Origin of the sequence: Streptomyces glaucosporus (genome assembly GCF_039533345.1) — a bacterium.
GTDB lineage: Bacteria > Actinomycetota > Actinomycetes > Streptomycetales > Streptomycetaceae > Streptomyces > Streptomyces glaucosporus.
In genome coordinates, this window is sequence record NZ_BAAATJ010000021.1 from 1 (window position 1) to 56,390 (window position 56,390).

Sequence of the window (56,390 nt, forward strand, 5' to 3'; positions counted from 1 at the left end):
CCCCTGCGGGAGCCGAAGGGCTCCGGCCCGGCTCCGTGCTCCGGGGAGGGAGTCGGACGCCCGTCCACGGGGAACGCGCCGCCGGGCGGGTGCTGCCCGGCGGCGCGACGCTCCCGCCGGAGGGGGCCCGCCCCGTCCACCGCCCGCCCGGAGCCCCGCGACACCCGGCACCGGACTTTGGCGGAACCGATCCCGGGACGCACCGGATGCCGCCGCGCCGCCGCGGGCTTTCGGAACTCGTGCGGCCCGTCCGCGCCGGAGGCGGGTCCACGGCTCCACCGTCCGCGGCCGGCGTGCCCGCCTCCGGAAAACCGCGGACCGCGCAAGCCCGGGCCCTCCCCGCCGGAACCCCCGGCCCCGTACGGCAGCAGGCCCCCACGACCACCGCGGTGGTCGTGGGGGCCTGCTGCCGTACGGGGCCGCCCGGGGAAGCGCCTACCGGCCGGAGGCCGCGGCGGAAGCGGCCGGGGCGGCCGCTGCGGGCCGGCCGGGCACCGCGGCGGAGGCGGAGTCCGGGGCGGAGGCGTCCGCGGGCGGCAGGCCGCGCTCGCGCAGCGACAGCAGCATCCGCAGGACGGCGATCCACACCACGCAGGAGCCGAACAGGTGGAGTGCCACCAGCACCTCGGGCAGCTCGGTGAAGTACTGCACGTAGCCGATCACGCCCTGGGCCAGCAGCACCAGCAGGAGCTCCCGGGCGCGGCCGAGCGGGCCGCCGGGGGCGTCCACGGCGCGCAGCGCCAGCCACAGCAGCACCGTCAGGCCCACCACGGCCCAGGCGAGCAGGGCGTGCACCCGGGCGGTCGTCTCCCAGTCCACCCCCATGCGGGGCACGTCGCTGCTGTCGCCCGCGTGGGGGCCCGAACCGGTCACCATGGTGCCGACGACGACCAGCGCGGCGGCCGCCACCGTCAGCACCGCCGCGAGCTGCCTGAGCCGCGGCCCCGCCAGCGGACGCGGTCCCTCGTCGCCCTCGCGGGCGCGCAGCCAGGTCACCGTTGCGACGGTGAGCAGCGCGGTGGCGAGGAGGAAGTGGACGGCGACGGTGTACGGGTTCAGCTCCATCAGCACGGTCGCCCCGCCCATCAGGGCGTTGGCGACGACCAGCCAGAACTGCGCCCAGGCCAGCCGCGACAGGCTCCGGCGGCGCGGCTCGGCCGAGCGCACGGCGAGGATCGCCCAGCCGACGGCGGCGCACAGCACGTAGGTCAGCAGGCGGTTGCCGAACTCGATGGCGCCGTGGAGGCCCATCTCGGGCGTGGCGATCAGACTGTCGCCGCTGCACTTGGGCCAGGTCTCGCACCCCAGCCCCGAGCCGGTCAGCCGCACCACCCCACCGGTGACCACGATGACCACGCTCATCACGAGCGCGGTCAGGGTGGCGCGCTCCACGATGCGCTGGGTGGGGGTCCAGCGCCTGGCGACGTACGCGACGGGGTTCCGTGCGAGTTCGAGCAGATTGGGCACGGGCCCATCGTAGGCGCGGGCTTGTGCGAACTTTCACGAGGGGGCGGGGGAGGGGGTGTCGCCTTCCGCACACCGGCCGCCTCCTCGCCCGGACGGGGAGGCCCGCAAGGGGAGCCTCCCCCGGGGCGGGGCCCGCGCGGGGTCACTCCCAGCGGAAGAACCGGGCCGCGGCGGCCAGGCCCGCCACCGCCCACACCGCCAGGACCGCCAGGTTCCCCCACGGCGTCCCGGCGCCGTCGCGCAGCACGTCCCGCAGCCCGTCGGAGAGCGCGGAGATCGGCAGCCACTCCAGCACCGCGCGCGCCGGTTCGGGGAACCGCTCCAGCGGGACGACCACCCCGCCGCCGACCAGCAGCAGGACGAAGACCAGGTTCGCCCCCGCCAGCGTCGCCTCGGCCCGCAGCGTCCCGGCCATCAGCAGGCCCAGTCCGGAGAAGGCGGCCGTCCCGGCGATCAGCAGCAGCGCCACGGAGAGCGGGCTGCCGTGCGGCGACCAGCCCAGCGCGAGGGCGACCGAGGTCAGCAGCGCCACCTGGAGGACCTCGGTGATCAGCACCGCGCACGTCTTGGCGGTCATCAGCCCCCAGCGCGGCAGCGGGGAGGCGCCCAGCCGCTTGAGCACGCCGTAGCGCCGCTCGAAGCCGGTGGAGATGGCCTGGCCGGTGAAGGCGGTGGAGAGCACGGCCAGCGCCAGCACGCCCGGCGCGAGGAAGTCCACGCGCCCGCCGCCGCCGTCCGCGTCCGCGAGGTCCACGACGTCCACGGTGCCGAACAGCACCAGCAGCAGGGTGGGGATGACGATCGTCAGCAGCAGCTGCTCGCCGTGGCGCAGCAGCAGCCGCGTCTCCAGCGCGGCCTGCGCGGCGATCATCCGCGCCGTCGGCGCGGCGCCCGGGCGGGGGGCGTACGTGCCGTGCCCCGTGGTCTCGGTGGTCCTCGCGTTCACGACCGCAGCTCCTTGCCCGTCAGCTCCAGGAAGACGTCCTCCAGGGTGTGCCGCTCGACCGCGATGCCGTCCGGCAGCACCCCGTTCTGCGCGCACCAGGACGTCACGGTGGCCAGCATCTGGGGGTCCACGGAGCCGGTCAGCCGGTACGAGCCCGGGGCCGACTCGGCGGCGTCGGTGCCGGGGGGCAGCGCCTTGAGCAGCGAACCCAGGTCGAGTCCGGGGCGGCCGGTGAAGCGCAGCGTGTTCTCGGCGCCGCCGCGGCACAGCTCCTCGGGGCTGCCCCGGGCGATCACCCGCCCGTCGTCGATGATCGCGACGTCGTCGGCCAGCTCCTCGGCCTCGTCCATGAAGTGCGTGCTCAGCACCACCGTCACGCCGTCCGCCCGCAGCTCCCGCACCAGGTCCCAGGCGGCCCGGCGGGCCTGGGGGTCCAGGCCCGCGGTCGGCTCGTCGAGGAAGACCAGCTCCGGCCGCCCCACGACGGCCATGGCCAGGGCGAGCCGCTGCTGCTGGCCGCCGGACAGCCGCCGGTAGGGGGTGCGCCCGCAGCCCTCCAGCCCCAGGCGCGCGATCAGGGCGTCCACGTCCAGCGGATGGGCGTGGAGGGCCGCCATGTGGCGCAGCATCTCCGCGGCGCGGACGGTGGGGTAGACCCCGCCGCTCTGGAGCATCACGCCGATCCGGGGCCGCAGGGCGGCCGCGTCGGCGACCGGGTCGAGGCCCAGGACGCGGACGGTGCCCGCGTCGGGGCGGCGGTAGCCCTCGCACGTCTCGATGGTGGTGGTCTTCCCGGCCCCGTTGGGGCCCAGGACGGCGGTCACGGTGCCGCGCCGGACGGTGAGGTCCAGCCCGTTCACCGCGGTCCGGTCCCCGTACCGCTTCACCAGCCCTGTGACCTCGACGGCCGCCGTGTCTCGCATGGGGGCGAGTCTAGGGAGCGGCGGCCGCCGGCGGCGGTCCGGGGGCGTGCGGCGGTTCCGGACCGGCGGCGGGCCGCCGGGTAAGGCATGCCTTACGTGACGCATCCCATTCCGGCAGGTCAGAGCGTGGCTTGCCGCGTTCCTTCGAATTACGCAACAATAGCGTTGTGAAAAACGCGCGCCCGGCGGGACGGCGGTCCGGCCCGGTGGAACGGCACGGAAGTGAGGAGGCGCGGACGGTCATGGCGGCCCAGCACGGCACCGGCGACACGCGCGCCCCCGCGTCCCTCGCGCCGGACGAGCAGCACGGCACCCGCAACAGGGTCGCGCGGTCCATCCTCGACCACGGTCCCTCCACCGCGGCGGAACTGGCCCAGCGCCTGGAGCTGACCCAGGCCGCGGTCCGCCGCCACCTCGACGCCCTCGTCTCCGAGGGGGTCGTGGAGCCCCGCGAGAAGCGGGTCTACGGTTCGCGCGGCCGGGGCCGTCCGGCCAAGGTCTTCGCGCTCACCGACCGCGGCCGCGGCGCCTTCGACCAGGCGTACGACCAGCTCGCCGTCGACGCCATGCGCTGGATAGCGCAGGCGGCGGGCGGCGGCGAGAGGGGCCGGGCCGCGGTCGCGGCCTTCGCCCGCGCCAGGGTCGCGGCGCAGGCCGAGAGGTACCGCGCGGAGCTGGAACGGGCGGCGCCCGAGGACCGCGCCAGGGTGCTGGCCGAAGCCCTCTCCAGGGACGGGTACGCTGCCACTGCGCGCAGCACGCCCGCCGCAGGCGGGGAGCAGCTCTGCCAGCACCACTGCCCGGTGGCCCACGCCGCCGAACAGTTCCCGCAGCTGTGCGAGGCGGAGACCGAGGTCTTCTCCCGCCTGCTCGGCACCCATGTACAGCGTCTGGCCACCATCGCCCACGGCGACGGCGTGTGCACGACGTTCATCCCCGGGACCGTCCCCGGACCCACCCCCAAGACCACCACCACAGCATCTGCAAGCACAGCCGGGAGGAACCCCGCATGACTCTCCCCACGGAGACTGCCCACCCTGAGCTGGAGGGCCTGGGCAAGTACGAGTACGGCTGGGCCGACCCGGACGCCGCCGGCGCGTCGGCCAAGCGCGGCCTCTCCGAGGAGGTCGTCCGCGACATCTCGGCGAAGAAGTCCGAGCCGGAGTGGATGCTGCAGCGCCGCCTGAAGGCCCTGAAGCTCTTCGAGAAGAAGCCCATGCCGAACTGGGGGTCGGACCTCAGCGGCATCGACTTCGACAACATCAAGTACTTCGTGCGGTCCACCGAGAAGCAGGCGCAGTCCTGGGAGGACCTCCCGGAGGACATCAAGAACACCTACGACAAGCTGGGCATCCCCGAGGCGGAGAAGCAGCGCCTGGTGGCCGGCGTCGCCGCCCAGTACGAGTCCGAGGTGGTCTACCACCAGATCCGCGAGGACCTGGAGAAGCAGGGCGTCATCTTCCTGGACACCGACACGGCGCTCAAGGAGCACCCGGAGCTGTTCCAGGAGTACTTCGGCACCGTCATCCCGTCCGGCGACAACAAGTTCGCCGCGCTGAACACCGCGGTGTGGTCCGGCGGCTCGTTCATCTACGTGCCCAAGGGCGTCCACGTGGACATCCCGCTCCAGGCCTACTTCCGGATCAACACCGAGAACATGGGCCAGTTCGAGCGGACGCTGATCATCGTGGACGAGGACGCCTACGTCCACTACGTCGAGGGCTGCACCGCGCCGATCTACCAGTCGGACTCGCTGCACTCCGCGGTCGTGGAGATCATCGTCAAGAAGGGCGCCCGCTGCCGCTACACGACCATCCAGAACTGGTCGAACAACGTCTACAACCTGGTCACCAAGCGCGCCGTGGCCTACGAGGGCGCGACCATGGAGTGGGTCGACGGCAACATCGGCTCCAAGGTGACCATGAAGTACCCGGCCGTCTACCTGATGGGCGAGCACGCCAAGGGCGAGACCCTCTCCATCGCCTTCGCGGGCGAGGGCCAGCACCAGGACGCCGGCGCCAAGATGGTGCACATGGCGCCCAACACCTCCTCCAACATCGTCTCCAAGTCGGTGGCGCGGGGCGGCGGCCGCACCTCCTACCGCGGTCTGATCGAGATCGCCGAGGGCGCCGAGGGCTCCAAGTCCAACGTGCTGTGCGACGCGCTGCTGGTGGACACCGTCTCGCGCTCGGACACCTACCCGTACGTCGACGTCCGCGAGGACGACGTGACGATGGGCCACGAGGCGACGGTCTCCAAGGTCAGCGACGACCAGCTCTTCTACCTCATGCAGCGCGGCCTGTCCGAGGACGAGGCGATGGCGATGATCGTGCGCGGCTTCGTCGAGCCGATCGCCAAGGAACTCCCCATGGAGTACGCGCTGGAGCTGAACCGGCTGATCGAACTGCAGATGGAGGGCGCGGTCGGCTGACCGCCGGTCCAGGCCCGGTCGGCCGGCGGTCCCCCCGTCCGGCCGGCCGGTCCTCCGTCCGGCCGGTCCCCCGACCGGGACGGGCCGGACGGGCCCCAGGCCCACCCGTGTGATCGTGAGCGACCCGAAGGGGGCGCCGCGGCCGGGAGCGACGAGATCGAGTGCGGCGGGAAACCGGCGACGCGCGGCATCGAGGAGCCCCGGAAGCGGACCGGAGCCCCCGGAGGCGAGCGAACACAGAACCTAGGAGCAACACGACAGCCATGGCTGAGGCTCAGAACATTCCGGCGGGGTCCACGACCACCGGAGCGATCGCGGTGGCCGCGGAGTCCACCGTCGCCACGAGGATGAGCGCGCCGCCGTCCTTCGACGTGGCCGACTTCCCCGTCCCGCACGGCCGCGAGGAGGAGTGGCGCTTCACTCCCCTGGAGCGGCTGCGCGGCCTGCACGACGGCACCGCCACCGCGGACGGCGCCGTCAAGGCCGAGGTCTCCGCGCCCGACGGCGTGACCGTCGAGACCGTCGGCCGCGACGACTCCCGCCTCGGCCGGGCCGGCAAGCCCGTCGACCGGGTCGCGGCGCAGGCGTACAGCTCCTTCGAGAAGGCGACGGTCGTCACCGTGCCCAAGGAGACCGTGCTCGACGAGCCGATCCGGCTCAGCGTGCAGGGCCAGGGCGGGGTCTCCTTCGGCCACACCGTCTTCGAGCTGGGGGCCTTCGCCGAGGCCGTGGTCGTCATCGACCACACCGGCGACGGCGTGCGCGCCGCCAACGTCGAGTACGTGCTCGGCGACGGCGCCAAGCTCACGGTCGTCTCCGTCCAGGACTGGGACGACACGGCCGTGCACTGCTCCCAGCACAGCGCGCTCGTCGGCCGCGACGCCACGTTCAAGTCCGTGGTCGTCACCTTCGGCGGCGACCTGGTGCGCCTCCACCCGCGCGTCAACTACGCGGGCCCGGGCGGCGAGGCCGAGCTGTACGGCCTGTACTTCACCGACGACGGCCAGCACCAGGAGCACCGGCTCTTCGTCGACCACGAGACGCCGAACTGCCGCAGCAACGTCGTCTACAAGGGCGCCCTCCAGGGCCGGGACGCGCACGCGGTGTGGATCGGCGACGTGCTGATCCGCGCCTCGGCCCTGGGCACCGACACCTACGAGCTCAACCGCAACCTCGTCCTCACCGACGGCGCGCGGGTGGACTCGGTCCCCAACCTGGAGATCGAGACCGGCGAGATCGTCGGCGCCGGCCACGCCTCGGCCACCGGCCGCTTCGACGACGAGCAGCTCTTCTACCTGATGGCCCGCGGCGTCCCGGAGAAGGAGGCCCGCCGTCTGGTGGTGCGCGGCTTCTTCGCCGAGCTGGTCCAGCAGATCGGCCTGCCGGACCTCCAGGACCGCCTGATCGCCAAGATCGAGGAAGAGCTGGAGGAGTCGGTCGCATGAGCGCCGAGGAAGCCACGGCCGGCGCGGGGGGTTTCGTCCGCGTCGCCGCGCTCGGCGAGCTGGAGGAGGACACCCCCAAGAGGGTGGAGGTCGCCGGCACGCCGGTCTCGCTCGTCCGCACCGAGGGCGAGGTCTTCGCGATCCACGACATCTGCTCGCACGCGAACGTCTCCCTGTCCGAGGGCGAGGTGGAGGACTGCCAGATCGAGTGCTGGCTGCACGGCTCCAGCTTCGACCTGCGCACCGGGAAGCCCTCGGGCCCGCCCGCCACGCGTCCCGTCCCCGTATACCCCGTCAAGATCGAAGGAGACGGCCCCGACGCGGCTGTGCTCGTCTCCGTCACCCAGGAGTCCTGAAGCCCCATGGCAACGCTTGAGATCCACGACCTGCACGTCTCCGTCGAGGCCGAGAACGGCCCCCGGGAGATCCTGCGCGGCGTCGACCTGACCGTGAAGCAGGGCGAGACGCACGCGATCATGGGCCCCAACGGCTCCGGAAAGTCCACCCTCGCCTACTCGCTGGCGGGCCACCCGAAGTACACCATCACCGGCGGCACCGTCACCCTGGACGGCGAGGACGTCCTGGAGATGTCGGTGGACGAGCGCGCCCGCGCCGGTCTCTTCCTCGCCATGCAGTACCCGGTCGAGGTCCCCGGGGTGTCCGTCTCCAACTTCCTGCGCACCGCCGCCACCGCCATCCGCGGCGAGGCCCCCAAGCTGCGCACCTGGGTCAAGGAGGTCAAGGAGGCCATGGAGCGCCTCCACATCGACCCCTCCTTCGCCGAGCGGAACGTCAACGAGGGCTTCTCCGGCGGTGAGAAGAAGCGCCACGAGATCCTCCAGCTGGAGCTGCTCAGGCCCAAGGTCGCGATCCTCGACGAGACCGACTCCGGCCTGGACGTGGACGCCCTGCGCATCGTCTCCGAGGGCGTGAACCGCGTCCGCTCCACCGGTGAGGTCGGCACCCTGCTGATCACCCACTACACGCGTATCCTGCGCTACATCAAGCCCGACCACGTCCACGTCTTCGCGGCCGGACGGATCGCCGAGTCCGGCGGCCCGGAGCTGGCGGACAAGCTGGAGGAAGAGGGCTACGAGGCCTATGTGAAGGGCGGCCAGGCCGCGTGACACCCACGCGCCGGGCCACCGCGGACCAGCGGGCCACCGACCGTCCCGCCCGGCCCCGCCGGGCGGGTGCCAGCACCACGCCCCCGGCCTCGCGGCCGGGGGCCGTCCCCGGCCGCCCGAGCGGCGGGGCGAACGGAGGAACAAGGGCGTGACACAGCTGCCGGGCCTTCTCGACACAGAGGCGATCCGCAAGGACTTCCCCCTCCTGGACCGCACGGTCCACGACGGCAGGAAGATCGTGTACCTGGACAACGCGGCGACCTCGCAGAAGCCGAACCAGGTGCTGGACGTGCTGAACGACTACTACGCGCGGCACAACGCCAACGTCCACCGCGGTGTGCACGTGCTCGCCGAGGAGGCCACGGCGCTGTACGAGGGCGCGCGGGACAAGGTCGCCGCCTTCGTCAACGCCCCGAGCCGCGACGAGGTGATCTTCACCAAGAACGCCTCGGAGTCGCTCAACCTCGTGGCGAACATGCTCGGCTGGGCGGACGAGCCGTACCGCGTCGACGACCGGACCGAGATCGTCATCACGGAGATGGAGCACCACTCCAACATCGTGCCGTGGCAGCTGCTGGCGCAGCGCACGGGCGCGAAGCTGAAGTGGTTCGGCCTCACCGACGACGGGCGCCTGGACCTGTCGAACATCGAGGAGGTCATCACCGAGCGGACCAAGGTCGTCTCGTTCGTGCTGGTCTCCAACATCCTGGGCACGGTCAACCCGGTCGAGACGATCGTCCGCCGCGCCCAGGACGTCGGCGCCCTCGTGGTGGTCGACGCCTCCCAGGCCGCCCCGCACATGCCGCTGGACGTGCAGGCGCTCCAGGCCGACTTCGTGGCCTTCACCGGCCACAAGATGTGCGGCCCGACCGGCATCGGCGTGCTGTGGGGACGGCAGGAGCTGCTGGAGGACCTGCCGCCGTTCCTCGGCGGCGGCGAGATGATCGAGACCGTCTCGATGCACTCCTCCACCTACGCCCCCGCCCCGCACAAGTTCGAGGCGGGCACCCCGCCGATCGCCCAGGCCGTCGGGCTGGGCGCGGCGGTGGACTACCTCACGTCGGTCGGCATGGACCGCATCGCCGCCCACGAGCACGCGATCACCGAGTACGCGGTCTCCCGGCTGCGGGAGGTCCCCGGTCTGAGGATCATCGGTCCGGCCACGGCCGAGGACCGGGGCGCGGCGATCTCCTTCACGCTGGGCGACATCCACCCCCACGACGTGGGACAGGTCCTCGACGAGCAGGGCATCGCCGTCCGGGTCGGCCACCACTGCGCCCGGCCCGTCTGCCTGCGGTACGGGGTTCCGGCGACCACACGGGCGTCGTTCTACCTGTACTCCACTCCCGCCGAGGTCGACGCCCTGGTGGAGGGTCTGGAACATGTGCGGAACTTCTTCGGTTGATGTTCCGTGACCCCATGACGGACGACTGCAGCGGCTGAAGGTGACTCGTGAAGCTCGACTCCATGTACCAGGACGTGATCCTGGACCACTACAAGCACCCGCACGGACGGGGGCTCCGCGACGGCGACGCCGAGGTGCACCACGTCAACCCGACGTGCGGTGACGAGGTCACGCTGCGGGTGAGGCTGGACGGCTCCACCATCGCGGACGTCAGCTACGAGGGGCAGGGCTGCTCCATCAGCCAGGCCAGCGCCTCGGTGCTGAACGAACTGCTGGTCGGCAAGGAGGTCGGCGAGGCCCGCAGGATCCAGGAGACCTTCCTGGAGCTGATGCAGTCCAAGGGCCGGATCGAACCGGACGACGCCATGGAGGAGATCCTGGAGGACGCGGTCGCGTTCGCGGGGGTCTCGAAGTACCCGGCGCGCGTCAAGTGCGCGCTGCTGAGCTGGATGGCATGGAAGGACGCCACCGCCCAGGCCCTGGGCGGCGGCTCCGCCGACACGAGGGCCGACGAAAAGGCCGGCGGAAAGGCCGAGGAGAGGACCGCATGAGCGAGACCCCGACCACGACGAAACCGGTGAGCGAGGACGAGGTCCGCGAGGCGCTCTACGACGTGGTGGACCCCGAGCTGGGCATCGACGTCGTCAACCTGGGCCTGGTCTACGGGATCCACATCGACGACGACAACAGCGTCACCCTGGACATGACCCTGACGTCCGCGGCCTGCCCGCTGACCGACGTGATCGAGGACCAGGCCCGGTCGGCCACCGACGGCCTGGTCAGCGAGCTGAGGATCAACTGGGTCTGGATGCCGCCGTGGGGCCCGGACAAGATCACCGACGAGGGGCGCGAGCAGCTCCGCGCGCTCGGCTTCAACGTCTGAGGTCGTCCCGCACCGCGAGGACGGCACGACGGGCACGACGAACCGCGGCCCGGGGCCGCCGGCACACGCCGGCGGCCCCGGGCCGCGGTGTTGCCGCGGTGTCCCCCCGGCGGTGGCGCCCAGCCCGTGACGCCGCCGCCGGGGGCGTCCCGGGCTACCGCCCGTGCCACCACCTCGCCAGGGAGTCCCACCAGTGCCCCGGAGCGCCGTGCGCGGACCCGGCCCCGCCCGCGCCGGGCGCCGGCCCGGACGGCACGGAGGGGGCCGGCGGCGGGGCCTGCTCCGCGTCCCCTCCGCGGTCCGTGGAGGACCGCCGCGCGGGGACGACCGGCGGGAAGCGCACCGGCAGGGAGACCAGGCTCCGGTTGAAGGGGCCCTGCCGCCACCGCAGCTCATCCGCCCCGACGGCCAGCTCGATGTCGGGGACGCGGTCGAGGAGCTTCTCCACGGCGACCGTGGCGATCAGCCGGGCGGGGCTCTTCGCCGGGCAGGTGTGCGGGCCCACGCCCCAGGCCAGGTGGGCGCGGTTGCCGACGCGGCGGTCGCCGGCCAGGGCCGGATCGCCGTGCACGGCGATGAAGCTCATCAGCATGGGCTCGCCCGCGCGCACGAGGGTCCCGTCGAGCTCCTCGTCCCGGATCGGGTAGTGGATGGCGTAGTTGGCCATCGGCGGGTCGTTCCACAGCACCTCGTCGAGCGCGTCCTCGACCGGCATGCTGCCGCCCGCCAGGTCGCCGGCGAACCGGTCGTCGGACAGCAGCAGCCGCAGGGCGTTGCAGATCAGGTTCTGCTCGGCCTCGATGCCCGCGCCCAGCAGCAGCACCAGCTGGTGGATCATCTCCTCGTCGGTGAGCCCGTGGGGGTGGGCCATCATCCAGGACGTCACGTCCGGTCCCGGCCGCCTCCGCTTGAGCGCCACCAGTTCGGCGAGACCCTCGGCCAGCACGGCGTTGGCCCTCTCGGAGTCGGCGTCGGCGTCGAAGACCCCGGCCATGCCCCGGGCCAGCTTCCCCCCGATGTCCTCCGGGCAGCCGAAGAGCCGCTGGAAGACCAGCAGGGGCAGCACGGCGCCGTACTCGCCGAGCAGGTCGGCCCGCCCCTCGGGACCGATCCGGTCGATGAGGACGTCGGCGCCGCGCTCCACGTGCTCCCGCAGCGCGCCGGGGTCCACGCGGCCGAGGCTGTCGGCGATGACGGTGCGCAGGCGTTCGTGCTCCTCGCCGTCGGTCCACAGGGCGTTCGGCCGGTACATCATCATCGGCACGACCGGGCTGTCCGCCGGAACCGTCCCGTCGGCGAGCGCCTTCCAGCGGCGCGGGTCCTTGGAGAACCGGTCCGGGCTGCGCAGCACCTCCAGGGCGGTGTCGTACCCGATGACCGCCCAGGCGGCGACGCCGGGCGCTATCTCCACGGGGGCGACGGAGCCGTGGGCGCGCAGGCGCGTGAAGGTCGCCATGGGATCGGCGGCGAACTCCGGGCCGTACAGGCGCTCGACGCCGGGGGAGCCGGCGGGCCGGGCCGCGGACCCGCCGGCGTGCGCCGGGCAGCCCGGCGGCGGGACGGCGTCCGGCGCGGGACGGGACGTGGTCATCGCTGCTCCTGGAGGGTGAGGGTCTGGAGGTACTCGACGAGGGAGATCAGCGCCCTGGACGACGACGCGGCCTCCCGGGCGTCGCAGACGACCAGAGGCGTCTCCGGCAGCAGGTCGAGCGCCTCGCGGATCTCCGACTCGGGGAAGACCGGCGCGTCGTCGAACTGGTTGACGGCGACCGCGTACGGCATCCCGTGCTCCTCCAGCACGCCCATGATGTCGAAGGACTGGTCGAGCCGCCGGGTGTCCGCCAGCACCAGCGCGCCGAGGGCGCCGTGCATCATGTCCTTCCACAGCCGCATGAAGCGCTTCTGGCCGGGGGCGCCGAACAGGTACAGCACCAGCGAGTCGCTGAGCGTGAGGCGGCCGAAGTCCATGGCGACGGTGGTCGTGGTCTTGTCGGGGGCCCCGGCCAGGTCGTCGATCAGCTCGCCGGCCTGCGTCATGATCTCCTCGGTGCGCAGCGGCCGGATCTCGGAGAGCGTGCCGACGAACGTGGTCTTGCCGACGGCGAAGTGCCCCACGACCAGGATCTTGACCGCGGTGGTGACCGTGTCCGGGACGTGGACCCGGTCAGAAGCGGGAGCGGAGCCCATCGAGTACCTCCTGCAGGAGTCGGGCGTCGGGAAGTTGAGCCTTGGGGACGGGGGGCCGGACGGTGATGTGGCCGCTGTCGACGAGGTCGCTGATCAGCACCTTGGTGACGCTCGTGGCCAGGCCGAGGTGCCCCGAGACCTCGGCGACCGACAGCGCCCCTCCCCGGCACAGCTCCATGACGCGGCGCTTCTCCGGGCTCAGACCGTCCAGGGGGCGGCCGCCCGCCGCGGTCACCAGCGTCACGAGATCCAGCGTGTTGCGCGTCGGATGGGCACGGCCGTCCGTGACGACGTACGGCCGTACGAGTCCTCTGTCGCGCCGGGGACGCGGCGGGGTCATGCGGTACCGGACGCGGAGTCCTGCCGGGGCGGAGTGGTCAGCTCCTTGCCCAGCCGGTCGACCAGCTTGTGCATGCTGTAGGTGACCGCCTCCATGTCCACGTCCTGGCCGGCGGAGACCGCCAGGTAGGCGCCCGCGCCGGCGGCCACCAGGAAGACGTACCCGTCGACGAACTCCACGAGCGTCTGCTGCCACGGCGAGGACTCGTGCCCGCAGAACTCGGCGGTGCTGCGGCTGATCGACTGCAGACCGGACAGGGCCGCGGCCTGCCGCTCGGCCTCGTCGCGCCGGATGCCCTGGGAGTGGGCGCGGAGCATGCCGTCGGCGGAGAGCAGGATGGCGTGGCGGGCCGCCGGCACCTTGAGGACCTCGTCGAGCATCCATCCCAGCTCGTTGGTCATGTGGCCGTTCATTCCTGGGAGTTCCCTTCACTGTCCTGGGACGCGCCGCGGCCCGAGCGGGTGCCGCGGGCGAACGCGCTCATGCGCGAGGCGGTTTCGGTGGCCGGGCGGACCAGCGCGGGACCGGAGTCGGCCGGAGCCGCGCCGCCGCCGGACGCGGGGGGCAGGGACCGGCGCCTGCGGCGCTTGGGCAGTCCCCCGGCCGTGGCCTCCCGCGCCGCCGGCTCGGGGGAGGCCGCGGCGGCCGGACCGGGGAGGGCGGGGGCGTCCGGGGGGACCGGCCCGCCGGCGGCGTCCCCGCCGGGCCCGGCCGGGGCGGTCTCCGACACGGCCGGCGCCCCGTTCTCCCGGCCGGCGCCGGCCGGCCCGGCGGGCGGCTCCTGTTCGAGGAGCGCGTTGGGGAGGAAGAGGACGGCCCGCACACCGCCGTAGGGGGACTGGGAGTCGACGGAGACGGCGAAGCCGTACCGGGCGGCGAGGACGCCGATGACGGCGAAGCCGAACTGCGGCGGATCGCCGAGCCGGTTGATGTCGACGTCCTCGTGTCCGGACAGGCGCCGGGTGGCCTCCTCGATCTCGTGCGCGTCCATGCCGACGCCCGCGTCGTCGACGACGATGCAGGCGCCGTTGTGCGCGGGCCGGATGCCGACCTCGACGGTGGTGTTCGGCTGGGAGTGCCGCGCCGCGTTGTCCAGCAGTTCGGCGACCGCGAGGACCACCGGCTCCACGGCCCGGCTCACCACGGCCGTGTCCACCCGGGAGTGGACGCGGACGCGCCGGTAGTCCCGGATCCGCGACGTGGCCCCGCGCACGACGTCGAGCAGGGGCGAGGCGACCCGCTGCCGTCCGGGCCACGAACCGCAGAGCACGGCGATGGCCTGCGCCCTCCGGCCGAACTGCGCGTTGGCGTGGTCGATCTCCAGCAGGTCGCGGAGCACGTCGGGGTTGTCGTGCCGGTCCTGCATGTCCGAGATCGACAGCTGCTGCTCGTTGGCCAGGGCCTGGAGGGCGCGCACCGCGCCCTTCAGCGCGGTCTTCGCCGACCGGTCGGCGCGGGAACGCGCGGCCGCGGCGGCGCTGGTGAACATCTCGACGACCTTCTCCAGGTTCGCCCCGTACGCCGTCGCGGCGAGTTCCGCGTCGAGCGGCCCGGGCACGGACGCGACGCAGTGGGGCGCCTCGACCAGCGCGGCGAGCCGGACCTCGACGAGGTGCCGGACCTCTTCCTCACGAGCGCGCAGGGCGGCCTCGGAACTCGTCAGGCGACGGCGCAGGCGGGCGCCGATCCGGTTCTGGCGCACCAGCAGCACAGCCGCGGGAGCGGCTGTGGCGAGGCACCAGAACACCGCCTCCGGTATGTGTTGTGTCATCGGGTCCTCGGGCAGGGGGAGCAGGACGTCAGGCCTGCGAGGGAACGCGACAGGCGGAAGCGGCCGGGGCCGACGACCCGTCGGGGTCCGGTCGGCGGGCCGGGTACGGCGCTGGGGATGCCAGGGCCCACCCACGTCCGTCACGGGCGCTGGAATGCCTGATCATCCTAGGGATGGCCGATTGCTTCAAGCGTCCGGCCGCTTCCGATCCGGAATCGGAAGGTCACCCTCCGATGTCCTCCATCGCCTCTCCACCGCTCCTTCACAGTCGGCGGCGGCCGCCGTCCGGGTCCCACCCGCACCCGCCCGCCCCCTCCGGCCCGGTGCGCGGAACGTCCGGCCGGCGGACCGGTTCGCGCTCGCCGAACGCGCCCGGTTAGCGTTTGACCATGACCGATGCACCCGCACCCTCCCCCCGCAGGACCGGCGCCGTCGCCGCCGGGCTCGCCACCATCGCCTCCGACGGCGGAGCCGTCCTCGACACCTGGTTCCCCGCCCCCGAACTGGTCGAGGAGCCCGGCCCGGCCGGGACCGAGCGGCTGACCGCCGAGCGCGCCGCCGAGCTGCTGGGCGACGCCGCGCCGCAGGCGCTCGGCCCGGACCCGCTCCGCGGCGTCGAGGTCGTCGCCGTCCGCACGGTGATCTCCTCCCTGGAGGACAAGCCCCTGGACGCGCACGACGTCTACCTGCGGCTGCACCTGCTCAGCCACCGCCTGGTCAAGCCGCACGGCCAGAACCTCGACGGCGTCTTCGGCCTGCTCGCCAACGTGGCCTGGACGAACCTCGGGCCCGTCCCCGTCGACCGGATCGAGCGGACCCGCCTGGCCGCCCGCGCCGCCGGGAAGCAGCTCACGGTCACCAGCGTCGACAAGTTCCCGCGGATGACCGACTACGTCATCCCCAAGGGCGTGCGCATCGGCGACGCCGACCGCGTCCGGCTGGGCGCCCACCTCGCCTCGGGCACCACCGTGATGCACGAGGGCTTCGTCAACTTCAACGCCGGGACGCTGGGCACCTCCATGGTCGAGGGCCGGATCAGCGCGGGCGTCGTCGTCGACGACGGCTCCGACATCGGCGGCGGCGCCTCGATCATGGGCACCCTCTCCGGCGGCGGCAAGCAGACCATCTCCATCGGCAGGCGCTGCCTGCTCGGCGCCGAGGCGGGCCTGGGCATCTCGCTCGGCGACGACTGCATCGTGGAGGCGGGCCTGTACCTGACGGCCGGCACCCGGGTCACCCTGCCCGACGGCCAGGTCGTCAAGGCGCTGGAGCTGTCCGGCGCGAGCAACCTGCTCTTCCGCCGCAACTCCACCACCGGAGCCGTCGAGGCCATCCAGCGGTCCGGCTCCTGGGGCGGCCTCAACGAGGCGCTCCACAGCCACAACTGACCGCGCCTCCGCGGCCCCCGGGCCCGCCGCCCGCACCGGGCGGCGGGCCCGTTACCCTTTCCGGCCATGGGCGACCTCGCAAGCGGAATGCGGTACCTCGGGCAGGGCCAGCGGTGGGTCCTGCGCAACGGGCGGTGGTTCGGGTTCGGACTGCTGCCCGCGCTGATCACCCTCGTGCTGTACGGGGCCGCCCTGACCGCTCTGGGCTTCTGGGCCGACGACCTGGCGGCCTGGGCCACCCCGTTCGCCGACGACTGGGAGTCGCCCTGGCCCGGGCTGCTGCGCGGCACGTTCACCGCGCTGCTGTTCGCCGCGGGACTGCTGCTGGCGGTGCTGACCTTCACCGCCGTCGCCCTGCTGGTCGGCGAGCCCTTCTACGAGGCGCTGTCGGAGAAGGTCGAGGAGTCCGAGGGCGGCGGGCCCGGGGGGCCGGACCGCCCGCTGTGGCGGGACCTGTGGATCTCGCTGTGCGACAGCCTCCACGTCCTGCTCCGGATGGCCGTCTTCACCGTGCCGCTGTTCGTGCTCGGCTTCGTCCCCGTCGTCGGCCAGACCGTCGTCCCGGCGGCCGGCTTCGCCGTCTCCGGTTTCTTCCTCACCGCGGAGCTCACCTCGGTCGCCCTCCAGCGCCGGGACGTCCCCGTCCGGGAGCGGCTGCGGATGCTGCGCGAGCGCAAGGCCCTCGCGCTCGGCTTCGGGGTGCCGCTGGTGCTGGCCTTCCTGGTGCCGCTGGTCGCGGTCCTGCTGATGCCGGGCGCGGTGGCGGGCGCCACCCTCCTGGTGCGGGACCTGGCGGACGGCCGGGCGGACGGGGACGGCGGCGCCACCGGAGGGGCCGGGGAGGGCGGCGGGGACGCCGGGCCGCACCCGCACCGGCCGCACCCGCCGTACCCGCAGGGGACGGCGGAGGCGGCGCGGACTACCCCACGGCCTTCCTGAGGGCGTCGGCCAGCCGCAGGGTGAGCGCCTCGCCGGCCGGGAGCAGCGGCGGACGGGGCGGGCCGCCCGGCAGTCCCGCCGCCGCGAACAGCGCCTTGACGGCGACCGTGCCGGGCACGTCGGACATCATCGCGTCGATCAGCGGGATCAGCGCCCGGTGGCGCCGCGCGGCCCCGGCGTGGTCGCCGGCGTCGAAGGCGTCCAGCACGCCGCGCACGGCCGGACCGGCCACGTTGGCGACCGTGCTGACGCAGCCGCGGGCGCCGATCGCGCGCAGCGGCAGGTTCAGCTCGTCGCAGCCGGAGTAGTACGCCAGCCCCGTGGCGGCCAGCACCTTCGCCGTCTTCAGCAGGTCGTACGCGCAGTCCTTGACGGCCAGGATCCGGGGGTGCTCCGCCAGCCGCTCCAGCGTCCCGGCGGTCAGCGCGGTGCCCTCGCCGGTGCGGGCGGGGATGTCGTAGAGCATCACCGGCAGGTCGGTGGCGTCGGCGACGGTGGCCAGGTGGCGGGCGACGGCCTCCTGGCCGGGGCGGGAGTAGTACGGCGTGACGACCAGCAGCCCGTGGGCGCCCGCCCGCGCCGCGGCCCGGGCCAGTTCCACCGAGTGCCGGGTGTCGCCGGTGCCGACGCCCGCGACGATCCGGGCCCGCCCGCCGACCTCCTCGGCCACGGCCCGCACCAGCGCGGTCTTCTCCTCGTCGGAGGTGGTCGGGGACTCGCCGGTGGTGCCGTTCAGCACCAGCGCGTCGCAGCCGCCGCGGTCCACCAGGTGGGCGGCGAGCCGCCGGGCGCCGGGGAGGTCCAGCTCCCCCTCGGAGGTGAACGGGGTGATCATGGCGGCGGCGACGCGGCCGAAGGGGGAGTCGGTCATGGGGGCGAGTCTGGCCCAGGCGGCGGCGGCCGGTCCAACCGGTTCCGCCGGCGGAACCGGCCGGCCCGGCCGCACGGTCCGGCGGGACGGCCGTCCGGCCGGCCGCGCCCGTGACCGCCGCGGCGCGCCCGCCGTGCCGCCCGCCCTCACCGGGGCGGGCGGCACGGCCGGGGTGTCAGGGGCGGAAGCGGATCACCTGGGGGTCGTGGTCGCTGGCCTGGTCGGCGAACTCCGCGTTGACGTGGACGATGTCGTAGTCGAAGCGGCGGATGCCGGGGGAGACCAGGGTCTGGTCCAGCACCTGGGAGTTGCCGTCGAAGACGTAGGTGTAGCGCTCGGACTCCGGCAGCGACAGCACCGCGCTGCGCAGCGCGCCGCCCGCGGTCAGCGCGCGGGCCGTGGCGGAGAACTCGAAGTCGTTGATGTCGCCCAGCACCACGACGTCGGCCTTCCGGTCGACCGCCAGCACCTGCCGCACGAAGCGGTTGACCACCGTCGCCTGCCGGATCCGCTGGACCTCGGAGGAGCGGTTCGGCGGCTGGACGGCCGCGTGGAGGGACTGGTCGCCGCCCTTGGAGGCGAAGTGGTTGGCGATCACCACGACCGTCCTGCCGCGGAAGCGGAACTCGCCGGCCAGCGGCTTGCGGCTGTCCTCCCACGCGGTGTCGTTCGGCGCGACACGGGCGGGGGAGTGGGTCAGCACGGCCCGGCCGCGCTCGCGCTTCACGCCCACCGCGGTGGTCGCGTCCGCGCCGGGCCGGTCCACGAAGGAGACCCGCTCGGGGTTGAAGAGGAAGACGTTGCGGATGTTGCCGCCGGGCTGGCCGCCGTCGGAGTCGTCGGCCGGGTCGACCGAGCGCCAGTCGTAGCGCGGACCGCCCGCGGCCACGATGGCCTCGGTGAACCGCTTCACGGTCTCGCCGGCGGACACCACCTCGTCGTTCAGGGGGCCGTTGTCGTCCTGGATCTCCTCCAGGGCGAGGATGTCGGGGGAGGCGAGGTTCTCCACCACGCCGCGCGCCAGCCGGTCGAACTTCTCCTGGTCGTTGCCCGGGTGGAGGTTCTCCACGTTGTAGGTGGCCACGGCCAGTTCGCCCCGGCGCTGGGCGCGGGTGCGCTCCCGCTCCAGGCCGCCGTCGGCCACGGTGCCCAGCTCGCGGGCGGCCACCAGGTAGCCGCCGTACTGGTCGTAGTCCAGCGGTCCGGTGGTGGCGCCGGTGAGGACGTCCCCGGTGTTCGCGGTGGGGAAGGGCTGCTGGGCCAGCGGGACCAGCGACTCGACCTTGACGCGGCCGGGGTTCTGCTCGTCGTAGCCGCCGTAGACCGTGCCGCCGCGCCGCGTGGGGTTGTCCCCGGGCCTGACGGTCACCCACAGTTCGGCGTGCTCGGTGCTGGGGCCGACCACGCGGGCGTCGCGGACCTGGACGTCCATGCCCTCCAGCGACTCGTACAGGTCCAGCGCGTAGGCGTCCGGGCGCAGTTCGAGCCCCTCGATGCCGCCGCCCGCGGCCGGGTCGCCCTGGGGGGCGTACGCGGCGGGGACGGAACGGGAGTCCAGGACGACCGGGTCGGGCAGGGCGTTGCCGGAGGAGACCACGGTGACCTGGGGCCGGGTTATCTGCGTGACCGTCTGGTTGCCGGAGGACTCGCCGCCCTGGCGGTACTCGTCGACCGTGCCCGACACCCTCACCAGGTCGCCGACGGACACCTTCGGGGCCGAGCCGGTGTAGACGAAGAGGCCCTCGCTGGTGGCCGGGTCGGCGTCGGGCGCGGTGTCCTGGATCCAGAAGCCGCGCGATCCGTAGGCGCGGACGGCGGTGACGACGCCGGACACCTCCGACACCCGCTCGCCGTCGAGGGGCGAGACGCGGGTGCTGCCCTGGATGTCGTGGACGCGGACGGCGCCGTCGTCCGCCGCCGCGGCGGGGACGGCCAGCAGGGTCGAGGTCAGGGCTGCGACGGTGAGCGCGGCGGTACGGGCCGGGGATCTGCTCAAGGGGGGCCTCCGGGGGCGGTGCGGTGGTGCTGGACGGGGAGACGGGAGGGAACGGAAGGGGGCCGTTCCGGCCGTAACCGGTGACAGGGGCCGCACAATTCGCACTGTGCGATTTCTACGCGCGTAACGTGCCGTCCCTGACGGGAGCTTGTCAAGCGGCTCCGGTGTACGCGGAGGGAAGGCCCGGTGAACCGTACGGAGGAGGCGGAAGCGGTCTACGCTGGGGCAGCGTCCTGCCCTTACGCCCCCACCGAGGAGCGCCCCTCAGATGACCGGTGCCGACCGCCCCACCGTGCCCCCCGTACGGCTGCCCGCCGACGCCGAACTGGCGCGGGACGCCCTCGCCTCGCCGCTGCTGTCGCGCGCGGCCCGGCTCGCGCGCTGGGCGGGGGAGGGAACCCCGGTCGGAGCGGGGGGCGGGCTCCCCGCCGAGCGGCTGGCGGAGGCCGCCGCCGTCCTCGGCCTCGGCGCGGACGGGAGCGGCCCGGCGCACGCCGCGCGGGCGTGGGAGACGGCCGTCGGCACCGGCCTGGTGGACGTCACCGGGGACGGCGCCGGAGCCGGCGAGGCCTTCGCGGGCGAGGCGCTGGCCCTGCTCACCCGGGGCGGCCCGGCCGACGTGCTGGAGGTCTGGCGCGGCGGCCTGGAGCGGATCCTCTCCGGCGCCGCCGACCGCGGCGCGCCCGGCGGCAGCCCGGAGGAGGCGCGCTTCCTCGACAGGGCCCTCGGCAGCCTCTACCTCATGACCGCGGGCGACCCCGCCGTGGGGGCCGGGGCGATGGTGCCGCTGCCGGTGCTCGCCGCCTCGATGGTCGTCCCCGAGGGCATGGAGCACCCCACCGACGCCGTCCTGGAGGAGGTCTCGGTGGCGATGGTCACGCTGGACGAGCGGTTCCGGGCGCTGGAGCAGACCGGGATGGTCGCCTACCGGCCCGTGGACACGGCCCTGATCGGGGAGCCGGCCGACGGCGCCGGCGCGCCCGGCACCGCCTCCGGGGAGCCGCCCGCCGCCGGCGCCCCCGGTGAGGAGGAGGTGGCCCGCTACGGCATGGTGCGGCTCACCCCGCTGGGCCTGTACGCCGTACGGCGGCGGATGCTGGACGAGGGCGTCGCGGCCCCCCTCGTGGGCGACCTCGCCGGGGCCGGCGCCGAGGCGCTGCTGGCCGCCCTGCCCGGCCACGGCGAGGAGGCCGCCAGGGCCGAGGTCGAACTGTGGCTCGCCCGGCGCACCCCCCTGGAGGCCGCCCGCGAACTCCTCGCCGCCGCGCGGGGGGACGACGAGGGCGCGCCGCGCCGCCGGCTGGCCTGCCAGCAGGCCCTGTCGCTGCTCGGCGCGGAGGCCGAGCCCGCCCTGCGGGAGGTCCTCGGCGACGGCCACCTGGGCGGGCTGGCCCGGGTCTGGCTCTCCGAGCGCGGCTTCGGGGACGTCCCGGCGCCTTCCGAGGAGATGGTGTTCTGGCTCACCGTGGACACCCTGGCCGCGCAGCTCGCGGCGGAGGGCGGCGGGGACGGGTCGGCGGAGCTGCGGGACCTGGTGCGCGGCCTGGTCGACCAGCACAGCGGCTTCTTCGACAAGGCCTGGCGCGTCGACCACCCGGCGACCGGCGAGGTGCTGGAGGCGATGAGCCGCGTGCACCCGGACCGGCAGGCCGCCAGGGACGCGCGGAAGGCGGCGTACAGGGCGCGGTCGCGCGGCTGAGCGGACCGGTTCGGGCGGCGTTCAACTCGCGTTCGCCGGCAGGCGGGATCGTGGACGGCATCGAGCCGATCCGACGGGAAGACCGGGAGAGACGATGCCGACCAGCAGCGCAGTCAGCCCACGGAACCCCACCAGGAGGTCCGTCGTCGCCGGCGCCGGAATCGCCCTGACGGGCAGCGCGGGCATCCTCGCCGGGGCGTCGGGCGCGTTCGGCACCCAGGACCGCGAGGACGGCGGGGAGGACCGCGGGAGGGGAGGGGAGGCGCGCGGCGGCTCCCCGGGGTACGGCCCGCTGCTGCCCGACCCGGCCGGGGTGCTCGCCCTGCCCGCCGGCTTCTCCTACCGCGTCCTGACCCGCTGCGGCGTCACCCGGCTGGAGAGCGGCGAACACACCCCCGCCAAGCACGACGGCACCGCCGCCTTCGCCGGACCCCGGGGCAGGACGCTGCTGGTCAACAACCACGAGCTGAAGGGGCCCCGGAGCGCCTGGGAGCACCCCGTGCCGCTCGCCGAAGGCCTGGTCTACGACCCGGCCGCCTCGGGCGGCTGCACGGTGGTGGAGGTCTCCGCGGAGGGGGAGAGGCTCGCCGAGTGGGTGGGCATCGCCGGCACCTCCACCAACTGCGCGGGCGGGGTGACCCCCTGGGGCACCTGGCTGACCTGCGAGGAGAACTCCGACCGGGCCGGTGAGAACGGCATGACCCGCGACCACGGCTACGTCTTCGAGGTGGACCCCCGCGACCGGCGGGCCAACCTCGACCCCAGGCCCGTCAAGGCGCTGGGGCGCTTCGACCACGAGGCCGTCGTGGTGGACCCCCGGCGCGGCCACATGTACCTGACGGAGGACGACTCCGACCCCAACGGCCTGCTGTTCCGCTGGACGCCGCCCAAGGGCTTCCGGCACGGGCGCGGGCGGCTGCGCACGCTCGCCGACGACGCCGGGACCCTCCAGGCGTTCCGCTGCTTCGACTCCGGCGGGCGGTTCGTCGACGACCTCTCCCGCGCGGTGCGGCCCGGCACGGTCTACGGCGTGGACTGGGTGGACGTCCCCGACCGCGACGCGCGGGAGGTGCCCGTCCGCAGGCAGTTCACGGGGAGCGAGGTCACCCGCGCCCGCAAGCTGGAGGGCATGTGGTGGGCCGACGGCGGCGCGTACGTGGTCGCCTCCTACGCCCGCGACGCGGACAGCCCCGGCCAGCCGCACGACGGCCAGGTGTGGTTCTACGACCCCGGCCGCCGCACCCTGACCCTCAAGCTGCGCTTCGGGGTCAACCGGGATCCGCTGGCCCCCGGCGGGCTCGACGGCCCCGACAACATCACGGTCTCGCCGCACGGCGGGGTGATCATCGCCGAGGACGGCGAGGGCCTCCAGCACCTGATGGGGGCCGACGACCGCGGCCGGGCCTATCCGATCGCGCGCAACGAGGTGAACATCGGCACCGGGGAGGAGCCGGAGTACGGCGAGTTCACCGGGGTCTGCTTCTCGGCCGACGGCCGGACGCTGTTCGCCTGCATCCAGGACCCGGGCATCCTGCTCGCCGTCACCGGGCCCTGGCGGCACCACTGAGGGACCGTCACCGCCGGCGGCGCCGGAAACGGCGGACATGCGGCGGGGAGACGGCGAGCGGCCCGCGGGAGGCATCCCGCGGGCCGCTCGTCACGCGTGCGTCACGCCGCGGTGATCATCCCGTCCTGCCGGGCCTCCCGCCACAGGACCCGCAGCCTGTCCAGCTCCGCCAGCTCCTGCCGCGTCCACGGACGGTCTCCGTGGGCGCGCACGAAGGCGCGGAGCGCCTCGTTCGCCTGGGCGGGGGTCTGGCGCAGGGGCCGGGCGGTTCCTTGTTCGGGGCTGGTGGACATGGCACCAGGGTAGGCGCTGGGTATGACAATGGCAGGTCACTTTCCGTGCCCCTCTGCCGTGTGGTTTAAACCTGAAATTCTCCACAAGGCGTCGATATTGTGTCTGACCTGCGAACACGCGCGCGGAGGCGTGGAGTGAGGGGCGCGGTTCCCGTACGCGGGTGCGATGGATATCACTCCGTCAGGAGACGGTGACGCGCCGTCGGCGCCCCGGCGCGGACCGCCGGGCGGCCCTCCGCGCCCCCTACAGAGCCGCCCCTCCCGGCTTGACCATGCCGCGGACGGTGCGGGAGTCGACGTAGTCGCCCAGCGCCGTCATCTCCCACTCGCCCGAGAACTGACGGACCAGCTTGCACATCAGCACGCCCGTGCGCGGCTCGGACGAGGTCAGGTCGAAGCGGACCAGCTCCTCGCCGGTGGCGGCGTCCATCAGCCGGCAGTAGGCCTTGGCGACCTCGGTGAACTTCTGCCCGGAGAAGGAGTTCACCGTGAAGACCAGCCCCGTCACCTGGGGAGGGAGGCCGCCCAGGTGGACGGTGATGGTCTCGTCGTCGCCCGAGCCCTCGCCGGTGAGGTTGTCGCCGGAGTGCTGGATCGTCCCGTTCAGGATGGAGAGCCTGCCGAAGTAGCAGTTGTCGATCTTCTTCCGGTTGGGGTCGTACGCGATGACCGAGGCGTCGAGGTCGACGTTCCTGCCGCGGAAGGCGGGCTCCCAGCCCAGGCCCATCCGCACCGAGGACAGCAGCGGCTTGCCGCCCTTGACCAGGGAGACGGTCTCGTGCTTGCGCAGGCTCACCCGGCCCTTGTCCAGGTTGATCCTGCCGCCCGGGGAGGCGGCGGCCGGCGTGGGCGCGGCGGGAGGGGCGGCGACGGGCGGGGCGGCCGGCGCCGCCGGTGCCGGGGCGGCGGGGACGGGCTCGGGGGCGGGGGCGGCGGGCGCTGCGGGCTCCTCCACCGTCACCCCGAAGTCCGTGGCGATCCCGGCCAGCCCGTCGGCGTACCCCTGTCCGACCGCCCGCACCTTCCACGCGTCACCCCGGCGGTAGATCTCCACGACCACCAGCGCCGTCTCCGGCCCCAGCCGGGGCGGGGTGAAGGTGGCCACCACCGCGCCGCTCGCGGCGTCCCGGACGGTGGCGGTGGGCTCGGTGCCGGCGAAGGTCGCCCCCGGGGCGTCGAGGCTGGCGGTCACCACGACCTTCTCGATGCCGGCGGGCACCGCCGCGGTGTCCACGGTGATGGTGTCGGCGCCGCCCGCGCTGCTGTGGGTCACGCCGGGGCCGGCGGGCTGGTTGTAGAAGACGAAGTCGTCGTCGGAGCGCACCTTGCCGTCGGGGCCCAGGAGCAGGCCCGACACGTCGAGCCGCACCGGGGCGGTGACGTCCACGGCCACGCGCGCCACGGGGAGGGGGAGGTTGGAACCGGGGGTCATCGCAGTCATGGTCCGAATAACGGACGACGCCGCTTTGCGGTTCCATTACCTTCCCGGCGTGCCGCCGGGCCGCGCCCGTCCCGGCGGGCGGGGAGGCGCGGCCCGGGCGCCGCGTTCCCGGTGGTGAACGACCGCCGGACGCCGGAGCGAGCCGGGCGGCCCGTCCGGATCCGTTCGCGCAGGCCGCGGCGCGTCCTCTCCGGCCGGCAGGCGTCCTGAACCTCCTTCGGCGTTCAATTTCATGAACACCGGACGCCATCGTGAACCGGAAGCTAGGTGACCGCGAGGTCTGCCCGCCGCCCGGGCACCTGATCTACGCTTCGCCCGTCCCGCATCCCGCATCCCCTACGACCGAGGAGCTGCCCATGCGTGCCTCCGCCTTCCTCTACCCCTGGGACGTCGTCGGCGACCCGGACGCCGCCCGCCGGATCGCCGACCTCGGCGTCGAGCAGGTCACCCTCGCCTCCGCCTACCACTCCACCCGGGCGCTCACCCCGCGCCATCCGCGCCACCGGATCGTCACCGCGCGGCACTCCGCGGTGTACCACCCGGTGGACCCGGCCCGCTGGGAGGGCAGGGAGCTGCGCCCGTACGCGCAGGACTGGGTGGAGGGCGACGACCCGTTCGGGGAGGCCGCCGCCGCGCTCGCCGACGCCGGGCTGGAGGTGCACTCCTGGGTGATCCTCGCCCACAACAGCCGGCTCGGCGCCGACCATCCGCGCACGTCCGTGCGGAACGCCTACGGCGACCGCTACCCCTGGGCGCCCTGCATCGCCCAGGAGGAGGTGCGCGCCTACGCCGCCGCGCTGGCCGCCGAGTCCGCGGTGCGGCCGGGGGCGCGCGGCACGGAACTGGAGTCCTGCGGCTGGTACGGCCTGGCGCACCTCCACGCCCACGACAAGACCGGCGGAGTATCCCTCGGCGGCGCGGGCCAGTACCTGATGTCGCTGTGCTTCTGCCCGGCCTGCGAGACGGGCTACGCCTCGCTCGGCGCCGACCCCGGGCGCCTGCGGCGCGCCGTCACCGACGCCCTGGCGGCCCTGTGGGCCGGCGGGCGCGCGGACGCCGCCGGAGGGCGGGAAGAGGAGTGGGAGGCGGTGAACGGGCTGCTGGGGGCCGAGTGGGCGAAGGTGGCGGCGGCCTGGCGCAACCAGGTAGCTAGCGCTTTCCGAAGCGAGGTCGTCGAGGCCGTCCGCAAGGAGGCCCAGGCGCAAGGGAAGGAGGGATTCCGGGTGTTGCTGCACGCCGACCCGGCACCCCACCGCTGCGGCGCCAACGCCGGGGTGGACCCCGCCGGGGCGCTCGAGCAGGCCGACGGGGTGGTGCTGCCGTGCACCGGGGACGACGCCGAGCGCTCCGCGGTGCTCGCCCCCTTCCTCGCGCACCGGACCCCCTCCACCGTCCTGGCCGCCAACCTGACGGTGGTGGCGGGGATGGGCGGACGCCCCGAGCGGCTGGCCGAGGACGCCGCGCACGCCCGTGAGGCGGGCGCCGGCGAACTGCGCCTCTACCACGCCGGGCTGGCCTCCCCGGCGGACCTGGACGCGGTCCGCGAGGCCCTCTCCCGGCTCGGCTGACCCGCTCCCGCCCGCCCGGCCCTCTTCCGCCCGGGCCGGCCCGCACGGCCCCGCCCGGTGCGCGCCGACTGTCGCCGCACACCGCGTCGCCCTCGGTAAGCGCTTTCAAATCGGCCCCCGAAAGTTCTGTCAGAACCGTTGACGGAGCACGGGGGCCGACCTACTTTCTTCCCACCGCACGTCGTACGTCATACGTCATATACGAGACGCCGTATATGACGCGGTGCCGTGTGCCAGAGCCGACCTGAGAGCCGACCGCATGAGAGCCCCCCTGACCGGTGTCGCACCGGTGCCCGTCCCCTCCAGGACGCAGTACGTCATGGAGCATCTGACCCACGCCATCCTCACCGGACAGCTCACGCCGGGGCAGCCCCTGGTGGAGACCGAGCTGGCCGCGCGGTTCGGCGTGTCCAAGACCCCGGTCCGCGAGGCGCTGAAGACCCTCGCGGGCCGCGGGCTGGTCGTGATGAGCGAGTACAAGGGCGCCACCGTGCGCACCGTGGACGCCGCCATGGCCCGATCGGTCTACGACGTGCGGCTGCTGCTGGAGCCGGAGGCGCTGCGCCGCACCGTCGCCGGGAAGGCGGACCTGGCCGGCGCCCGGGCCGCGCTGGAGCGGGCCGACGCCGCCGCCGACCGCGCCGACCGGTCGCTGGCCAACCGGGACTTCCACCGCGCCCTCTACCTGCCCTGCGGCAACCCGCTGCTGGCGCGGATGCTCGACGACCTGCGCGACCAGGCGGCACTGGTCTCCACCGTCGCCTGGGAGGCCGTGCCCTCCTGGGAGCGCGAGGCGGCCGAGCACCGGGAGATCCTCGCCCGCGCCCTGGACGGCGACGCCGACGGCGCGGCCCGGCTGCTCCACGACCACATCGAGGGATTCGTCCTCCGGGCCTTCCCGGCCCAGGAGAACCAGGAAGGTCAGGCATGACGGACTTCACCCCCCAGCGGGCCGCTCTCGCCGACGTCGTGGCCATTCCGGTCACGCCGTTCGACGAGCAGGGCCGCCTGGACGCGGACACCTACCGGGCCCTGGTCCGCCGGCTGCTGGACGCGGGCATCCGCGCCGTCACCCCCAACGGCAACACCAGCGAGTTCTACTCCCTCACCCCCGAGGAGCGGCGGCTGGAGGTCGAGCTGACGGTCGCCGAGGCCGCCGGGGAGGCCGAGGTCGTCGTGGGCGTCGGCCACGACCCGGCCACCGCGGTCGCCGCCGCCGAGCAGGCCCGCGACGCCGGGGCGCGGATGGTGATGGTCCACCAGCCCGTCAACCCCTACGTCTCGCAGGCCGGCTGGGTGGACTACCACCGCGCGATCGCCGAGGCGGTGCCCGAGCTGGGCGTCGTGCCGTACCTGCGCAACCCCCTCATCGAGGGCGCCTCCCTCGCCCGGCTCGGCGAGGAGTGCCCCAACGTCATCGGCGTCAAGTACGCCGTCCCGGACGCCGCGCGCTTCGCCGCCTTCGCCCGCGACGCCGGACTGGACCGCTTCGTGTGGGTGGCCGGCCTGGCCGAGCTGTACGCCCCCGCCTACTTCGCCTGCGGCGCCACCGGCTTCACCTCCGGCCTGGTCAACGTCGCCCCGGGCGTGTCCACCGAGATGCTCCGGGCGCTGCGCGAGGGGGACTACGCCGCCGCCATGAAGGTGTGGGAGCAGATCCGCGCCTTCGAGGACCTGCGGGCCGAGAACCAGTCGGCCAACAACGTCTCCGTCGTCAAGGAGGCCCTGGCCGCCCTGGGCCTGTGCCGCCGCGACGTCCGCCCGCCCAGCAGGACGCTGCCCGAGGAGCAGCGCGAGCGGATCGCCGGGATCGTCCGCGAATGGGGGCTGATGTGACGGCCGACCGCACCCCCCGCACCCGCCGCGCCCCCGAGGAGCTGCGCAGCCACCAGTGGTACGGCACCGACGGGCTGCGCTCCTTCAGCCACCGCGCCCGCACCCGCCAGCTCGGCTACCTCCCCGAGGAGCACCTGGGCAAGCCCGTCATCGCGATCCTCAACACCTGGTCCGACATCAACCCCTGCCACCAGCACCTGCGCGAGCGCGCCGAGGCGGTCAAGCGCGGGGTGTGGCAGGCCGGCGGCTTCCCGCTGGAGTTCCCGGTCTCCACCCTCTCGGAGACCTTCCAGAAGCCCACCCCCATGCTCTACCGCAACCTGCTGGCCATGGAGACCGAGGAGCTGCTGCGCTCCTACCCGGTGGACGGCGCGGTGCTGATGGGCGGCTGCGACAAGACCACCCCCGCCCTGCTGATGGGCGCGGCCAGCGTCGACCTGCCCACCGTCTTCGTCCCCGCCGGGCCCATGCTCCGCGGCCACTGGCGCGGCGAGACCCTGGGCTCGGGCACGGACATGTGGAAGTACTGGGACGACAAGCGCGCCGGCCTCATCGGCGACTGCGAGATGGCCGAACTGGAGTGCGGCCTGGCCCGCTCGCCCGGCCACTGCATGACCATGGGCACCGCCTCCACCATGACCGGCGCCGCCGAGGTCCTGGGCGTGACCATGCCCGGCGCGTCCTCCATCCCCGCCGTCGACTCCGGGCACTCCCGGATGGCCGCCGCCGCGGGACGCCGGATCGTGGAGATGGTGTGGTCCGACCACAGGCTCTCCGCCGTCCTCACCCGCGAGGCGTACGAGGACGCCGTGGCCGCCGTCTGCGCGCTGGGCGGCTCCACCAACGCCGTCATCCACCTGATCGCCATGGCCGGACGCTCCGGCATCGGCCTCACCCTCGACGACTTCGACCGCATCGCCCGCACCACACCGGTGCTGGCCAACCTCCGGCCCGGCGGGAAGTACCTGATGGAGGACTTCCACTACGCGGGCGGGATGCCCGGATTCCTCTCCAGGCTGCGGGACTTCCTCCACCTGGACCGCCCGACCGTCGCCCACGACACCCTGCGCGAGCAGATCGGCGGCGCGCTCGTCCACGACGACGACGTCATCCGCACCGTGGACAACGCCCTGGCGGAGGAGGGCGGCATCGCCGTCCTGCGCGGCAACCTCGCCCCGAACGGCGCCGTCATCAAGCACATCGCCGCCGAGCAGCACCTGCTCAAGCACACCGGCCCCGCGGTGGTCTTCGACGACTACCGCACCATGCAGGCCACCATCAACGACCCCGCGCTGGGCATCACCGCCGACCACGTGCTGGTGCTGCGCGGCTCCGGCCCGCTGGGCGGACCCGGCATGCCGGAGTACGGGATGCTGCCCATCCCCGACCACCTGCTCAAGCAGGGCGTGCGCGACATGGTCCGCCTCTCCGACGCCCGGATGAGCGGAACCAGCTACGGCGCCTGCGTCCTCCACATCGCGCCCGAGTCGCACGTGGGCGGCCCGCTCGCCCTGGTGCGGACCGGCGACCTGATCACCCTGGACGTGGCCGAGCGCACCCTGCGCCTGGAGGTCGACGACGCGGAGCTGGAACGCCGCCGCGCCGAGTGGCAGCCCCCGCCGGCGCGCTACGGACGCGGCTACGGGGCGCTCTACGAGGAGCACATCACCCAGGCCGACACCGGCTGCGACTTCGCCTTCCTCGCCCGGCCCGGCGAGGTCCCCGAACCCTACGCGGGCTGACCGCGCCCGCACCGTCGCACCGAGCGACCCGCCCCACGACCCTCACCGACATCTCGAACGACGTTCGACAGTCATTCGACGACAGAACGGAGCCCCGGCAATGGCCCTCACCGCCGTGCCGAAGAAGCGCGTCCTGCCAGGGAAACCAGCCAAGCCAGGCAAGCCGGGCAAGGCTGGGAAGACAGGGAAACGCGGCCTGCCGTACCTGCTGATCGCACCGGCCGGCCTGCTGATGCTGGGTTTCATCGCCTACCCGATGCTCAGCGTCGTCTACTACAGCCTCCAGCACTACAACGTCACCAAACCCTGGCGGAACGGCTACGCGGGTCTGGAGAACTTCCGGGAGATCTTCTTCGAGGACCCGCTGTTCTGGCAGACCCTCGCCTTCAGCGCCAAGTGGGTCGTCGCCGAGGTCGGCCTCCAGCTCCTCTTCGGCCTGGCGCTGGCGCTGATCGTCAACCAGACCTTCATCGGCCGCGGCATCGCCCGGGCCCTGGTCTTCTCGCCCTGGGCCGTGTCCGGCGTGCTGACCACCACCATCTGGATCCTGCTCTACAACCCCTCCACCGGCCTGAGCCGCTACCTGGCCGACGTCGGCATCGGCGAGTACGGCACCTCGGTGCTCTCCGACACCGGCACCGTCTTCTGGGCGGCCGTCCTGGCCGAACTGTGGCGCGGCGTCCCCTTCTTCGCGATCCTGATCCTCGCCGACCTGCAGTCCGTCTCCAAGGACCTGTACGAGGCGGCCTCCGTGGACGGCGCCAGCCGGTTCCGGCAGTTCTGGCACATCACCCTGCCGCACCTGAAGGACGCGATCATCCTCTCCACGCTGCTGCGCGCGGTGTGGGAGTTCAACAACGTCGACCTGCTCTACACCCTCACCGGCGGCGGGCCGGCGGGCGTGACCACCACGCTCCCGCTCTACGTCGCCAACACCGGGATCGAGGGCCACGACTTCGGCTACGCCTCCGCGCTGACCACCGTGGCCTTCGTGATCCTCCTGTTCTGCTCGATCCTCTACCTGCGCCTGAGCAAGTTCGGAGGCGACGACAAGTGACCGCCGCACTCGCAGAGAAGGGCACCCACGTGCCCGCCCCGGCCGACGGCGAGACCCCGCCTCCGGCCGGGGGAAGGCAGCGCCGGCGGCGGCCGGCCGACCAGCCGCCGCGCTGGCAGATCTACCTCCCCCTGGGGCTCTACCTGCTGTTCACGCTCATCCCCTTCTACTGGATGGTGCTGTTCGCGCTGCGCCCCGCCGGCTCGACCTCGCTGGTGCCCTGGCCGGTCACCTTCGAGCACTTCGAGAAGGTCTGGAGCGAGCGGAGCTTCGGCACCTACTTCCTCAACAGCACCTACGTCGGCATCGCCTCGATGGTGATGACCACGGTGGTCGCCCTGGCCGGCGGGTACGCCCTGGCGCGCTTCCGGTTCCGCCTGAAGAACGCCTTCATGCTGGCGCTGCTGTGCTCGCAGTTCATCCCCGGCGCGCTGATGCTCGTCCCGCTGTTCGAGACCTTCCGCAACCTCCAGCTCATCAACTCCCTGTGGAGCGTGATCATCGCGGAGACGGTCTTCCAGCTCCCGCTGTCGATGATCCTCATCAGCGGCTTCATCAAGAACGTCCCCGAATCGCTGGAGGAGGCCGCCTGGGTGGACGGCTGCTCCCGGCTGCGGGCCTTCCTGGCCATCGTGCTGCCGATGCTGCGGCCCGGACTGATCGCGGTGGGCTCCTTCGCCTTCGTGCACAGCTGGAACCACTTCCTGTTCGCCCTGATGTTCCTCTCCTCCCAGGACAAGCAGACCATCCCGGTGGGCCTCAACACCCTCATCGGCGCGGACAGCGTGGACCTCGGCGCGCTCGCCGCGGGCGGCGTGGTCGCCGCCGTGCCCGTGGTGATCATCTTCGCCTTCATCCAGAAGTGGCTGATCACCGGCTTCAGCGCGGGGGCGGTGAAGGGCTGATGGCACCCTCCGCGTCCCCCGTCCGCACCCCGGTGCCGGTCGTCCTCGCCGGCGCCCGCGGCCACGGCCGCTGGCACCTGGGGAACATCCGCCGCCTCGCCGCGAAGGGCCTGGTCGAGCCGGTGGGGATCTGCGAGCTGAACCCCCTCACCGGGGAGGAGCTGGACGGCCTCGGCGACGTCGAGCAGTCCGCCGACTTCGCCGCCCTGCTGGAGCGCACCGGCGCGCGCGCCGCCGTGATCTGCACCCCGATCCACACCCACGCCGACCTGGCGCTGACCGCCGCCGAACAGGGCGTGCACGTGCTGCTGGAGAAGCCGCCCGCGCCCTCGTACGCCGAGTTCCGGCGGATGACGGAGGGCCTGCGGGCCGCCGGGGTCGCCTGCCAGGTCGGCTTCCAGTCCCTGGGCTCCCACGCCGTCACCGCCATCCGCGACCTGGTCGCCGACGGCGCGATCGGCCGGGTGCGGGGCATCGGCGCGGCCGGGGCGTGGTCCCGCGACCTGGCCTACTGGGCCCGCGCCCCCTGGGCCGGGCGGCGCAGGCTGGACGGGCGGGACGTGGTGGACGGCGTCCTCACCAACCCCCTCGCCCACGCCGTGGCCACCGCCCTGCGCATCGACGGCGGCGACCGCGCCGAGGACGTCGCCGGCATCGAGCTGGAGCTGTACCGCGCCAACGACATCGAGGCCGACGACACCTCCTGCGTCCGCATCCGCACCGCGCACGGCGGCGGGACGGGCGAGATCACCGCGGCCGTGACGCTGTGCGCCGAGCGGCCCGGCGAGCCCTACGTCGTCGTCCACGGCACCGAGGGCCGCATCACCCTGTGGTACAAGCAGGACCGCGTCCGGCTGGAGCGCCGCGGCCGGGAGCCCGAGACCACCGAGCACGCCCGCACCGACCTGCTGGCCAACCTCGTCGCCCACCTCGCCGACGGCGAGGAGCTGCTGGTGCCGCCCGAGCGCACCGGCGCCTTCATGCGGCTGGTGGAGGCCGTCCGCACCGCCCCCGAGCCGCGGCCGCTGCCCGCCGGCGCCTGGCGCACCGAGCCCGGCGCCGGCGGCGGCTCCGAGCGGCGGATCGTCACCGGCGTCGACGACCTGGTCGCCGCGGGGGCCGAGGAGCTGGCCCTGTACTCCGAGCTGACCGGCCCCGGCGGCCCGCGCGCCCCCTGGGCGGCGCCCGCGGGGGAGCCCGCCGGGGCGTCCGCGGGGAAGGGGGCCGGAGCATGACCGAACCGCGCACCGGAACCGCCCCGGGGACCACCCCCGACGCCGCCTCCGACACCGTGGTGCTGCGCTGCGGCGGACGGACCGTGGCCCGCTACGAGCACCGGCCGGACCTGGCCGGGCGGGAGTCCCCCCGCCCCTTCCTGCACCCCGTCCGCACCCTGGGCGGCACGGTCGTCACCGAGCTGCGGCCCGCCGACCACGTGCACCACCTCGGGGTGAGCATGGCCGTCCCCGACGTCTCCGGCGCCAACTTCTGGGGCGGACGCACCTTCGTCCGCGGCCGGGGCCCGACCGAGCTGGACAACCACGGGAGCCAGCGCCACCTGGCGTGGCTGCGGCGCGGCGAGGACGGCTTCACCGAGGAACTCGCCTGGGAGCGCGACGGCGGGCGGCTGCTGACCGAGCGCCGCACCGTCGCCGTCCGGGCCCTGGACGGCGCCTGCTGGGCGCTGGACTTCACCACCGAGCTCACCAACGCCTGCGGCGAGGCGCTGTCCTTCGGCAGCCCGGCCACCAACGGCCGCCCCGGAGCCGGCTACGGAGGCTTCTTCTGGCGCCCGCCGATCGGCCCCCGCCCCCCGGAGGTGTTCACCGCCGGCGCCCGGGGCGAGGAGGCGGTGCACGGCTCGCCGGCGCCCTGGCTGGCGATGGCCGCCGACACCTGGACGCTGGTCTTCGCCGGGGCGGACGCCGCCACCCGCCACGACCCGTGGTTCGTGCGCGCCGCCGAGTACCCGGGAGTGGGCTCCGCCCTGGCCTGGGACCGCAGGCTGCCGCTCCCGCCCGGCGGGACGGTCGTCCGGCGCGTGGTCACCGCGGTCGCCGACGGGCGGCTGGACCGCGAGGCCGCCGCCCGGATCGCCGCCCGCCTCACCGGAGAGGAGGCGGCCCCGTGACCGCCCCGCCCGGGACCTCCGCCGCCCCCGCCGGCGCGCCGGTGTACCGCAACCCGGTCCTCAACGCCGACTGGTCCGACCCCGACGCCGTCGCCGTCGGCGACGACTACTACATGACCGCGTCCAGCTTCGGCCGCGTCCCCGGACTGCCGATCCTCCACTCCCGCGACCTGGTGAACTGGCGGATCGTCGGCCACGCCCTGCAGCGGCTGGAGCCCGAGCACGCGTTCGCCTCGCCCCGCCACGACTGCGGGGTGTGGGCGCCGTCGATCAGGCACCACGCGGGCCGCTTCTGGATCTTCTGGGGCGACCCCGACCACGGCATCTACCAGGTCAACGCCGAGGACGTCCGGGGCCCGTGGAGCGGACCGCACCTGCTGAAGGCCGGCCGGGGACTGATCGACCCCTGCCCGCTGTGGGACGACGACGGCCGCGCCTACCTGGTGCACGCCTGGGCCAAGTCCCGCTCGGGCGTCAAGAACCGGCTGACCGGCCACCGGATGAGCCCGGACGGACGCGAACTCCTCGACGAGGGCCGCACGGTCGTGGACGGCGACGCGCTGCCCGGCTGGTTCACCCTGGAGGGCCCCAAGCTCTACAAGCACGACGGCTGGTACTGGATCTTCGCCCCGGCCGGGGGAGTGGAGACCGGCTGGCAGGGCGCCTTCCGGTCACGGGACGTCTTCGGCCCCTACGAGGAGCGCATCGTGCTCTCCCAGGGCCGCACGGACGTCAACGGACCCCACCAGGGCGCCTGGGTGCGGGCCGCCGACGGCAGCGACTGGTTCCTCCACTTCCAGCACCGCGGCCCGTACGGGCGGGTGGTGCACCTCCAGCCGATGCGCTGGACCGACGGAAGCCGGGGGGAGGAGGCGGGCTGGCCGGTGATCGGCGACGACGGCGAGCCCGTCGCCGCCCACACCGGACCCGTCCCCGCGGAGCAGACCACCACCCCCGCCCGCGACGACGACTTCCCCGGCGGGCGCTTCGGCCGCCAGTGGGCCTGGACCGCCAACCCGCCCCGGGCCTGCGGCACGGGCAACCCCAGCCCGGGCTGGACGGTCGACCACTCCGGCGACGGGCTGCGGCTGGTCTGCCGCCGCACCGCCGACGCCCACGACCTGCGCCGGCTGCCCAACGTCCTGGTCCAGCGGATGCCCGGCGACCCCTGCACGGTCGAGGTCGGGCTGCGGCTGGACAGCGACGAGCCCGGCGCCAGGGCCGGACTCGCCGTCCTCGGCGACGCGTTCTCCTGGATCGGACTGGAGAGGGACGACTCCGGGATCCGCCTGGTGCACCGCTTCGCCGAGTCCACCGCCGAGCACGAGAGGGACGCCGCGCACTCCCGGCCCGCACCCGGCGGCCGCGTGCGCCTGCGCGTCGAGATCCTCCCCGGCGCGCGCTGCCACTTCTCCGCCCGCACCGGGGAGGACCCCGGCTTCGTCCCCTCCGGCCCGCCCTTCGCCGCCGCCCCCTGGCGCTGGGTCGGCGCCCAGCTCGGCCTGTTCGCCGCCGCCCCCCAGGGCGGCGGCCCGGCCGGAACCGCGGCCTTCACCGCGTTCCGCGTCACCTGACCCCCGGTCCCGCCCCGGGACCGGCCGACCGCACGGACACACCCCAGGCACCCACGCAACCGCACGACCGAGAGAAGAGCCGACGATGAACCACGACATCCGCCGCAGATCCCGCTCCCTGCTGGCGCTGGGCATCAGCACCGCCCTCGCCCTCACCGCCACCGCCTGCGGCGGCTCGGAGACCGAGGCCGGCAGCGAGGGAGACGGCAAGGGCAAGATCGTCTTCTGGGACAACAACGGCGGTGTGCGCACCGACGTCTGGAAGAAGATCATCACCGAGTTCGAGAAGAAGAACCCGGACATCGACGTCGAGTACGTCGGCATACCGATCGCCGACGTGCAGTCCAAGTACGACACCGCCATCCAGGGCGGCGGCGACAGCCTCCCGGACGTCGGCATGGTCGGCACCGCCTACCTCGCCAACATCGTCGCCCAGGGCGCGCTGGAGCCGGTCGGCGACCGGATCGAGGACAGCCCCCTGAAGGGCAAACTGGTCAAGGGCATGGTCGACAGCGTCGAGGCCGCCGGCGGCCAGGACGGCGAGCTGTTCACCGTCCCCACCTCGGCCAACCAGGGCGTCCTGTGGTACCGCACGGACCTGTTCGACAAGGCCGGCCTGGAGCCCCCCGCCACCTGGGACGACTTCTACAAGGCCGCCGAGGAGCTGACGGACCGGAAGAACAACCGGTTCGGCTTCACCATCCGCGGCGGCGCGGGCTCCATCGCCCAGGCCCTGGAGATGATGTACGCCCAGTCCGGCATCGACAGCTTCTGGAAGGGCGACAAGACCACCGTCAACGACCCGGAGAACGTCGAGGCCCTGGAGAAGTACGCCGCCCTCTACAACAAGGTCACGCCCAAGGCCGACCTGAACAACGACTTCACCAAGATGGTCGCCACCTTCACCGGCGGCGAGGTCGGCATGCTCCAGCACAACCTGGGCTCCTACACCGACCACGTGAAGGCGTTCGGCGAGAAGGGCATCGGCGGACTGCCGATGCCGCCCGCCGAGGACGGCGGTCCCCGCACCCTGGTCTCCAACCCGGTCGACGGCCTCGGACTGTTCAAGTCGAGCAAGAACAAGGCCGCGGCCTGGAAGTTCATCGAGTTCGCCGCCTCGGCGGAGATGAACAGCCTCTGGAACGAGTCGGCCGGCGCCATCCCCGCCCACACCGACGCCGCGGACGACGAGTGGATCAACAAGGCCGAGCCCACCAAGACGGCCATGGAGTCGCTGGACGACCCCGACACCAGGATCGTCCAGCTCCCGTACTACCTGCCGGACTGGAACAGCATCAGCAAGGCCGACACCGAGCCCAACTTCCAGAAGCTCCTCCTGGGCCAGATGACCGCCAAGGAGTTCGCCGACGACCTGGCCGAGCGGCTCAACGAGGCGCAGACCGAGTGGAAGGAGCAGATGGGCTGACGCCCGGCCCGGACACAGGACCCGCCGCGCACCGCCGCGGCAGCGCACCGCGGCGGGGCGGACCCGCGCCGCCCCGCCGCACCCCCCGCCCCACGTCCATCCCACCCCCCACCCCCACACCCGCACGACCAGCCCGCACCCGGCATCCCACCGAGGGGGTACCCCATGCCCGTCTCCCGCCGCCGCGCGGCCGCCGCGCTCACCGCACTCCCGCTCGCCCTGACCGGCGCCCCCGCCGCACTCGCCCACGGACCCGGCCGCCCCCGCCGCCCCGGACGCGGGGGCACCGTGTACATCGCCGGCGACTCCACCGCGGCCCCCAAGACCGCCGACGCCGCCCCCGAGGCCGGCTGGGGCATGGCCCTCCACGCCTTCCTCGGCCGCACCTGGACGGTCGCCAACCACGCGGTCAACGGCCGCAGCTCCAAGAGCTTCCACGACGAAGGGCGGCTGGCCCCCATCCTGGAGGCCATCGCCCCGGGCGACCTGCTGCTCGTCCAGTTCGGCCACAACGACGAGAAGACCGACGACCCCGCCCGGGGCACCGACCCCCACACCACCTACCGGGACTACCTGCGCCGCTACCTCGACGGCGCCCGCGAACGCGGCGCCCGGCCCGTCCTCCTCACCCCCGTCGAGAGACGGCGCTTCGACACCGGCGGACACGCGAAACCCACCCACGGCGAATACCCCGCGGCGATGCGGGCCCTCGCCGCCGCCGAACGCGTCCCCCTGATCGACATCCAGGCCGCCAGCCTCGCCGCATGGGACCGGCTCGGCCCCGACGGCACCCTGGAGCTCTTCCTCCACCTCGCCCCCGGCGAACACCCCGACCACCCCGCCGGCAAACAGGACAACACCCACTTCCGGCCGCGCGGCGCCATCGAGGTCGCCCGCATGGTCGCCCGCGGCCTGAAGAAGCACGGACTGCCCCACCCGAACGCGGTCCGGCGGCTGGACGACGCCGTCCCCGAGACCGCGGTCGCCTGGCCGGCCGCCTGACACCGCGCCCGGACCACCCACCCCCACCCCCCACCGAACCCCTGTCCCACCATGCCCGAAGGAGCCGCAGTGCAAAGAAAAGTGTGCCAAGCGCGTATCGCAGTGCTGGCGGGGTGCGCCTCGCTCGCCCTGGCGGCCCTCGCCGTCCCCGCCCAGGCGACGCCGCGCCACGGCGGCGACCCGGCCCGCGCCGTCCTCCCCGAGGGCGACGGCTGGGCCTCGGCCGAGGGCGGCACCACCGGCGGCGCGGCGGCCGACGCCGACCACGTCTTCACCGTCACCGACCGCGCCGAACTGGTCGCGGCGCTGAACGGCGGCGACGACACCCCAAAGATCATCAAGATCAAGGGCACGATCCACGGCAACGCCGACGACCAGGGCAACCCGCTCACCTGCGAGGACTACCAGCGCGACGGCTACACCCTGGAGAAGTACCTCCAGGCGTACGACCCCGCGACCTGGGGGGACGCCGAGCCGTCGGGGCCGATGGAGGAGGCCCGCAGGGCGTCCGCCGCCGAGCAGGCCGAGCGGGTCAGGATAGAGGTCGGCTCCAACACCACCCTGATCGGCGTGGGCGACGACGCCACCCTGCTCGGCGCCAGCCTCCAGATCCGGGGCGCGGAGAACGTCATCGTCCGCAACATCACCTTCGAGGACACCTACGACTGCTTCCCGCAGTGGGACCCCACCGACGGCACCGACGGCGCCTGGAACTCCGAGTACGACAACGTCGTGGTGTACGGCTCCCGCCACGTCTGGCTCGACCACAACACCTTCACCGACGGGCGCCGCCCCGACAGCGCCCAGCCGCGCTACTTCGGGCAGCTCTTCCAGCAGCACGACGGCCTGCTCGACATCGTCCGCGGCGCCGACCTGGTGACCGCGAGCTGGAACGTCTTCGCCGAGCACGACAAGACCATCCTGATCGGCAACAGCGACAGCGCCACCGCCGACGACCGCGGCAAGCTGCGCACCACCTTCCACCACAACCTCTTCGAGGACGTCAACGAACGCGCCCCGCGCGTGCGCTTCGGCAAGGTGGACGCCTACAACAACCACTTCAAGCAGCACGCCGACGCCAAGTACGGCTACACCTGGGGCATCGGCAAGGAGGCCGCGCTCGTCGCCGAGCACAACGCCTTCACCCTCCACAAGGGCCTCACCCCGGCGGACACCATCCGCCAGTGGACCCCCGGCACCTCCATGACCGAGCGGAACAACTGGGTCAACGGCCGGTCCGTGGACCTGCTGGCCGCCCACAACGCCGCCAACCCCGACCGCCTCCTGGGCGACGACGCGGGCTGGAAGCCCACCCTGCGCACCCGCGTCCACCACCCCCTGGCCGTGCCGTACCTGGTGGACCGGCACGCCGGCGCCGGAGAGCTGAACGTCAAGGCCGGGAACAAGGCCGGGAACAAGGGCGGAAAGGGGCGCGGATGAGCACCACCCGCCGGGGCGCCCTCCTCGCCGGGGCCGGCGCCGCCCTCTCCCTGACCCTGGCCGGACGGGCCCACGCCGGTCCCGGCGGCCGGGCGAAGGGCCCCCGGCTGACCGTCGGCAGGGACGGCAGCGGCGACTTCACCACCGTGCAGGCCGCCGTCGACGCCACCCCCGACCACCCCCGGCAGCCCTGGACGATCGTCCTGGCCCCCGGCGTCTACCGCGAGACGGTGCAGATCCCGGAGGCCAAGACCGGGCTGACCCTGCTGGGCGGCACGGGCGACCCGCGCGACACCGTGATCGTCCACGACAACGCCGCGGGCACGCCGAAGCCGGACGGCTCCGGCACCTACGGCACCTCCGGCAGCGCCACGGTCACCGCCCGGCCCGACGGCTTCACAGCCCGCCGGATCACCTTCGCCAACGACTGGCTGCGGGCCGACCACCCGGAGATCACCAGCGGCACCCAGGCGGTGGCGATCAAGGTGATGGGCGACCGCTCGCTGTTCGACCGCTGCCGCTTCCTCGGCCACCAGGACACCCTGTACGCCGACACCCGCGACGCGCGGCTCACGGCCCGGCAGCTCTTCCACCGCTGCTACGTGGAGGGCGACGTGGACTTCGTCTTCGGACGGGCCACCGCCGTCCTCCACGGCTGCGAGCTGCGGACCCTGGACCGCGACGTGGACTTCACGCCGTACGGGTTCGTGTTCGCCCCGTCGACGGCGGCCGGCACCCGGTACGGGTACCTCGCCCACCGCTGCCGCTTCACCACCACCGCCCCGGCGGGCGCGTACAAGCTCGCCCGGCCCTGGGTGCCCAGCAGCGACCCGGACGCCCACCCGCGGCTGGTGGTCCGCGACAGCGTGCTGGGCGCCGGCATCGACGCCGGGGCGCCGTACGCGAACATGCGCGAGCAGTACCCCTGGCAGGGGTTCTTCTTCCGCGAGCACGCCAATCGCGGGCCGGGCGCGGCCGTCACCGACCCCGCGAACCGCCCGCAGCTCACCGCGGCCCAGGCCGCCGGGCACACCCCGGCCGCCTACCTCGGGGACTGGCGCCCCGCCGTCCGCTGACGGCCCGCCGCCGAGCACCCGATCCCCGCGCCCGCCCGGTCCGCACCGGGCGGGCGCGGGCGTTCCCGGCGATCCCCCGGGGCGCCGCGGCGCCCCGGGCCCGGCCCGCGGCTGTACGCGGCCCGCGCGGCGCGGAAAGGCCCTCCCCGCGCCGCGCAGGCCGTTACAAGGGCGTGATCCGGGTGACCCGCCCGGTGGGCGCGAGCACCCCCGCAGTACCGCCGGCACCACCGAGGAGAGCCATGTCCGCACCGACCGTCCCCCCGGTCCTCGAGCGTCTCTTCAAGATCGGGGAGCGGGGATCCACCGTCGGCAGGGAGGTGCGCGGCGGCGTCACCACGTTCTTCGCCATGGCCTACATCCTGGTGCTGAACCCGATCGTCCTGGGCGGGGCAGAGGACAAGTTCGGCAACCAGCTCTCGGGCGTCCAGCTGGTCACCGCGACCGCGCTGGTGGCCGCCGTGACGACCGTGCTGATGGGCCTGGCCGCCAACATCCCGCTGGCGCTCGCCGCCGGACTGGGCATCAACGCCCTGGTGGCCTACCAGATCGTCCCCACCATGAGCTGGCCCGACGCGATGGGACTGGTGGTCCTCTCCGGCGTCGTGGTCTGCGTCCTGGCCGTCACCGGCGTGCGCGAGGCGATCATGTACGCCGTCCCGCAGCAGATGAAGCAGGCCATCAGCGTCGGCATCGGCCTGTTCATCGCCTTCGTCGGCTTCGTCGACGCGGGCTTCACCACCCGCGCCCCCGGCGGGAGCGGTTCGGTGCCCGTCCGGCTCGGCGGCGACGGCACCCTGTCGGGCTGGCCCGTGCTCGTCTTCTGCCTGGGCGTGCTGCTGACCGCCGCCCTGCTGGTCCGCGGCGTCAACGGGGCCATCCTCATCGGCATCGTGGTGATGACCGCGGTCGCCGTGGCCGTCAACGAGATCGCCGGTCTCGCCCCCGAGGAGTGGGGCCTGACGGTGCCGTCCGTCCCCGAGGACGTGGTCGCGCTCCCCGACTTCGGGCTGGTCGGCGAGTTCAGCCTGTTCGGGGCGGTCGAGCAGGTCGGCACGCTGACCGTGGTGCTGCTGGTGTTCACGATCTTCCTCACCGACTTCTTCGACACCATGGGCACGGCGGTCGGCATCAGCAGCGAGGCCGGACTGCTGGACGAGGAGGGCCGGGTGCCGAACCTGGGGCGGCTGCTGTTCGTCGACGGGCTCGCCGCGGTCGCGGGCGGCGCGGCCTCGGCCTCGTCCAGCACCAGCTTCGTGGAGTCCGCCGCCGGGGTGGGCGAGGGCGCCCGCACCGGGCTGGCCAACCTCGTCACCGGCACCCTGTTCGCCCTGGCCCTCCTCCTGACCCCGCTGGCCACCGTGGTCCCCGCCCAGGCCGCCGCCCCCGCCCTGATCACGGTCGGCTTCCTGCTGATGGCCCAGGTGCGGAACATCGACTGGACGCACTTCGAGATCGCCGTCCCGGCCTTCCTCACCATCGCGGTGATGCCCTTCACGTACTCCATCACCAACGGCATCGGCGCGGGCTTCATCGCGTACCTGGTGCTCCAGGCCGTCGCCGGCAGGGCGCGCCGGGTGCCCTGGCTGCTGTGGCTGGTCGGCGGGCTGTTCGTCGTCTACTTCGCCATCGACCCGATCGAGCAGCTCCTGGGCGTGGACTGAGCCGGGCGGCGTTCCGCGGGTCCGCGGATGTCACGGAACGCGGGCCGCCGTCCGTCCCAGGGGTGAGACAGGCGAACGACACACCTCCAGGGAGGCACACCATGGCCCGCATCTCACTCGCCCCGCCCCGCGGCGTCCTCCTGCGCGTCGGCGAGTGGTACTCGCGGCGCAAGTACGGCAGGGTCCTCGACCCGGGGAAGGCCCTCGGGCACCACCGGAAGGTGCTGCTCGGCTACATCCGCCTCGAGCGGAGCGTCGCCGGGTGGCATGCGCTCGACCCCGTTCTGAAGCACCTGGCGGTGATGGCGTCCGCGGTCCGCATCGGCTGCTCGTGGTGCCTGGACTTCGGCCACTGGGAGGCCCGGGAGCTCGGGCTGCCGATGGAGAAGGTCCGCCACGTGCCCGTCTGGCGCGAGCACCGCGAGCTCTTCACCGACCTGGAGGCGCGGGTCATGGAGTACGCCGAGGCGATGACCGCCACCGGGCCGGAGGTCACCGACGGGATGGCGCGGGAGCTGGTCGGGCGGCTGGGCGAGGAGGCGTTCGTGGAGCTGACCGCGGTGGTGGCCGTGGAGAACCTGCGGTCGCGGATCAACAGCGCCTTCGGCCTGACCGGGCAGGGGTTCTCGGACCGCTGCGAGGTGCCGCCGCTGCCGCGGGACCGGGAGCCGGCTCAGCCGGGGCCGGGGGTGACGAACCCGCTCTCGTAGGCGGTGACGACCGCCTGGGTGCGGTCCCGGGCGCCGAGCTTGGCGAGGACGGCGGCCACGTGGCTCTTCACCGTGGCCGCCCCCACCGCCATCCGGTCGGCGATCTCGGCGTTCGACAGGCCCTGGGCCATCAGGCGCAGCACCTCCGCCTCGCGGCCGGTCAGCCGGGCCCGCAGCCCTTCGCCGCGGCGGGCGGGGGCGTGGCGGGAGGCCAGGGAGCGGACGGCCGAGGGGAAGAGGAGGCTGTCGCCGTGGGCCGCCAGCCGCACGGCCGCCACCAGCTCCCCGGCGGCGGACCGCTTGAGGAGGAAGCCCGCGGCGCCGGCCCGCAGCGCGTCCCAGACGTGGGAGTCGTTCTCGAAGGTGGTCACCACGACGATCCGCGGGGCCCGGTCGCCCATGTCCTCCAGGAGCAGTTCGGTGGCGCGGATGCCGTCCACCCCGGGCATCCGCACGTCCATCAGGACGACGTCGGGGCGCAGGGCGCGGACGACCGCGACCGCCTCGGCGCCCGTCGCCGCCTCGCCGACGACCTCCATGTCGTCCTGGGCGCCGAGGATCGCCCGCAGCGCGGTGCGGACCAGGAGTTCGTCGTCGGCCAGGACGATCCGCAGCGGGCTTTCGGCCCCCGGCCCGTTCACCGGTTGTCCCGCAGGGGGAGGCGGACGGTCAGCCGCCAGCGGCCGTCGTACGCGCCTGCCTCGGCCGAGCCGCCCAGTGCGGCGGCCCGCTCCCCGATGCCGCGCAGGCCCGTGCCGCCGCCGCGCCGGGGGCGGCGCGGGCCGTCCTCGGGGAGTGCCGGGTTCTCCACGGTGATCACCAGTTTCCTGTCGTCGGGACGGCCGGAACCGCCGGAGCCGTCGGGGCCGCCGGGCCTGTCGGGACCGTCGAGGGCGAGGGAGACGGCGACGGGCACCCGGCCCGCGTGCCGCAGGGCGTTGGCCAGACCCTCCTGGACGATGCGGTACGCCTCCCGGGAGAGGAGCACGGGCAGGGTGCCGAGGATTTCCGCCGCGGGGCCGGACGCGGTGAGGGCGACCGGGACGCCGCCCGCGCGGGTGGTCTCCAGCAGGCCGTCCAGGCCGGCCAGCGTCGGTCCGGCCGGGGCACGGGACGGTTCCTCGCCGTCGCGGAGCATCCCCAGGACGGCGTCGAGTTCGCCGGTGGTGCGCCGGGCGGTCTCCTCGATCGCGGCCAGTGCCCGGCGGACGAACGCCGGGTCGGAGTCGAGCACGGTGCGGGCCGCGCCCGCCTGGAGGGCCACCGCGCTCAGCGCGTGCCCGACGGAGTCGTGCAGCTCGCGGGCGAGCCGGTCGCGGGCGGCGAGGGCGGCGGCCCGGGCCTCGGCGGCGGCCAGCCGGTCGGCGGGCGTCGGGCCCAGCAGGGCGGGGGCGCAGCGGTCCAGCAGCGCCCCGGCTCCCCACACCGCCGCCGCCAGTGCGGCGAGCAGGGCGGCTCCGGCCGCCGGGGCCGTCCACAGGGCGGCCCCGGCGGTGTCCCCGTACCAGCCCCAGTCCAGCTTCCGCAGTCCCGGGGAGAGCGGCAGCGTCACCAGGACCGCCGCCGCGGGCGGGATGGCCAGCGACGCGCCGCTGACCAGGGCGCCCAGGCCGAGGTGGAGGGTGAACCAGGCCGCCGTGCGGCGGCGTGCGGCCCACGAGTCGGCCGGTGCGGGGACCGGTTCCGCCTCCGGCGCCGTGCACAGCACCCGGGCGGCGGCGCTCTCCAGGGTCCGCACCGGGGGGAGGAGCAGCGCGGTCGCGGTGACCAGGGGCAGGGCCAGCGCGTAGGCCGCGAGCTGCCGGCCCGGGTGACGGAAGGGGTCGGAGTCGGGGACGGCCACGCTCATCGCGACCGTCGCCAGCAGGAAGTACGGCATCAGCAGCGCGCCGCCCAGCAGCAGGTTGGCCCAGCGCAGTCGCAGCCGCCGCACGACGCCCCTCCCGTCCGTTCGGCTCACCGCCCGGCCGACCGTTCGGCGAACAGGTGGGCGCCGGCGGTGAGGACGAGGACCCCCACGAGCACCTCCACAGCGTAGACCAGCGTCATCAGCGCGGTGGGCTGCTGCGACGGATCCACCACCCCCTCGTTGAACGTTCCGGTCAGCAGCGTCCAGCCGCCCCGGGTGGCCAGGACCGCGCTGGCGGCCCAGGCCAGGGCGACCGCCGTGCGCAGCCGTGTCCGCCCCGCCCGGCCCGTGTGGAAGGCGAGCAGCAGCACACCGGCCGCGGCGGCGGCCGCGGACAGCCCGTCCAGGCCCGCCAGCAGCCGGAAGGTGCCGTCGTTCCGCTCGGCCTGGTACGGGGAGAGACCGGCCGTGGCGCCGGCGGCCCACAGCAGGTACGCGGCCATCGGCAGCAGCGCAGCGCCGGCCGCCGCCACGGCCGTCGCCCGCCGTGCGGGGGCGGTGGGGGAGGAGGCGGGCAGACCGGCGAGCCGGCCGCGCAGCAGGTGCCCCCAGCGGTCGCGCACGTACAGCGCGGACAGCCCGCCCAGGGCCAGGGCCTGGACGCCGAAGCCGGTGTAGACCACCGTGAAGACCCAGCCGTCCAGGGACCGCGCGGCCTCCGCGGCGACGGCCCCTCCGCCGTCGCCGGAGAGCGCCTGGAGCAGCGAGTGCAGGGGGAGGACCACGACGATCGGTGCGAGCAGGCCGGTGGCGGCCCACAGGGGCAGGGCCACCGTCCAGGCGGGCAGGCGTCTGCCCTAGGGGAGGGTCAGGGCGAGGGCGAGGACGACGACCGCGGCGTCCATGGCCAGGGTGAGGGAGTTGACGAGCAGCATCGCGGTGGCGTTCTCGGGGGCGAGGAGTTCGCTGCCCTCGGGGATGCCGATGTGGCTGCCGGTCAGCCAGGCGGTCTTGATGGCCAGGTACGGCAGGCAGGCGGCGATGGCGACGGCGCGCAGCGCCCTGCGCGGGGCGGTGGCGGGCGGGACGGCCGCCGGGGCCGGGGCGGTGTCGGTTGTCATGCCTCCACGCTCCCGCCGCGCACCCCCGTCCGGGATCCTGCCCGCAGGGGAACCGTCTCCCCCGCGCGGGGGAGACGGCCTACAACCTCCGGGTGGCCAGGGTCAGGCGCTCCCGCGCGTCGAACAGGGCCTCCTTGATGGTCTGTTCGTGGGCGGGGGTGAGCCGCGCCACCGGCACCGAGCAGCTGACGGCGTCCCGGGCGGGGGTGCGGTAGGGGATGGCGACGCCGAAGCAGCGCAGGCCCAGGGTGTTCTCCTCGCGGTCCACGGCGTAGCCCTGCTCGCGGACCTGGCGGAGTTCCTCGATGAGCTTCTCGCGGTCGGTGATGGTGTGCTCGGTCAGCGGGGTCAGGGTCTCCGGGAGCATCGAGCGGAGCTGGTCGTCGTCGTAGGTCGCCAGCAGCGCCTTGCCCAGCGAGGTGGCGTGCGCGGGCAGCCGCCGCCCGACCCGGGTGAAGGGGCGCAGGTAGTGCTGGGACTGGCGGGTGGCCAGGTAGACGACGTCGGCGCCGTCCAGGCGGGCGAGGTGGATGGTCTCGGTGGTGTCGTCGGAGAGCCGGTCCAGGGTGGGCCGGGCGGCGGCGACGACCTCGTCGCCGTCGATGTAGGAGGTGCCGACCAGCAGGGCGCGCACGCCGATGCCGTAGCGGGTGCCGGTGGCGTCCGTCTCGATCCAGCCCAGGTCCACCAGGGTGCGCAGCAGCATGTAGAGGCTGGACTTGGGGTAGCCGACGGCCTCCTGGACGGCTGCCAGGGAGTGCATGCCGGGCTGCCCGGCGAAGAACTCCAGCAGCTCCACCGTGCGCACCGCCGACTTGACCTGCCCGCCCGCCTCCGGTTTCCCACCGGGGGCGCCCCCGCGCGCTGACGGCATCGACCTTGACCCTTTCGCTCGCCCGGACATAGAGTCCCACATGGTTATTCACACTCAGGGACGCTGTTCAGCATATCGAACAAGGTCCCCGGGGGACAGCCCCGGACGTCCGGATCACCGGACGCGGCGTCCCACCGACGGAAGCGGCCGGGAGCCGCCCGCGCCGTCAGCAGTCAGCCGTCCGGCAGGAGGAGTTCAGCGGTGGCAGTACCAGTGTGGAGTGTCGACCCCAGGACCGGGAAGCAGCGCGAGCAGGTCGCCGTCGAGGCCACGGCCGCCGACGTCGACGCGGCCGTGCGGGCCGCCCACGCCGCCCGCGGCGCGCTGGCCGACCGCACCGCCCGCATCGCCCTGCTGCGCGCGGCCGCCGAGGAGCTGGAGGCCGCCCGCGAGGAGATCGTGGCCGAGGCGGACGCCGAGACGGCCCTGGGCGAGGTGCGGCTGAACGGCGAACTGGCCCGCACCGCCTTCCAGCTGCGGGCCTTCGCCGACGAGGTCGCCGACGGGGGATACCTGGACGTCGTCATCGACCACGCCGACGCCTCGCTGACCCCGCCCCGGCCCGACCTGCGCCGCTACAAGATCCCGCTGGGCGTGGTGGCCGTCTACGCCGCCTCCAACTTCCCCCTGGCCTTCTCCGTGCCCGGCGGCGACACCGCCAGCGCGCTCGCCGCGGGCTGCCCGGTCGTCGTCAAGGCGCACCCGGACCACCCGGCCACCTCCGAGCTGTGCGCCGCCGCGCTGCGCCGCGCCGCCGCCCGCACGGGGCTGCCCGAGGACGTCGTCACCGTGGTGCACGGCTTCGACGCGGGCGTGGAACTGGTGAAGCACCCGCTGGTCGCGGCGGCCGGGTTCACCGGCTCCGTCCGCGGCGGCCGGGCCCTGTTCGACGCCGCCGCCGCCCGCCCCGACCCCATCCCCTTCCACGGCGAGCTGGGCAGCCTCAACCCGGTGGTCGTCACCGAGGAGGCGGCGAAGGAGCGCGCCGAGCAGATCGGCGAGGGCCTGGCCGGGTCGATGACCATGGGCTGCGGGCAGTTCTGCACCAAGCCCGGACTGGTCCTCACCCCCGGGGGCGAGGCCGGCGACCGCCTGCTGAAGGCCCTGGCCGACTCCGTCGCCGGGGCCTCGCCCGGGCCGCTGCTGGACACCCGGATGCGGGAGGCGTTCCTCGCCGGGGTCAGGGCCCGCGCCGAGCTGGAGGGCGTGACGGCCCCGGTCGCCGCGGCCGAGGGCGAGGGGCAGGCCGTGGGCGCCGGCTTCCTCACCGTGGACGCCGAGCGGCTCGCCTCCGGAGGCCCGTACGAGCTGCTGCTGGAGGAGTGCTTCGGCCCGGTCACCGTCGTCGCCCGCTACCGCGACGCCGACGAGGTCGGCGACGTGCTCGCGAAGCTGCCCGGCAACCTCACCGCCACCCTCCACCTCGGCGAGGAGGAGGCCGGACGGGAGGACGGCACCGCCGCCCGGCTGCTGGCCGAGCTGACCCCGCTGGCCGGACGCGTCCTGGTCAACGGCTGGCCCACCGGCGTCGCGGTCGCCCCGGCCCAGCACCACGGCGGCCCCTACCCGGCCACCACCTCCACCTCCACCTCGGTGGGCGCCACGGCCATCGAGCGCTGGCTGCGCCCGGTCGTCTACCAGGACACCCCGCAGGCGCTGCTGCCGCCGGAGCTGCGGGAGGACAACCCCCTCGGCCTGCCGCGCCGCGTCGACGGCCGCCGCGAGGGCTGACGCCCGGACGAGGTCCGTCCGCCGGACGCTCCCCCGGGGGCGTCCGGCGGACACGGGAGGGACGCTTCCCCCGCCCCGTTCGCCGGACGCAAATCGGATGGACAGCCGGGAGCCGGGGCGGGACAGTGGCGTCCATGGAGAACCCCCTGTCGGGCGCCGAGTTCGCGCCGGAGACCGTCTACCTCAACACCGCCTCCCACGGCCTGCTGCCCGTCCGCACCGCCGACGCCGTCCGGGCGGCGGTGGACGAGACGGTCCGCGGGCGGGTCGACATGACGCGCTGGTTCGCCGTGGTCGAGGAGGCGCGGACCCGCTTCGCCCGCCTCGCCGGGGTGGCCCCCGCCCGGGTGGCGCTCGGCTCGACCGTCGCCCAGCAGGTCGCGCTGGTCGCCGCCGCGCTGCCGCCCGGCGCCGAGGTGCTGGTCGCGGCCGGCGACTTCAGCTCCCTGGTCAACCCCTTCGCCGTGCGAGGCGACCTCAAGCTGCGCACCGCTCCCCTGGAGGACCTGCCGGACGCCGTCCGCCCCGGCACCGCCCTGGTCGCGGTCAGCGCCGTGCAGTCGGCCGACGGCCGCGTCGCCGACCTCGGCGCCCTCGCCGCCGCGGCCCGGGAGCACGGCGCCCGCACCCTGGTCGACGCCACCCAGGCCACCGGCTGGCTGCCGCTGGACCACGGCGCCTTCGACTACACGGTGTGCGGCGCCTACAAGTGGCTGGTGTCCCCGCGCGGCGTGTGCTTCCTCACCGTGCCCGGGGACGGCGGCGGCCTGACGCCGCTCCAGGCCGGCTGGGTCGCGGGGGAGAGGCCCTGGGACAGCTGCTACGGCGTGGTGGAGGAACTCGCCGGCTCCGCCCGCCGGTTCGACACCGCCCCGGCGTTCCTGCCCTACCTCGGCGCCGAGCGCTCCCTGGCCCTGATCGAGGAGATCGGCCCGGAGGCGATCCGCGCCCACAACCGCGCGCTGGCCGACCGCTTCCGCGCCGGCCTCGCCGAGCTGGGCCACCGTCCCGTGCCCGGCGACTCGGCGATCGTCGCCGTGCCCGGCCTGGGGGACGCCTCGGCGTCCCTGAAGGAGGCCGGCGTGGAGGTCTCGGTGCGGGCGGGGAACCTGCGGGCCGCGTTCCACCTGTACAACACGGCCGGGGACGTGGACCGGCTGCTGGCGGCGCTGTCCGGGGCGTGACGCCCCGGACGGCGGGCCCTCAGGCCGACTCCCGGCGCACCAGCTCGGTCGGCAGGACGACCGCCGAGGGCTCCTCGCCGCCGATCAGACCGATCAGCACCCGCACCATCTCGGAGCTGATCCGGTCCCACGGCTGGCGGATGGTGGTCAGCTCCGGGAGGCCGGAGACGGCGGCGGGGGAGTCGTCGAACCCCCCGACCGCCACGTCCTGCGGCACCCGGCGCCCGGCCCGCTCCAGCACGGTCAGCGCGCCGCGCGCCATCAGGTCGGAGGCGACGAACAGCGCGTCCAGGTCCGGGACCCGCTCCAGCAGCTCGGCCGCGGCCCGCTCCCCGCCGGCGCGGCTGTAGTCGCCGTGGGCGACCAGCTCCTCGCCGGCCGGCAGCCCGGCCTCGGTCAGCACCTCGCGCCAGCCGGCCAGACGCTCCACACCGCCGGGGGTGTCCATCGGCCCGGCGACCGTGGCGATCCGGCGCCGGCCGAGGGAGACCAGGTGCCGCACCATCTCCCGGGCGCCGTCCCGGTCGTCGGCGGCCACATGGGCCAGCCTGGCGGTGCGCCCCTTCCGGCCGATCGGCTTGCCGCAGGCGACGACCGGTATCCCGGCCTCGACGAGCTGCTCGGCGACCGGGTCCCCGGTGTGGCTGGAGACCAGCAGCACCCCGTCGACGTGCCCGGCGGTGACGTAGCGCGTGACGCGGCGCCGCTCGGCGGGCGTGCCGGCGATCATCAGCAGCAGCGGGATGTCGTGCGCGGCGAGCGCCTGGGTGCAGCCGCGCAGCAGCACGTTGAAGTTGGGGTCCTCGAAGAGCTTCTCCTGGGGCTCGGTGAGGAGGAAGGCCACCGAGTCCGAACGGCCCGTGATGAGGCTGCGGGCGTGCCGGTTGACGACGTAGCCGGTCTTGCGGATCGCCGCCCTGACCGCCTCGGCGGCGGCCGGGCTGACGTTGTGCCCCCCGTTGAGGACCCGCGAGACCGTGCCCCGGGAGACCCCGGCCACCCGCGCCACGTCGTGGATCGTCGGCGGGCGCCGCCGTCCGGTGCTGCTCATGCGGTGTCTCTCCCCGCTCTCTTCCCACGTCCTCCGGGGCCCCCGACGGGGTCCCCGGTCAGGACTTTACGGCTCCGGACAGCAGGTCCAGACTCCAGAACCGCTGGATCACCAGGAACAGGACGATCAGCGGCAGCACGGCCAGCAGCGCGCCCGTGATCACCAGGGTGTACAGGGCGGGGGTGCTGGCCCCCTGCTGGAGCAGGGTGAACAGGCCGAGCGTGACCGGGAACTTCTCGTCGTCGCCGAGCATGATGTACGGCAGCAGGAAGTTGTTCCACACCGCGACGAACTGGAAGAGGAACACCGTCACCAGGCCCGGCAGCATCATGGGCAGCGCCAGGGAGCCGAAGATCCGCCACTCGCCGGCGCCGTCCACCCGACCCGCCTCGACCACGTCCGGGGGGACGGCCGCGGAGGCGTAGACACGGGCCAGGTAGACGCCGTAGGGGGAGAGGATCTGCGGCAGCAGCACCGAGAGGCGGGTGTCGGCCAGCCCGGCCTCGGCCAGCAGCAGGTACTGCGGCACGGCCAGGATGACCGGGGGCATCAGCACCCCGGTGAGGAGGACGTTGAAGACCGTCTCCCGGCCGCGGAAGCGGTAGACGGCCAGGGCGTAGCCGGCGAGGGCGGAGACCGCGGTGGACAGCAGGGCCCCCGCCCCGGCGTAGAGGGCGGAGTTGGCCATCCACCGCCAGTAGACGCCGTCGCGGTAGGCGGACAGGTCCGTGAGGTTCTCGGCCAGGCCGGTGCCGGGCAGGAAGGTGAAGGTGGAGAACAGTTCGCGGCCGGACTTGGTCGCCGCGACCAGCACCCAGGCGACCGGCAGCAGGCAGTACAGGGCGCCCAGGAGCAGCGCGGCGGTGGGGAGCAGCGCGGTCCGGCGCGGGGGGCGCGGGGGCCGCGCGGCGGTGCGGGCCGGGGCGGGGGAGGCGGCGGGAGCGGTGGCGGTCAACGGGATTCCCCCTGCCTGGTACGGGAGCCGACTGCCTTCAGGAAGCCGAAGGAGAGGACGAGCGTCACCACGGCGAGGACCACCGCGGTGGCGGCCGCGCTGTGGACGTCCCCCTCGACGAAGGCGTCCTGGTAGACCTTCATCAGCGGACTCCAGGTGGTGGAGACGCCGTTGGTGAGCGGTTTGAGCGTGGTGGGCTCGCTGAAGACCTGGAGGGTGGCGATGACAGAGAAGAAGAAGGTCAGCACCAGCGACGGCGCCACCATCGGGATCTTGACGCGCAGCGCGATCTGCAGCTGCGAGCAGCCGTCGAGCCGGGCGGCCTCGTAGATCTCCGCCGGGATCGCGCGCAGCGACGTGTAGATCACGATCATGTTGAAGCCGGTGCCGCCCCAGACGGCGATGTTGGCGAGCGCGGCGTACAGCGGGCCGCCGTCGAGCAGGTTCGGCTGCGGCAGGCCCAGCTCGCCGAGCACGAAGTGGAACGGGCTGACGTCCGGCAGGTAGAGGAAGCCCCACAGCAGCGCGGCGATCACTCCGGGGACGGCGTACGGGAGGAAGATCCCGAGCCGGGCGAAGGAGCGGCCCCGGACCCGGTCGGCGTCCAGCATCAGGGCGAAGAGCAGGGCCAGGCCGAGCATGACCGGGACGACGATCAGGCCGTAGCCCAGCACCCGCAGCGCTCCGGCGGCCAGTTCGGGGTCGGCGAGGGCGTCGGCGTAGTTGGACAGGCCGGCCCACACCTCCCGGCGGGCCCCGCTGCCCAGGCCGAGCCCCTGGATCTCGACCGCGCGGAGGCTGAGGTACAGGGCGTGGCCCACGGGGAGTGCGAAGAAGAGGACGAACAGGGCGACCGCCGGCAGCAGGAAGAGGTACGGCGCGCGCCGCTCGCCGCGTCCCCTTCCCGCCGCCGAGGCCGCCCGCGGCGCGGTGGCCGCGGATGCCGGACGCTTCACTCGGCGACCTCGAAACCCTGCTTCTCCATGTCCGCCACGGTCGTCGCGTGCATGGTGCGCAGCGCGGCGCCGAAGTCCGAGCGGTTCTTGGCGGCCTTGCCGAAGGCGTCCTTGAAGGTGCTGTAGGCGACGTTGACGTTGGGGCCCCACGCGGCGGGCGCGGTGCCCCGGGCGATCTCGGCGGCGCGCTCGTAGAAGTCGGGCTGGTTGGAGAAGAACTCCGGCGCCTTCTTCAGCGCCTCACCGGTCTGGGCGGCCTTGGCGGCGGGGTAGACGCCGCTCTCCCGCACCAGGGCGGCCAGCGCCTCGGGGTCGGTGTTGAGCCAGGTGGCGAACTCGGCCGCGGCCTCCTTGTGCTCGGAGTCGTTGGTGACGGCCGTGGTGGAGCCGCCCCAGCTTCCGGTGGCGTTCGCGCCCTTCTCCCACTGGGGCAGCGGCGCCATGGCCCACTTGCCCTTGGTGTCGGGGGCGGCGGTGGTCAGCGTGCCCGGGGCCCACACGGCGCTGACCCAGGCGATCTGCTTGCCGGTGTTGAGGGCCTTGTTCCAGGCCGGGGTGTACATCGGCTGGTTGTCGACGGCGCCCTCCTTCACCAGGCCGCCCCAGAAGTCGGCGACCTTCCGGGTGGCGTCGTCGTCGATGGCGACCTTCCACTTCTGCCCCTCGGCGGTCCACCACCGCGCGCCGGCCTGCTGGGCGAGACCGGCGAACAGGCCCGCGTCGTTGCTGGAGAAGGTGGTGAGGTCCTTCTCCGGGGCCTTCTTCTTCAGCTCGCGCGCGGTCTCGGCGAACTCCTCCCAGGTGGCGGGGACGGACAGGCCGTACTCCTCGAAGAGGTCCTCCCGGTAGAAGAACATCATCGGCCCCGAGTCCTGGGGGAGGGCGTAGACGGCGTCGGTGCCGAGGGTGACCTGCTGCCAGACGCCGGGGGCGAACTCCTTCTCCGCGTCGCCCACCAGGCCGGACATGTCGGCGAGGACGTCGTTGCTGACCAGGGTGGGAAGCGCCTGGTACTCGGCCTGGAGCAGGTCGGGCGCCTCGCCCGCCTTGGCCGCGGTGATGGTCTTGGTCACCAGGTCGTCGCCGCCGGCCTGCTTCTTGACCGTGACCTTCACGTCCGGGTGCTCCTCGTTCCAGAGCGCGGCGACCTTGTCCATCCCCGGGGCCCAGGCCCAGTAGGTCAGCTCGACCGGACCGGAGGAGCCGGGGTCCTCCGAGGAGCCGCATCCGGTGATGGCCGCGGCCGCCAGAACGGTCGCGGCGCACAGCGCGACGGTGCGGTTGTTCATGGTGCCTCCCTGGCAAACGTTCTGTGAACGTGCACAGTAGAGAAACACAACCGACACTTGTCAATGGTCGTGCTCGTGGGGTTCTCTAAGGACATGCAGCCGTTATGAGGCTGTGAACGTTCCCAATCCGGAGTCAGGAGTACGCATGGTGCGCCTCGCCTACGGCGGCGACTACAACCCCGAGCAGTGGCCCGAGGAGGTCTGGCACGAGGACGTCGCGCTGATGCGCGAGGCCGGGGTGACCATGGTCAGCGTCGGGATCTTCTCCTGGGCGATGATCGAACCCCGCGAGGGCGAGTACGACTTCGGCCGTCTCGACCGGATCGTCGGGCTGCTCCACGACAACGGCATCGGCGTCGACCTGGCCACCCCCACCGTCGTGCCGCCGGCCTGGTTCTACCGCGCCCACCCCGAGGCGCTGCCCGTCAGCCGGGAGGGCGTGCGCTGGGAGTTCGGCTCGCGCGGCGCGATCTGCCACAACTCGCCCGCCTACCAGGAGGCGGCGGCCCGGGTCACCCGTGCGCTGGGCGAACGCTACGGGAAGCACCCGGCGGTGACGATGTGGCACGTCCACAACGAGTACGGCGTCCCCGTCCTGGAGTGCTACTGCGAGACCTCCGCCGCCGCCTTCCGCCGGTGGCTGCGCGAGCGCTACACCACCCTGGACGCCCTCAACGCCGCCTGGGGAACGGCCTTCTGGGGCCAGACCTACCACGACTGGGAGGAGATCGCCCCGCCCCGCCTCACCCCCACCGTCTGCAACCCCGCCCAGCGCCTGGACTACCGGCGCTTCGCGGGCGACAGCGCCCTGGCGAACTTCCGCCGCGAGCGCGACATCCTCCACGAGCTGTCCCCGGGCGTCCCCGTCACCACCAACTTCATGGTCTCGCCCACCCAGTGCGACACCATCGACTACTGGGCCTGGGCCCGCGAGGTCGACATCGTCACCAACGACCACTACCTGGTGGCCGAGGAGGACCGCAACCACGTCAACCTCTCGATGGCCGCGGACCTGACCCGCTCGGTCGCCGGCGGCGCGCCGTGGCTGCTGCTGGAGCACTCCACCAGCGGCGTCAACTGGCAGCCGCGCGGCATCGCCAAGCGCCCCGGCGAGATGGCCCGCAACTCCCTGGCGCACGTCGCCCGGGGCTCCGAGGGCGCGATGTTCTTCCAGTGGCGCGCCTCCCGCGCCGGCGCGGAGAAGTTCCACTCGGCGATGGTCCCCCACGCCGGCACCGACAGCCGAGTCTGGCGCGAGGTGGTCGAACTCGGCGCCCACCTCGGCGCGCTGGAGGAGATCCGCGGCACCCGCACCGTCGCGGACGTCGCGGTGGCATGGGACTGGCAGTCGTGGTGGGCGCAGAAGCTGGAGTGGCGCCCCAGCGAGGACCTCGACACCCGTGAACGAGCCGAGGCCTGGTACGCCGCGCTCTTCGACCGCCACCTGACCGCGGACTTCGTCCACCCCGGGACCGACCCGGCGCGTCTGGCGGAGTACCCGCTGCTGGTGGTGCCCGCGCTCTACCTGACCACGAAGGCCGCCGGGGAGAACCTGCGCGCCTACGTGGAGGGCGGCGGCACCCTGGTCGTCTCCTACTTCTCCGGCATCGTCGACGAGCACGACGCCGTCCACCCCGGTCCGCACCCGGGCGCGCTGCGGGACGTGCTGGGGCTGACGGTGGAGGAGTTCCAGCCGCTGAGGAAGGACCAGAAGGTGACGGTCGGGGCCGCCGGCCGCCCGGCGCTGGAGGGCGACGTGTGGGCCGAGACCGTGGTGGCGCGCGGCGCCGAGACGGTGTGGTCCTACACCGACGGGCCGGCCGCCGGCGGACCGGCCGTCACCCGCCACCGGCTGGGCCGGGGCACCGCCTGGTACGTCTCGACGCGGCTCGGCCGGGACGGGCTCGACGCCGTCCTCGCCGAGGCGTGCGCGGACGCGGGCCTGGCGCCGCGCGACGAACTCCCGCACGACGTGGAGGTGGTGCGCCGCTCGGGCGAGCACGGCACCTACCTCTTCGCCCTCAACCACACCGGCGCCGACGCCAAGGTGCCGCTGGAGGGGGCCGGGACGGAACTCCTCGGCGGCGAGCGGGTGGCCGGGCACCTCGCGGTGCCCGCGGGCGGGGTGCG

General features: G+C 74.0%; 51 protein-coding genes (1 of these 51 running past the window's edge). 30 read left to right on the top strand and 21 right to left on the bottom strand.

Going from position 1 to position 56,390, the window contains the following annotated elements; translation table 11 throughout:
• Positions 1-435 precede the first annotated feature (435 nt).
• The 3 genes from ABD358_RS20460 to ABD358_RS20470 form a co-directional block, all read right to left on the bottom strand.
• Complete coding sequence (locus tag ABD358_RS20460; protein WP_344632540.1) at positions 436-1,467, bottom strand: COX15/CtaA family protein; 1,032 nt, start codon at positions 1,465-1,467, stop codon at positions 436-438.
• Positions 1,468-1,609: 142 nt separating this feature from the next.
• Positions 1,610-2,338, bottom strand: a complete 729-nt coding sequence (locus tag ABD358_RS20465; protein WP_344632647.1) for an ABC transporter permease — start codon at positions 2,336-2,338, stop codon at positions 1,610-1,612.
• 71 nt (positions 2,339-2,409) lie between these two features.
• Entirely contained in the window at positions 2,410-3,336 is a 927-nt protein-coding gene (locus ABD358_RS20470; protein ID WP_344632541.1) for an ABC transporter ATP-binding protein, read from the bottom strand.
• Between the two features lie 242 nt (positions 3,337-3,578).
• Between ABD358_RS20470 and ABD358_RS20475 the strand changes: the two genes are divergently transcribed.
• From ABD358_RS20475 to ABD358_RS20510, 8 genes are all read left to right on the top strand, one after another.
• Entirely contained in the window at positions 3,579-4,349 is a 771-nt protein-coding gene (locus ABD358_RS20475) for a helix-turn-helix transcriptional regulator (protein WP_344632542.1), read from the top strand.
• The gene (gene sufB / locus ABD358_RS20480; RefSeq protein WP_344632543.1) at positions 4,346-5,767 is read left to right on the top strand and encodes a Fe-S cluster assembly protein SufB; all 1,422 of its coding nucleotides are present in this window, start codon (positions 4,346-4,348) and stop codon (positions 5,765-5,767) included. The genes ABD358_RS20475 and sufB overlap by 4 nt, the downstream gene beginning before the upstream one ends.
• 263 nt (positions 5,768-6,030) lie before the next feature.
• Positions 6,031-7,212: a Fe-S cluster assembly protein SufD gene (gene sufD / locus ABD358_RS20485; RefSeq protein WP_344632544.1), complete on the top strand. Its 1,182-nt coding sequence runs from the start codon at positions 6,031-6,033 to the stop codon at positions 7,210-7,212.
• Positions 7,209-7,568: a non-heme iron oxygenase ferredoxin subunit gene (locus ABD358_RS20490; RefSeq protein ID WP_344632545.1), complete on the top strand. Its 360-nt coding sequence runs from the start codon at positions 7,209-7,211 to the stop codon at positions 7,566-7,568. Before sufD ends, ABD358_RS20490 begins: the two co-directional genes overlap by 4 nt.
• Positions 7,569-7,574: 6 nt before the next feature.
• Positions 7,575-8,339 (top strand): Fe-S cluster assembly ATPase SufC, encoded by a 765-nt coding sequence (gene sufC / locus ABD358_RS20495; protein ID WP_344632546.1) that lies wholly within the window; start codon positions 7,575-7,577, stop codon positions 8,337-8,339.
• Positions 8,340-8,487: 148 nt separating this feature from the next.
• Positions 8,488-9,744, top strand: a complete 1,257-nt coding sequence (locus ABD358_RS20500; RefSeq protein WP_344632547.1) for a cysteine desulfurase — start codon at positions 8,488-8,490, stop codon at positions 9,742-9,744.
• A gap of 47 nt (positions 9,745-9,791) precedes the next feature.
• A complete protein-coding gene (gene sufU, locus ABD358_RS20505; protein ID WP_344632548.1) occupies positions 9,792-10,295 on the top strand; it encodes a Fe-S cluster assembly sulfur transfer protein SufU in 504 nt (167 codons plus the stop codon).
• The gene (locus ABD358_RS20510; RefSeq protein ID WP_344632549.1) at positions 10,292-10,627 is read left to right on the top strand and encodes a metal-sulfur cluster assembly factor; all 336 of its coding nucleotides are present in this window, start codon (positions 10,292-10,294) and stop codon (positions 10,625-10,627) included. The genes sufU and ABD358_RS20510 overlap by 4 nt, the downstream gene beginning before the upstream one ends.
• A gap of 154 nt (positions 10,628-10,781) precedes the next feature.
• Here the strand turns inward: ABD358_RS20510 and ABD358_RS20515 are convergent, their stop codons facing one another.
• The 5 genes from ABD358_RS20515 to ABD358_RS20535 are packed head-to-tail and all read right to left on the bottom strand — an operon-like array spanning position 10,782 to position 14,925.
• Complete coding sequence (locus tag ABD358_RS20515) at positions 10,782-12,218, bottom strand: cytochrome P450 (RefSeq protein WP_344632550.1); 1,437 nt, start codon at positions 12,216-12,218, stop codon at positions 10,782-10,784.
• Positions 12,215-12,814, bottom strand: a complete 600-nt coding sequence (locus ABD358_RS20520) for a GTP-binding protein (protein ID WP_344632551.1) — start codon at positions 12,812-12,814, stop codon at positions 12,215-12,217. The genes ABD358_RS20515 and ABD358_RS20520 overlap by 4 nt, the downstream gene beginning before the upstream one ends.
• Entirely contained in the window at positions 12,792-13,154 is a 363-nt protein-coding gene (locus tag ABD358_RS20525; RefSeq protein ID WP_344632552.1) for a DUF742 domain-containing protein, read from the bottom strand. The genes ABD358_RS20520 and ABD358_RS20525 overlap by 23 nt, the downstream gene beginning before the upstream one ends.
• A complete protein-coding gene (locus ABD358_RS20530; protein WP_344632553.1) occupies positions 13,151-13,567 on the bottom strand; it encodes a roadblock/LC7 domain-containing protein in 417 nt (138 codons plus the stop codon). The genes ABD358_RS20525 and ABD358_RS20530 overlap by 4 nt, the downstream gene beginning before the upstream one ends.
• Positions 13,564-14,925: an ATP-binding protein gene (locus ABD358_RS20535; RefSeq protein WP_344632554.1), complete on the bottom strand. Its 1,362-nt coding sequence runs from the start codon at positions 14,923-14,925 to the stop codon at positions 13,564-13,566. The genes ABD358_RS20530 and ABD358_RS20535 overlap by 4 nt, the downstream gene beginning before the upstream one ends.
• Before the next feature lie 389 nt (positions 14,926-15,314).
• Here ABD358_RS20535 and dapD point away from each other — a divergent pair, with 389 nt between their 5' ends.
• The gene (dapD, locus tag ABD358_RS20540; RefSeq protein WP_344632555.1) at positions 15,315-16,313 is read left to right on the top strand and encodes a 2,3,4,5-tetrahydropyridine-2,6-dicarboxylate N-succinyltransferase; all 999 of its coding nucleotides are present in this window, start codon (positions 15,315-15,317) and stop codon (positions 16,311-16,313) included.
• 66 nt (positions 16,314-16,379) lie between these two features.
• Positions 16,380-17,252 (top strand): EI24 domain-containing protein, encoded by an 873-nt coding sequence (locus tag ABD358_RS20545; protein WP_344632556.1) that lies wholly within the window; start codon positions 16,380-16,382, stop codon positions 17,250-17,252.
• Here the strand turns inward: ABD358_RS20545 and dapA are convergent.
• Positions 17,233-18,123: a 4-hydroxy-tetrahydrodipicolinate synthase gene (dapA, locus tag ABD358_RS20550; protein WP_344632557.1), complete on the bottom strand. Its 891-nt coding sequence runs from the start codon at positions 18,121-18,123 to the stop codon at positions 17,233-17,235. The two genes, ABD358_RS20545 and dapA, sit on opposite strands and share 20 nt — an antisense overlap.
• 175 nt (positions 18,124-18,298) lie before the next feature.
• Positions 18,299-20,119, bottom strand: a complete 1,821-nt coding sequence (locus tag ABD358_RS20555; RefSeq protein ID WP_344632558.1) for an endonuclease/exonuclease/phosphatase family protein — start codon at positions 20,117-20,119, stop codon at positions 18,299-18,301.
• Between the two features lie 268 nt (positions 20,120-20,387).
• Here ABD358_RS20555 and ABD358_RS20560 point away from each other — a divergent pair, with 268 nt between their 5' ends.
• Both ABD358_RS20560 and ABD358_RS20565 read left to right on the top strand, forming a co-directional pair.
• Positions 20,388-21,818, top strand: a complete 1,431-nt coding sequence (locus ABD358_RS20560) for a hypothetical protein (RefSeq protein WP_344632559.1) — start codon at positions 20,388-20,390, stop codon at positions 21,816-21,818.
• A 94-nt stretch (positions 21,819-21,912) separates the two neighbouring features.
• The gene (locus ABD358_RS20565; RefSeq protein WP_344632560.1) at positions 21,913-23,385 is read left to right on the top strand and encodes an alkaline phosphatase PhoX; all 1,473 of its coding nucleotides are present in this window, start codon (positions 21,913-21,915) and stop codon (positions 23,383-23,385) included.
• A gap of 101 nt (positions 23,386-23,486) precedes the next feature.
• Here the strand turns inward: ABD358_RS20565 and ABD358_RS20570 are convergent, their stop codons facing one another.
• Both ABD358_RS20570 and ABD358_RS20575 read right to left on the bottom strand, forming a co-directional pair.
• Positions 23,487-23,678: a hypothetical protein gene (locus ABD358_RS20570; RefSeq protein ID WP_344632561.1), complete on the bottom strand. Its 192-nt coding sequence runs from the start codon at positions 23,676-23,678 to the stop codon at positions 23,487-23,489.
• Between the two features lie 244 nt (positions 23,679-23,922).
• Positions 23,923-25,110 (bottom strand): TerD family protein, encoded by a 1,188-nt coding sequence (locus ABD358_RS20575; RefSeq protein ID WP_344632648.1) that lies wholly within the window; start codon positions 25,108-25,110, stop codon positions 23,923-23,925.
• A gap of 365 nt (positions 25,111-25,475) precedes the next feature.
• Here ABD358_RS20575 and ABD358_RS20580 point away from each other — a divergent pair, with 365 nt between their 5' ends.
• From ABD358_RS20580 to ABD358_RS20650, 15 genes are all read left to right on the top strand, one after another.
• Complete coding sequence (locus ABD358_RS20580; RefSeq protein ID WP_344632562.1) at positions 25,476-26,687, top strand: hypothetical protein; 1,212 nt, start codon at positions 25,476-25,478, stop codon at positions 26,685-26,687.
• 259 nt (positions 26,688-26,946) lie between these two features.
• Positions 26,947-27,618: a GntR family transcriptional regulator gene (locus tag ABD358_RS20585; RefSeq protein WP_344632563.1), complete on the top strand. Its 672-nt coding sequence runs from the start codon at positions 26,947-26,949 to the stop codon at positions 27,616-27,618.
• Positions 27,615-28,523, top strand: coding sequence for a dihydrodipicolinate synthase family protein (locus ABD358_RS20590; protein WP_344632564.1), 909 nt, complete (start codon positions 27,615-27,617; stop codon positions 28,521-28,523). The genes ABD358_RS20585 and ABD358_RS20590 overlap by 4 nt, the downstream gene beginning before the upstream one ends.
• Positions 28,508-30,265, top strand: coding sequence for an L-arabinonate dehydratase (gene araD, locus ABD358_RS20595; protein WP_344632565.1), 1,758 nt, complete (start codon positions 28,508-28,510; stop codon positions 30,263-30,265). The genes ABD358_RS20590 and araD overlap by 16 nt, the downstream gene beginning before the upstream one ends.
• Before the next feature lie 100 nt (positions 30,266-30,365).
• Positions 30,366-31,322 carry a carbohydrate ABC transporter permease gene (locus tag ABD358_RS20600; protein ID WP_344632566.1) on the top strand — a complete coding sequence of 319 codons (957 nt, stop codon included), beginning with the start codon at positions 30,366-30,368 and terminating at the stop codon, positions 31,320-31,322.
• Positions 31,319-32,227 (top strand): carbohydrate ABC transporter permease, encoded by a 909-nt coding sequence (locus ABD358_RS20605; RefSeq protein WP_344632567.1) that lies wholly within the window; start codon positions 31,319-31,321, stop codon positions 32,225-32,227. The genes ABD358_RS20600 and ABD358_RS20605 overlap by 4 nt, the downstream gene beginning before the upstream one ends.
• Positions 32,227-33,462 (top strand): Gfo/Idh/MocA family protein, encoded by a 1,236-nt coding sequence (locus ABD358_RS20610; protein WP_344632568.1) that lies wholly within the window; start codon positions 32,227-32,229, stop codon positions 33,460-33,462. The genes ABD358_RS20605 and ABD358_RS20610 overlap by 1 nt, the downstream gene beginning before the upstream one ends.
• Complete coding sequence (locus tag ABD358_RS20615; protein WP_344632569.1) at positions 33,459-34,358, top strand: DUF6807 domain-containing protein; 900 nt, start codon at positions 33,459-33,461, stop codon at positions 34,356-34,358. The genes ABD358_RS20610 and ABD358_RS20615 overlap by 4 nt, the downstream gene beginning before the upstream one ends.
• Positions 34,355-35,932: a glycoside hydrolase family 43 protein gene (locus ABD358_RS20620; protein ID WP_344632570.1), complete on the top strand. Its 1,578-nt coding sequence runs from the start codon at positions 34,355-34,357 to the stop codon at positions 35,930-35,932. Before ABD358_RS20615 ends, ABD358_RS20620 begins: the two co-directional genes overlap by 4 nt.
• Before the next feature lie 85 nt (positions 35,933-36,017).
• On the top strand, positions 36,018-37,358 hold the full coding sequence (locus ABD358_RS20625; RefSeq protein ID WP_344632571.1) for an ABC transporter substrate-binding protein: 1,341 nt from the start codon (positions 36,018-36,020) through the stop codon (positions 37,356-37,358).
• Positions 37,359-37,523: 165 nt separating this feature from the next.
• Positions 37,524-38,360, top strand: a complete 837-nt coding sequence (locus tag ABD358_RS20630) for a rhamnogalacturonan acetylesterase (protein ID WP_344632572.1) — start codon at positions 37,524-37,526, stop codon at positions 38,358-38,360.
• Between the two features lie 69 nt (positions 38,361-38,429).
• Complete coding sequence (locus ABD358_RS20635) at positions 38,430-39,800, top strand: pectate lyase family protein (RefSeq protein ID WP_344632573.1); 1,371 nt, start codon at positions 38,430-38,432, stop codon at positions 39,798-39,800.
• Positions 39,797-40,876: a pectinesterase family protein gene (locus ABD358_RS20640; RefSeq protein WP_344632574.1), complete on the top strand. Its 1,080-nt coding sequence runs from the start codon at positions 39,797-39,799 to the stop codon at positions 40,874-40,876. Before ABD358_RS20635 ends, ABD358_RS20640 begins: the two co-directional genes overlap by 4 nt.
• Before the next feature lie 242 nt (positions 40,877-41,118).
• Complete coding sequence (locus ABD358_RS20645) at positions 41,119-42,540, top strand: NCS2 family permease (protein ID WP_344632575.1); 1,422 nt, start codon at positions 41,119-41,121, stop codon at positions 42,538-42,540.
• A 101-nt stretch (positions 42,541-42,641) separates the two neighbouring features.
• Positions 42,642-43,250 carry a carboxymuconolactone decarboxylase family protein gene (locus ABD358_RS20650; protein ID WP_344632576.1) on the top strand — a complete coding sequence of 203 codons (609 nt, stop codon included), beginning with the start codon at positions 42,642-42,644 and terminating at the stop codon, positions 43,248-43,250.
• Here ABD358_RS20650 and ABD358_RS20655 read toward each other — a convergent pair.
• From ABD358_RS20655 to ABD358_RS20675, 5 genes are all read right to left on the bottom strand, one after another.
• Positions 43,214-43,891 (bottom strand): response regulator transcription factor, encoded by a 678-nt coding sequence (locus tag ABD358_RS20655; protein ID WP_344632577.1) that lies wholly within the window; start codon positions 43,889-43,891, stop codon positions 43,214-43,216. The two genes, ABD358_RS20650 and ABD358_RS20655, sit on opposite strands and share 37 nt — an antisense overlap.
• Positions 43,888-45,129, bottom strand: coding sequence for a sensor histidine kinase (locus tag ABD358_RS20660; protein WP_344632649.1), 1,242 nt, complete (start codon positions 45,127-45,129; stop codon positions 43,888-43,890). The genes ABD358_RS20655 and ABD358_RS20660 overlap by 4 nt, the downstream gene beginning before the upstream one ends.
• Positions 45,130-45,206: 77 nt before the next feature.
• Complete coding sequence (locus ABD358_RS20665; RefSeq protein ID WP_344632578.1) at positions 45,207-45,932, bottom strand: hypothetical protein; 726 nt, start codon at positions 45,930-45,932, stop codon at positions 45,207-45,209.
• A 24-nt stretch (positions 45,933-45,956) separates the two neighbouring features.
• A complete protein-coding gene (locus ABD358_RS20670; protein ID WP_344632579.1) occupies positions 45,957-46,220 on the bottom strand; it encodes a hypothetical protein in 264 nt (87 codons plus the stop codon).
• 79 nt (positions 46,221-46,299) lie between these two features.
• Positions 46,300-47,094, bottom strand: a complete 795-nt coding sequence (locus tag ABD358_RS20675) for an IclR family transcriptional regulator (RefSeq protein ID WP_344632580.1) — start codon at positions 47,092-47,094, stop codon at positions 46,300-46,302.
• A gap of 201 nt (positions 47,095-47,295) precedes the next feature.
• Between ABD358_RS20675 and ABD358_RS20680 the strand changes: the two genes are divergently transcribed.
• Positions 47,296-48,825 carry an aldehyde dehydrogenase (NADP(+)) gene (locus ABD358_RS20680; RefSeq protein ID WP_344632581.1) on the top strand — a complete coding sequence of 510 codons (1,530 nt, stop codon included), beginning with the start codon at positions 47,296-47,298 and terminating at the stop codon, positions 48,823-48,825.
• 134 nt (positions 48,826-48,959) lie between these two features.
• The gene (locus ABD358_RS20685; RefSeq protein ID WP_344632582.1) at positions 48,960-50,009 is read left to right on the top strand and encodes an aminotransferase class V-fold PLP-dependent enzyme; all 1,050 of its coding nucleotides are present in this window, start codon (positions 48,960-48,962) and stop codon (positions 50,007-50,009) included.
• Positions 50,010-50,028: 19 nt separating this feature from the next.
• On the opposite strand, the gene ABD358_RS20690 is transcribed toward ABD358_RS20685, so the two are convergent.
• From ABD358_RS20690 to ABD358_RS20705, 4 genes are all read right to left on the bottom strand, one after another.
• Positions 50,029-51,060 (bottom strand): LacI family DNA-binding transcriptional regulator, encoded by a 1,032-nt coding sequence (locus tag ABD358_RS20690; RefSeq protein ID WP_344632583.1) that lies wholly within the window; start codon positions 51,058-51,060, stop codon positions 50,029-50,031.
• A gap of 58 nt (positions 51,061-51,118) precedes the next feature.
• Complete coding sequence (locus tag ABD358_RS20695; RefSeq protein ID WP_425576379.1) at positions 51,119-52,015, bottom strand: carbohydrate ABC transporter permease; 897 nt, start codon at positions 52,013-52,015, stop codon at positions 51,119-51,121.
• Positions 52,012-52,881, bottom strand: a complete 870-nt coding sequence (locus ABD358_RS20700; RefSeq protein ID WP_344632651.1) for a carbohydrate ABC transporter permease — start codon at positions 52,879-52,881, stop codon at positions 52,012-52,014. Before ABD358_RS20700 ends, ABD358_RS20695 begins: the two co-directional genes overlap by 4 nt.
• Positions 52,882-52,967: 86 nt before the next feature.
• On the bottom strand, positions 52,968-54,260 hold the full coding sequence (locus ABD358_RS20705) for an extracellular solute-binding protein (protein ID WP_344632584.1): 1,293 nt from the start codon (positions 54,258-54,260) through the stop codon (positions 52,968-52,970).
• A 145-nt stretch (positions 54,261-54,405) separates the two neighbouring features.
• On the opposite strand from ABD358_RS20705, the gene ABD358_RS20710 reads away from it, so the two are divergent.
• Positions 54,406-56,390: the 5' portion of a beta-galactosidase gene (locus tag ABD358_RS20710; protein ID WP_344632585.1), read on the top strand. 22 nt of this gene lie beyond the right edge of the window; the window shows 1,985 of its 2,007 coding nt (coding positions 1-1,985); the start codon lies at positions 54,406-54,408; its stop codon lies beyond the right edge, outside the window.

Bases quoted from the DNA above. Each gene is read 5' to 3' on its own strand.
- ABD358_RS20465 (WP_344632647.1), bottom strand. From the start codon at position 2,338: ATGATCGCCGCGCAGGCCGCGCTGGAGACGCGGCTGCTGCTGCGCCAC.
- ABD358_RS20470 (WP_344632541.1), bottom strand. From the start codon at position 3,336: ATGCGAGACACGGCGGCCGTCGAGGTCACAGGGCTGGTGAAGCGGTAC.
- ABD358_RS20475 (WP_344632542.1), top strand. From the start codon at position 3,579: ATGGCGGCCCAGCACGGCACCGGCGACACGCGCGCCCCCGCGTCCCTC.
- sufB (WP_344632543.1), top strand. From the start codon at position 4,346: ATGACTCTCCCCACGGAGACTGCCCACCCTGAGCTGGAGGGCCTGGGC.
- sufD (WP_344632544.1), top strand. From the start codon at position 6,031: ATGGCTGAGGCTCAGAACATTCCGGCGGGGTCCACGACCACCGGAGCG.
- ABD358_RS20490 (WP_344632545.1), top strand. From the start codon at position 7,209: ATGAGCGCCGAGGAAGCCACGGCCGGCGCGGGGGGTTTCGTCCGCGTC.
- sufC (WP_344632546.1), top strand. From the start codon at position 7,575: ATGGCAACGCTTGAGATCCACGACCTGCACGTCTCCGTCGAGGCCGAG.
- ABD358_RS20510 (WP_344632549.1), top strand. From the start codon at position 10,292: ATGAGCGAGACCCCGACCACGACGAAACCGGTGAGCGAGGACGAGGTC.
- ABD358_RS20515 (WP_344632550.1), bottom strand. From the start codon at position 12,218: ATGACCACGTCCCGTCCCGCGCCGGACGCCGTCCCGCCGCCGGGCTGC.
- ABD358_RS20520 (WP_344632551.1), bottom strand. From the start codon at position 12,814: ATGGGCTCCGCTCCCGCTTCTGACCGGGTCCACGTCCCGGACACGGTC.
- ABD358_RS20525 (WP_344632552.1), bottom strand. From the start codon at position 13,154: ATGACCCCGCCGCGTCCCCGGCGCGACAGAGGACTCGTACGGCCGTAC.
- ABD358_RS20530 (WP_344632553.1), bottom strand. From the start codon at position 13,567: ATGAACGGCCACATGACCAACGAGCTGGGATGGATGCTCGACGAGGTC.
- ABD358_RS20535 (WP_344632554.1), bottom strand. From the start codon at position 14,925: ATGACACAACACATACCGGAGGCGGTGTTCTGGTGCCTCGCCACAGCC.
- dapD (WP_344632555.1), top strand. From the start codon at position 15,315: ATGACCGATGCACCCGCACCCTCCCCCCGCAGGACCGGCGCCGTCGCC.
- ABD358_RS20545 (WP_344632556.1), top strand. From the start codon at position 16,380: ATGGGCGACCTCGCAAGCGGAATGCGGTACCTCGGGCAGGGCCAGCGG.
- dapA (WP_344632557.1), bottom strand. From the start codon at position 18,123: ATGACCGACTCCCCCTTCGGCCGCGTCGCCGCCGCCATGATCACCCCG.
- ABD358_RS20560 (WP_344632559.1), top strand. From the start codon at position 20,388: ATGACCGGTGCCGACCGCCCCACCGTGCCCCCCGTACGGCTGCCCGCC.
- ABD358_RS20565 (WP_344632560.1), top strand. From the start codon at position 21,913: ATGCCGACCAGCAGCGCAGTCAGCCCACGGAACCCCACCAGGAGGTCC.
- ABD358_RS20570 (WP_344632561.1), bottom strand. From the start codon at position 23,678: ATGTCCACCAGCCCCGAACAAGGAACCGCCCGGCCCCTGCGCCAGACC.
- ABD358_RS20575 (WP_344632648.1), bottom strand. From the start codon at position 25,110: ATGACCCCCGGTTCCAACCTCCCCCTCCCCGTGGCGCGCGTGGCCGTG.
- ABD358_RS20580 (WP_344632562.1), top strand. From the start codon at position 25,476: ATGCGTGCCTCCGCCTTCCTCTACCCCTGGGACGTCGTCGGCGACCCG.
- ABD358_RS20585 (WP_344632563.1), top strand. From the start codon at position 26,947: ATGAGAGCCCCCCTGACCGGTGTCGCACCGGTGCCCGTCCCCTCCAGG.
- ABD358_RS20590 (WP_344632564.1), top strand. From the start codon at position 27,615: ATGACGGACTTCACCCCCCAGCGGGCCGCTCTCGCCGACGTCGTGGCC.
- araD (WP_344632565.1), top strand. From the start codon at position 28,508: ATGGGGGCTGATGTGACGGCCGACCGCACCCCCCGCACCCGCCGCGCC.
- ABD358_RS20600 (WP_344632566.1), top strand. From the start codon at position 30,366: ATGGCCCTCACCGCCGTGCCGAAGAAGCGCGTCCTGCCAGGGAAACCA.
- ABD358_RS20610 (WP_344632568.1), top strand. From the start codon at position 32,227: ATGGCACCCTCCGCGTCCCCCGTCCGCACCCCGGTGCCGGTCGTCCTC.
- ABD358_RS20615 (WP_344632569.1), top strand. From the start codon at position 33,459: ATGACCGAACCGCGCACCGGAACCGCCCCGGGGACCACCCCCGACGCC.
- ABD358_RS20625 (WP_344632571.1), top strand. From the start codon at position 36,018: ATGAACCACGACATCCGCCGCAGATCCCGCTCCCTGCTGGCGCTGGGC.
- ABD358_RS20630 (WP_344632572.1), top strand. From the start codon at position 37,524: ATGCCCGTCTCCCGCCGCCGCGCGGCCGCCGCGCTCACCGCACTCCCG.
- ABD358_RS20640 (WP_344632574.1), top strand. From the start codon at position 39,797: ATGAGCACCACCCGCCGGGGCGCCCTCCTCGCCGGGGCCGGCGCCGCC.
- ABD358_RS20645 (WP_344632575.1), top strand. From the start codon at position 41,119: ATGTCCGCACCGACCGTCCCCCCGGTCCTCGAGCGTCTCTTCAAGATC.
- ABD358_RS20650 (WP_344632576.1), top strand. From the start codon at position 42,642: ATGGCCCGCATCTCACTCGCCCCGCCCCGCGGCGTCCTCCTGCGCGTC.
- ABD358_RS20660 (WP_344632649.1), bottom strand. From the start codon at position 45,129: ATGCCGTACTTCCTGCTGGCGACGGTCGCGATGAGCGTGGCCGTCCCC.
- ABD358_RS20670 (WP_344632579.1), bottom strand. From the start codon at position 46,220: ATGACAACCGACACCGCCCCGGCCCCGGCGGCCGTCCCGCCCGCCACC.
- ABD358_RS20675 (WP_344632580.1), bottom strand. From the start codon at position 47,094: ATGCCGTCAGCGCGCGGGGGCGCCCCCGGTGGGAAACCGGAGGCGGGC.
- ABD358_RS20685 (WP_344632582.1), top strand. From the start codon at position 48,960: ATGGAGAACCCCCTGTCGGGCGCCGAGTTCGCGCCGGAGACCGTCTAC.
- ABD358_RS20690 (WP_344632583.1), bottom strand. From the start codon at position 51,060: ATGAGCAGCACCGGACGGCGGCGCCCGCCGACGATCCACGACGTGGCG.
- ABD358_RS20705 (WP_344632584.1), bottom strand. From the start codon at position 54,260: ATGAACAACCGCACCGTCGCGCTGTGCGCCGCGACCGTTCTGGCGGCC.